Annotated in this window: 38 protein-coding genes; 17 read left to right on the top strand and 21 right to left on the bottom strand. The window is 56.6% G+C overall.

Translation table 11 applies throughout. The features are described from left to right. The first annotated feature begins 346 nt into the window (after nt 1-346). Entirely contained in the window at nt 347-1,399 is a 1,053-nt protein-coding gene (locus tag MR935_RS08840; RefSeq protein ID WP_290572836.1) for a site-specific integrase, read from the top strand. 197 nt (nt 1,400-1,596) lie between these two features. Here MR935_RS08840 and mtaB read toward each other — a convergent pair whose 3' ends face one another. Next, the gene (mtaB, locus tag MR935_RS08835) at nt 1,597-2,892 is read right to left on the bottom strand and encodes a tRNA (N(6)-L-threonylcarbamoyladenosine(37)-C(2))-methylthiotransferase MtaB (RefSeq protein ID WP_290572834.1); all 1,296 of its coding nucleotides are present in this window, start codon (nt 2,890-2,892) and stop codon (nt 1,597-1,599) included. Between the two features lie 173 nt (nt 2,893-3,065). Between mtaB and MR935_RS08830 the strand changes: the two genes are divergently transcribed. Together MR935_RS08830 and MR935_RS08825 are read left to right on the top strand one after the other, a co-directional pair. Continuing rightward, the gene (locus MR935_RS08830; RefSeq protein WP_290572833.1) at nt 3,066-3,365 is read left to right on the top strand and encodes a hypothetical protein; all 300 of its coding nucleotides are present in this window, start codon (nt 3,066-3,068) and stop codon (nt 3,363-3,365) included. Nucleotides 3,366-3,399: 34 nt separating this feature from the next. After that, entirely contained in the window at nt 3,400-4,323 is a 924-nt protein-coding gene (locus tag MR935_RS08825; RefSeq protein ID WP_290572832.1) for a C40 family peptidase, read from the top strand. A 115-nt stretch (nt 4,324-4,438) separates the two neighbouring features. Here MR935_RS08825 and MR935_RS08820 read toward each other — a convergent pair whose 3' ends face one another. The 4 genes from MR935_RS08820 to MR935_RS08805 form a co-directional block, all read right to left on the bottom strand. Next, entirely contained in the window at nt 4,439-5,008 is a 570-nt protein-coding gene (locus tag MR935_RS08820; RefSeq protein WP_290572830.1) for a hypothetical protein, read from the bottom strand. Between the two features lie 369 nt (nt 5,009-5,377). After that, on the bottom strand, nt 5,378-6,025 hold the full coding sequence (locus tag MR935_RS08815) for a DUF4405 domain-containing protein (protein WP_290572828.1): 648 nt from the start codon (nt 6,023-6,025) through the stop codon (nt 5,378-5,380). 338 nt (nt 6,026-6,363) lie between these two features. Further along, a complete protein-coding gene (gene spoIVA, locus MR935_RS08810; RefSeq protein WP_290572826.1) occupies nt 6,364-7,839 on the bottom strand; it encodes a stage IV sporulation protein A in 1,476 nt (491 codons plus the stop codon). A 13-nt stretch (nt 7,840-7,852) separates the two neighbouring features. Then, on the bottom strand, nt 7,853-9,328 hold the full coding sequence (locus MR935_RS08805; RefSeq protein WP_290572824.1) for a DUF3794 and LysM peptidoglycan-binding domain-containing protein: 1,476 nt from the start codon (nt 9,326-9,328) through the stop codon (nt 7,853-7,855). Nucleotides 9,329-9,462: 134 nt separating this feature from the next. Between MR935_RS08805 and MR935_RS08800 the strand changes: the two genes are divergently transcribed. The 4 genes from MR935_RS08800 (at nt 9,463) to MR935_RS08785 (ending at nt 12,721) form a co-directional block, all read left to right on the top strand. Further along, on the top strand, nt 9,463-9,657 hold the full coding sequence (locus MR935_RS08800; RefSeq protein ID WP_290572822.1) for a hypothetical protein: 195 nt from the start codon (nt 9,463-9,465) through the stop codon (nt 9,655-9,657). A 196-nt stretch (nt 9,658-9,853) separates the two neighbouring features. Then, nucleotides 9,854-10,840 carry an RluA family pseudouridine synthase gene (locus tag MR935_RS08795; protein ID WP_290572820.1) on the top strand — a complete coding sequence of 329 codons (987 nt, stop codon included), beginning with the start codon at nt 9,854-9,856 and terminating at the stop codon, nt 10,838-10,840. Nucleotides 10,841-10,937: 97 nt separating this feature from the next. Beyond that, nucleotides 10,938-12,017: a sensor histidine kinase gene (locus tag MR935_RS08790; protein WP_290572818.1), complete on the top strand. Its 1,080-nt coding sequence runs from the start codon at nt 10,938-10,940 to the stop codon at nt 12,015-12,017. Further along, the gene (locus tag MR935_RS08785) at nt 12,014-12,721 is read left to right on the top strand and encodes a response regulator (protein ID WP_290572817.1); all 708 of its coding nucleotides are present in this window, start codon (nt 12,014-12,016) and stop codon (nt 12,719-12,721) included. The genes MR935_RS08790 and MR935_RS08785 overlap by 4 nt, the downstream gene beginning before the upstream one ends. A 97-nt stretch (nt 12,722-12,818) precedes the next feature. Here MR935_RS08785 and MR935_RS08780 read toward each other — a convergent pair whose 3' ends face one another. From MR935_RS08780 to MR935_RS08765, 4 genes are all read right to left on the bottom strand, one after another. Further along, nucleotides 12,819-13,208: a DUF3021 domain-containing protein gene (locus tag MR935_RS08780; RefSeq protein WP_290572816.1), complete on the bottom strand. Its 390-nt coding sequence runs from the start codon at nt 13,206-13,208 to the stop codon at nt 12,819-12,821. Beyond that, nucleotides 13,209-13,661 carry a LytTR family DNA-binding domain-containing protein gene (locus MR935_RS08775; RefSeq protein WP_290572814.1) on the bottom strand — a complete coding sequence of 151 codons (453 nt, stop codon included), beginning with the start codon at nt 13,659-13,661 and terminating at the stop codon, nt 13,209-13,211. A 137-nt stretch (nt 13,662-13,798) separates the two neighbouring features. Further along, a complete protein-coding gene (locus MR935_RS08770) occupies nt 13,799-14,221 on the bottom strand; it encodes an HIT family protein (RefSeq protein WP_290572813.1) in 423 nt (140 codons plus the stop codon). A 70-nt stretch (nt 14,222-14,291) separates the two neighbouring features. Beyond that, a complete protein-coding gene (locus tag MR935_RS08765) occupies nt 14,292-15,362 on the bottom strand; it encodes an FkbM family methyltransferase (protein WP_290572811.1) in 1,071 nt (356 codons plus the stop codon). A 164-nt stretch (nt 15,363-15,526) separates the two neighbouring features. On the opposite strand from MR935_RS08765, the gene MR935_RS08760 reads away from it, so the two are divergent. Further along, a complete protein-coding gene (locus tag MR935_RS08760; RefSeq protein ID WP_290572810.1) occupies nt 15,527-15,994 on the top strand; it encodes a hypothetical protein in 468 nt (155 codons plus the stop codon). Further along, nucleotides 15,994-16,854 (top strand): DUF6734 family protein, encoded by an 861-nt coding sequence (locus MR935_RS08755; protein WP_290572809.1) that lies wholly within the window; start codon nt 15,994-15,996, stop codon nt 16,852-16,854. Before MR935_RS08760 ends, MR935_RS08755 begins: the two co-directional genes overlap by 1 nt. Nucleotides 16,855-16,903: 49 nt before the next feature. Here MR935_RS08755 and MR935_RS08750 read toward each other — a convergent pair whose 3' ends face one another. Together MR935_RS08750 and MR935_RS08745 are read right to left on the bottom strand one after the other, a co-directional pair. Next, nucleotides 16,904-17,434 carry a M48 family metallopeptidase gene (locus MR935_RS08750; RefSeq protein ID WP_442863032.1) on the bottom strand — a complete coding sequence of 177 codons (531 nt, stop codon included), beginning with the start codon at nt 17,432-17,434 and terminating at the stop codon, nt 16,904-16,906. After that, nucleotides 17,421-18,305 (bottom strand): DMT family transporter, encoded by an 885-nt coding sequence (locus MR935_RS08745; protein ID WP_290572808.1) that lies wholly within the window; start codon nt 18,303-18,305, stop codon nt 17,421-17,423. The genes MR935_RS08750 and MR935_RS08745 overlap by 14 nt, the downstream gene beginning before the upstream one ends. Nucleotides 18,306-18,695: 390 nt before the next feature. Here MR935_RS08745 and MR935_RS08740 point away from each other — a divergent pair, with 390 nt between their 5' ends. Genes MR935_RS08740 through MR935_RS08730 form a run of 3 tightly spaced genes read left to right on the top strand, consistent with a single transcriptional unit; the run spans nt 18,696 to nt 21,909 of the window. Then, nucleotides 18,696-18,956 carry an HPr family phosphocarrier protein gene (locus MR935_RS08740; protein ID WP_290572806.1) on the top strand — a complete coding sequence of 87 codons (261 nt, stop codon included), beginning with the start codon at nt 18,696-18,698 and terminating at the stop codon, nt 18,954-18,956. After that, complete coding sequence (gene licT, locus MR935_RS08735; RefSeq protein WP_290572804.1) at nt 18,953-19,825, top strand: BglG family transcription antiterminator LicT; 873 nt, start codon at nt 18,953-18,955, stop codon at nt 19,823-19,825. The genes MR935_RS08740 and licT overlap by 4 nt, the downstream gene beginning before the upstream one ends. 23 nt (nt 19,826-19,848) lie before the next feature. Beyond that, the gene (locus MR935_RS08730) at nt 19,849-21,909 is read left to right on the top strand and encodes a PTS transporter subunit IIABC (protein ID WP_290572802.1); all 2,061 of its coding nucleotides are present in this window, start codon (nt 19,849-19,851) and stop codon (nt 21,907-21,909) included. A gap of 567 nt (nt 21,910-22,476) precedes the next feature. On the opposite strand, the gene MR935_RS08725 is transcribed toward MR935_RS08730, so the two are convergent. The 3 genes from MR935_RS08725 to murC form a co-directional block, all read right to left on the bottom strand. Continuing rightward, nucleotides 22,477-23,088: an AAA family ATPase gene (locus tag MR935_RS08725; RefSeq protein ID WP_290572801.1), complete on the bottom strand. Its 612-nt coding sequence runs from the start codon at nt 23,086-23,088 to the stop codon at nt 22,477-22,479. A 152-nt stretch (nt 23,089-23,240) separates the two neighbouring features. After that, nucleotides 23,241-24,431, bottom strand: a complete 1,191-nt coding sequence (locus tag MR935_RS08720; protein ID WP_290572799.1) for an iron-containing alcohol dehydrogenase — start codon at nt 24,429-24,431, stop codon at nt 23,241-23,243. A 191-nt stretch (nt 24,432-24,622) separates the two neighbouring features. Next, nucleotides 24,623-25,993: a UDP-N-acetylmuramate--L-alanine ligase gene (gene murC, locus MR935_RS08715; protein WP_290572797.1), complete on the bottom strand. Its 1,371-nt coding sequence runs from the start codon at nt 25,991-25,993 to the stop codon at nt 24,623-24,625. Nucleotides 25,994-26,278: 285 nt separating this feature from the next. Here murC and spoVG point away from each other — a divergent pair, with 285 nt between their 5' ends. Together spoVG and MR935_RS08705 are read left to right on the top strand one after the other, a co-directional pair. Further along, a complete protein-coding gene (gene spoVG, locus MR935_RS08710; RefSeq protein ID WP_290572795.1) occupies nt 26,279-26,539 on the top strand; it encodes a septation regulator SpoVG in 261 nt (86 codons plus the stop codon). Nucleotides 26,540-26,597: 58 nt separating this feature from the next. Continuing rightward, nucleotides 26,598-27,728, top strand: coding sequence for an MGDG synthase family glycosyltransferase (locus tag MR935_RS08705; RefSeq protein ID WP_290572794.1), 1,131 nt, complete (start codon nt 26,598-26,600; stop codon nt 27,726-27,728). A 54-nt stretch (nt 27,729-27,782) separates the two neighbouring features. Here MR935_RS08705 and MR935_RS08700 read toward each other — a convergent pair whose 3' ends face one another. Next, nucleotides 27,783-28,334, bottom strand: coding sequence for a TetR/AcrR family transcriptional regulator (locus MR935_RS08700; protein WP_290572792.1), 552 nt, complete (start codon nt 28,332-28,334; stop codon nt 27,783-27,785). 229 nt (nt 28,335-28,563) lie between these two features. Here MR935_RS08700 and MR935_RS08695 point away from each other — a divergent pair, with 229 nt between their 5' ends. After that, complete coding sequence (locus MR935_RS08695) at nt 28,564-30,825, top strand: efflux RND transporter permease subunit (RefSeq protein WP_290572790.1); 2,262 nt, start codon at nt 28,564-28,566, stop codon at nt 30,823-30,825. Continuing rightward, nucleotides 30,812-32,941 (top strand): hypothetical protein, encoded by a 2,130-nt coding sequence (locus MR935_RS08690; protein ID WP_290572789.1) that lies wholly within the window; start codon nt 30,812-30,814, stop codon nt 32,939-32,941. The genes MR935_RS08695 and MR935_RS08690 overlap by 14 nt, the downstream gene beginning before the upstream one ends. Before the next feature lie 49 nt (nt 32,942-32,990). Here MR935_RS08690 and MR935_RS08685 read toward each other — a convergent pair whose 3' ends face one another. Then, nucleotides 32,991-34,775, bottom strand: coding sequence for a Na/Pi cotransporter family protein (locus MR935_RS08685; protein ID WP_290572787.1), 1,785 nt, complete (start codon nt 34,773-34,775; stop codon nt 32,991-32,993). A gap of 114 nt (nt 34,776-34,889) precedes the next feature. On the opposite strand from MR935_RS08685, the gene MR935_RS08680 reads away from it, so the two are divergent. After that, entirely contained in the window at nt 34,890-35,573 is a 684-nt protein-coding gene (locus MR935_RS08680; RefSeq protein WP_290572786.1) for a gamma-glutamyl-gamma-aminobutyrate hydrolase family protein, read from the top strand. A 37-nt stretch (nt 35,574-35,610) separates the two neighbouring features. Here MR935_RS08680 and rpoD read toward each other — a convergent pair whose 3' ends face one another. From rpoD to hflX, 5 genes are all read right to left on the bottom strand, one after another. Beyond that, nucleotides 35,611-36,843 (bottom strand): RNA polymerase sigma factor RpoD, encoded by a 1,233-nt coding sequence (gene rpoD, locus MR935_RS08675; RefSeq protein WP_290572784.1) that lies wholly within the window; start codon nt 36,841-36,843, stop codon nt 35,611-35,613. Nucleotide 36,844: 1 nt separating this feature from the next. Beyond that, nucleotides 36,845-38,605 (bottom strand): DNA primase, encoded by a 1,761-nt coding sequence (gene dnaG / locus MR935_RS08670; protein WP_290572782.1) that lies wholly within the window; start codon nt 38,603-38,605, stop codon nt 36,845-36,847. Nucleotides 38,606-38,641: 36 nt separating this feature from the next. After that, nucleotides 38,642-39,643 carry a deoxyguanosinetriphosphate triphosphohydrolase gene (locus MR935_RS08665; RefSeq protein WP_290572780.1) on the bottom strand — a complete coding sequence of 334 codons (1,002 nt, stop codon included), beginning with the start codon at nt 39,641-39,643 and terminating at the stop codon, nt 38,642-38,644. A gap of 135 nt (nt 39,644-39,778) precedes the next feature. Next, complete coding sequence (locus MR935_RS08660) at nt 39,779-40,417, bottom strand: YigZ family protein (RefSeq protein ID WP_290572778.1); 639 nt, start codon at nt 40,415-40,417, stop codon at nt 39,779-39,781. A gap of 3 nt (nt 40,418-40,420) precedes the next feature. Continuing rightward, nucleotides 40,421-41,722, bottom strand: a complete 1,302-nt coding sequence (gene hflX, locus MR935_RS08655; protein WP_290572776.1) for a GTPase HflX — start codon at nt 41,720-41,722, stop codon at nt 40,421-40,423. Nucleotides 41,723-41,848: the final 126 nt, after the last annotated feature.

The raw sequence follows: 41,848 nt of genomic DNA, 5'->3' as shown, positions 1-41,848 counted from the left end.
CATGCATAACTCCAATGCCTTCCCCGTTTCGGGATGAGCGCACTCAGTCGTAATTACATGAGTACATTACAGTAAAAATGAATCGTTGTAAATTGTCGAAACGGAGAATCTAATATTTCCGTTCAACCCTTCTTTTCCCTGTTTTCTTTTCTTTTTACGGCATGTGTTGTTTTGTGTTATTCTATCGCTATTCATGCTATATCTTTCATTGGCAATCTGACGAAAAAAAATCCCGCCCCGGTGTTGGCACACCGAAGCGGGATCAAGGGCAGAAAACTCTCGACGGGATTCTGCCCTTTCATTATAGCATATACTTTTATGTGTTGTAAATGGGAGGGATTCAGAAATGGCAGTTAAAAAAATGACAGACGGCAGCGGTCGCTGGTACGCATCCTTTTATTATAAGGACAGCTTTGGCGCAACGCACCGAAAGAAAAAAGAGGGCTTCGCCACCAAGCGGGAAGCCAAAGCGTTTGAGGACAGCTTTGTCAAACAGCACAGCGGCAGCTGCAACATGTCTTTCCAATCGCTGTATGAGCAATATATGCAGTCTGGCAAGGCGCGTTTGCGAGAGGCGACGATCCGAAAGAAAGCGCATATCTTCCGGGATAAGATCCTGCCCACCTTCGGCGATCTGCCGGTCAGTTCGATCACACCACTGATGATCCACGAGTGGCAGACCAAAATGATGCAGACCGATTACAGTCAAACCTACCTGCGCACGATCAATAACGATCTTGCCGCCATCTTTAACTTCGCCGAAAAGTATTACGGCCTTGAGCGCAACCCTTGCCGCCATGAGCCACGCATTGGCAAGCGCGACGCCAAGGTAATGCAGTTCTGGACGGTGGAGCAGTACAAGCAAGCTATCGCGGTCGTTACCGACCCGGAACTGCATGCCATCTATCAAACACTGTTCTGGACAGGGATGCGGCGCGGCGAGTGCCTTGCTCTGACTGTTGGCGACATTGACTGCAAGGCCAAGACTATCTCCATCTCAAAAACCCGAGATCGGCGCGGCGGCAAAGATGTTATTACCCCGCCGAAAACGGAAAACAGCATCCGTACCGTAACCATGCCCGACCAGCTTTGCGAGGAGCTGCAAGCCTACATCAAGCGGATGTACCGCCCGGCGGGGAGCGATATGCTGTTCCACCGATCACCGAGCAACGTGTCCACCTATTTGGGCACGGCTGCAGATCGCGCGGGGCTACCCCGCATTCGCCTCCATGACCTCCGGCACAGCCATGCATCCATGCTGATTGAGATAGGATTTTCGCCGCTCCTCATCGCTGAGCGGTTAGGGCATGACAGCGTGGACACCACTTTGCGTATATATGCACATCTGTACCCCGACAAGCAGGCTGATGTGGCCGCCAAACTGTCTGCATTGGCATGATAGTACGAAAACAGTACGAACGCCATTTGACTATCGGCATAAAACCCGCATAATACCTGACTATTTCGGCATTTTGCGAATGATCCACCACCAGTTATTCTCGCCCCAGAAATTGTTAGAAGAACACATAAGTCATTTCCTCCTATGAAAGATTTCACTTCATCCTATGGAACTGGGACGGGATTGGTTACACTCTCTCAAAGAATTATTTCCGCCTTGACGCCATCGCGGTGCAGCCCCGTGACGCGGACGGAAAGCGGCTGATTCTTCCGTATGCTCTCGCCTTCTATATAGATTGGAAAACCATAGTCTCCATGCCCTGCCCACAGCCCGCCGGTGCGGTGCTCGGGCAGCACTGCAAGTGTTCTGCCTACAAAGCGGCGCAGATAGGACTGCGTCAGCGCAGCCGCAACCGCCTTGGCACGCGCCGCACGCGCCGCCTTTTTCTGGTCGGACAGCTGTGCCTCCATGCGCGCCGCACGCGTACCCTCCCGCGCAGAATACGGGAATACATGCACGGCGGACAGCGCACACCGCTCGATAAACCGCAGCGTCTGCGCAAATTCCTCCTCAGTCTCGCCCGGAAAGCCGACGATCAGGTCGGTTGTCACCGAGCAATCTGCAAAGGCCGCCTTGAGCAGCATGGCGTTTGTATAATACTGCTCGGCTGTGTATTTTCTGCCCATGCGCTGCAGCACAGTATCGCATCCACTTTGCAGGGACAGGTGAAAGTGCCGCGCCAGATTGTCAAACCTGCAAAGCCGTGCACAAAACTGCTCGTCCGCGATGCGGGGATCGAGCGAGCCCAGCCGAAACCGCATCCTTGGAAATGCCCCCAGCAAGGTGCACAGCAGGTCGGTCAGCGACAACGCGGGCGTAAGATCACGGCCATAGGAGGCGATCTCAATGCCGGTCAGCACAATCTCATGCACGCCTGCGGCCATCAGCCGTTCCGCCTCACGCAGTACAACTGCGGGCGGCATGGAACGCACCCGGCCGCGCGCATAGGGAATAATACAGTAGGAGCAGAAATAGTCGCAGCCATCCTCGATCTTGAGCAGCGCACGGGTGCGCCCCTTGGGCACACCCGCCGGCAGCAACTCAAAGGCCGTGTCCCTATCTGCCGGACGCGCCGGAGCCGTATCGTCCACCCTTTTTCCCTGCACCGCTTGCTCGCACAGCGTGAGCACCTGCGCGCGGTCGGTCGTGCCGCAGATCAGATCGGCCCCGCCCGTGTCCCGCAGGCGTTCCGGACTGAGCTGCGCCAAGCAGCCGCAGGCCGCGATGACAGCGCGCGGGTTTTCTTTGCGCAGCTTGTGCAGCGCACGCATATTTTTATGATCGGATACTGCGGTGACTGTGCAGGTGTTGAGGATCACCGCGTCCGCATCCTGTGTGACGACCTCGTGACCGCGCGTCTCCGCCAGCTGCGTCAGCGCCTGCGTTTCAAACAGGTTGACCTTGCAGCCAAGGGTGTGAAAAGCAACTTTCATCGTTCGCTCCAATACATCAATTTGTGGTGGTGTTTAGTTGATTATACCACAAAATATCCGCAAAGCCAACAAAGATTGAATTTGAATTTGACAAACAAAGTCGGCTGTGCTATACTGTTACCATAATGTAACTTTGATATGTAACCGTTTTGTTATGATAAGGAGTGCAAAGCATGGCTGCTGCCGCCAAGAAAAACGAACTTCTGCAATATAAAGGGCATCCGCTGATGCGCAAGGAAAATATCATCTACTATGGCTCGATGAGCGATTCGCACATCATCATGATGCAAATCCTCGAGTCCGGCGAGGTTAAGGGTCTGCCGGTGGCCAAGCGCGTTTCCGTGCAGCTTCAGCAGACCAACCCCAATGCACGCACAAAAGAGCGCATCGTCAAAAAAACCGAAAAGGATAGCCTTTGGGCCGCGATGGACATCGCTTCTATCTGGCTTGGCCGCGCGCTGAACAATAAGTGATCGTCATATGTCCATCAAAAACGGAGGTTTCCCCATGTGTTCTAAAAAAGCTCTGCGTACGATTATATCGGCCGTTTTAGCCGCTGCAATGACCCTGCCCAGCGCCTTTGCGCTGTACCCGGCCAAGGTGAAGGCCGACGCGCTCTATCTGCGTCAGTCTCCCGCCGGGGATATTATAGCCACCCTGCCGCAGGGAACGACAGTCGCCGTTATCAACAACAGCAGCAGCTGGTTTAGGGTCGCGGTCGGCGGACAGGAGGGCTATGTCAGCGGCGAATATCTGACCGGTACGCTGACAAGCGATTTTGCTCTTGGCAATGGCCGCATTATCTGCGATACTACTGTCAATTTGCGCCAGCAGCCAAGCACCTCATCCAAGGTGCTTGCTTCGCTGCGCAACAATACGACCGTCCAAGCGCTCGGGGTGTATCAGGGCTGGTATAAGGTCGTCTATAACGGCCAGCAGGGCTATGTTCATCCGGATTATCTGACGTTTGCACCGGCGCAGGATGTTGCAGGCGCGGCGATCTCGGCCAGCGTCGCCGTGCAGCCCGCCGAACACGCCATCGCATACACAGGCGCAAGCCAGCAGCGCGCGGAGGTACTTTCCTTTGCAGCGCAGTTCCTTGGCACACCCTATGTGTACGGCGGCAGCACACCGAGCGGCTTTGACTGCTCCGGCTTTACTTCTTATGTGTTCAATAACACAGTTGGCACAATCCCCCGTGTTGCCCAATCCCAATTTGATGCGACCACCCATGTGACCCGCGAGGAGCTGCTTCCCGGCGACCTTGTATTCTTCGGCAGCAGCGCCTCCTCGATCAGCCATGTCGGCATCTATGTGGGCGACGATCAGTTCATCCACTCCCCCCAAACCGGTGATGTCATCCGCTATGCCTCGCTCAGCGGCAGCTATGCCACCCGCTTTCAGGGCGGTGGCCGCGTGATTTTTGATTGACTTTGCAGTGACACGAAAAACAGACGCCCGGTGCGGCGTCTGTTTTTTTATTGCTGACATAAAAAAGACCACCTGCCTTCTGTCGGCAAATGGTCCCTTCCTGCCTTGCAGCGTTTCAGCCCGTGTGCAGCGACAGCACTCCATCTGCGCAGGATATACCTGCCAATTTAATCCCAAGCTCCCGCAACCGCCCATTGATTGCGTCGGCCAGATACTGCGAAAACGTGGCCGCAGCCTCGCCCGGCAGCGAGAAACCTGCCAGCTCGGCGCGCAGACAGCGTAGTGCCAGCATACCATCCTGCATGGCCGTCTCCCACTTGCCATAAACCATGCACTCCTCAGGAAGAAACAACAGCGCTGTACGCATATTCCCGGATACCAGTCCGCTTTGCTCTATCGACTGCTTGCGTACTTTGGCGCGCACGCCAACCGTGCTGTCCTCACCAATCTCAACCTGCATCTCGTCTGCCGGGAATGGCAGTGCCGCTTCTATGAGCGTCATCAGATCCTTTTCATCCAGCCGTATCTCCATATCGCTCTCCCCTTTTGGCTGCCCGCTCTGCTCCTGCGGCGTGGCGGATGTACCCGCCGGGTGGCCGAGCAGCATCCTGCCGATCATCAGCAGCGACAGCAACATACATATCCCCAGTATCAGTGTGTAAACAAAGCTGCGTTCTTCCTGCAACAGCGCTCTCCCCCATCCCCTGTAATCCCTGCTGCAATACCTTATGCAGCCGTATCACGGAATATGCTGCCCATCCTTACTGCAAAAAGCACCGCCTTTCTTACGAAAGACGGTGCGCACTGATGTATCTTGTTTTCAGGTCTGGAAAAGCGCTTTTTGCCCTCCTTGCTGCGCAAATGCGCCCGGTGCCACCTCTGCTTTGATATGCGGCAGGCTACGGCTCTGACACCTGCGCCGTTTTTTTCTTTTTAGGTACGGCGATCCAGTAAGTGAGCATGGAAAGCATCAGGATCATGCCCAAGAACATCACGACCGTTTGCAGCTTTTGAACAGCCGATCCTTGCGGTGCATTCCTTGCTCCATCCCGCATCACCGGCGGCCGCTGCCCCCTCCCGGCTGTCCTTGCGGCGCGCTTCCATCCGGCATTGCCGACGGGTCTTGCATCGCCGGGCGCTGCTCCCTGCCAAAGCCGTTTGGCGGCTGCATCTCTCCCTGCTGCAAAAACATCATAAGCGGCGCGGTCAGCCAGCGCATCTCATCCGAGTTTATCAGCCCATAGATGCCGCAGCCGAGCACCGCTACGGATATCAACACCGCTGGTACGACCGGCATGGCCTTACGGCAGATATGCAGGCCAATATGTACTCCCAAAAGCACAACGACCATGCCTGCACCAAACGTATGCAGCATTTTGAAGCTGCCGCCGCCCACAGCAATGCCGGGAAAGACAACGCGGGAAATCAGCACATCGCTGACGCCAATTCCAACAAAACCCAGCAACAGCAGAATATCCACGACCAGTCCCACCTTTAACTTGGTGGGAATTTTGCCAATGTTTTTACCAAGCGCCATTGCCATCTTCAGATTGATCGCAATATGCACAACAATCAAAGCGAGCAGCACCAAGCCGGCGATCTCGTGATAGGCTCCGTTGATGAAATGCTCGTTAAATAATGTGACCGCCACCAGCAGCATCACAATATCCAGCAACACTCTGACCTGTTTTTTCTTTATCATGTCCGAAACACCTTATTTTAATATGTTATGGCGCCGGCGAGAGAGCGCCTACCCACCCAGATGACCCACGTTTGTGTCTCTACCATTGGGACAGTATAGTGAAAATACCAATTCTTTGTGAATATGCTGTGACACGCCAGTGATTTTTCTGTGTCTTTCCCGCAGCATTACAGCGCACCGCTTTGGTGCACCGCAGGCACAGCGGCCGGCGACCGCTTATCCATTCGGCGTCATAATGAAACAGCGGCAGGACGCATATAGCATCATGCCGCTGTTCTGCTTCAAACCGGCGCGAGATTACGCCAGCACCTTGCACGTCCGTTGTTACACCTGTATGCTCAAAGAATGATGCAGATGAGACCGCCTGCACTCTCGTTGATAATCTTTTCAAGCGTTTCGCGTATCTTGCCACGCGCGTCGTCCGGCATGCGGCTGAGCTTGTGGGACAGCTCCTCACGCACCAGCTCATTGAGCGATTTGCCGAAAATATTGGTGTTCCATATCTTCTCCGGCTGCTCCTCAAATTCGCTGAGCAGATAATGCACCAGCTCTTCCGACTGCTTTTCCGTGCCGACGATCGGATTGACCTCAGCCTTGATGTTGGCGCGCATCAGGTGGATCGACGGCGCGGACGCGCGCAGGCGCACGCCATACCGCCCGCCTTGCCGCACGATCTCGGGCGCTTCGAGCGAAAGCTCGTCAACCGACGGCATGACCACGCCGTATCCGGTCTGGTACACCTGATCGAGCGCGCCGCGCAGACGCTCATACTGCTGCTTTACCTTGGAAAAATCGTCCAGAACGGCGATCAGATCTGCCGCGTCGTCGATCTCGATGCCGGTCTGCTCACCTACCACGCCATAGAACACGCTTTCCGGGATGTCGATGCGCAGCCGCGCCCGCCCGCTGCCAAGCGCCATATGCTCGATATCGACCCGGCCGATGTAATCATTCTCCGCCAGCGCGGCGCACATGGTCTTGATATCCCGCATGCGCTGTCCGCCGTCCGCACCCGCGCGGATAGCACGGTAAATGCTGTTTTGCACCGGATGGGACGCGGGCAGCGCGCCGATATAGCGCGGCAGCGCAAAGTCAATCTCCCGCACGGGAAATTCATACAGCACACGCTGTAAGATATCCGCAATACCCGTTTCCTCCAGCGCAAGGCAGTTGACGGCCAGCGGTTCGACATGGTATTGCTCCCGCAGCATGGCGCACACCTCCTGCGCGGCCTGCCCCTGCGGCTCGGCGGAGTTGACCAGCACGATAAACGGCTTGCCGATCTCGCTCAGCTCAGAGATGACGCGCTTTTCCGCCGGCTCATAGCTTGCGCGCGGCAGCTCGGTAAAGCTGCCGTCGGTCGTTACCACAAGACCGATCGTCGAGTGCTCGCCGATGACCTTTTGCGTACCGATCTCAGCCGCTTCGGCAAGCGTCATAGGCTCCTCCCGCCAGGGTGTGGACACCATGCGCGGTGTGTCGTCCTCCATACTGCCCAGCGCACCCTCGACCAGATAGCCGACGCAGTCCACTAAGCGCACCCGGCAGGTTCCTCCGTCGGGCAGCGCGATCTCAGCCGCCTCCTCGGGCACGAACTTCGGCTCGGCCGTCATAATCGTGCGCCCGGTGCCTGACTGCGGCAGCTCATCGCGCGCACGCTCGCGCTTATACATATTATCCATCCCGGGCAGCACCATGGTTTCCATGAACCGCTTGATCAGCGTGGATTTGCCCGTGCGCACCGGCCCGACCACGCCGATGTAAATATCGCCGCCCGTCCGCGCGCTGATCTGATTGTAAATCTGATTTTCCATACTCTCCCGCCTTTCAAGCCTGAATGGGAATCAGCAGCATTGCCTTGGATACGCTTGCCGCGTCCGCCGGCAGCTCATTTGCACGGCGGATCGCATCCATTGTCGTGCCGCAGCTTTTGGCGATCTCCCACAACGGCTGCTCCTGTTCGATGTAACGCAGCACCAGTGTCACGCCGTCTTCGGCGTGATGCACCTTGCCTGCCTCCAGCTTGGTGATATGTCGAAACGCCACATGCTCCTCGGCCGCGGCCGCGCCGGATGCCGCGAGTGTCAACAGCATCCCCTTTTCCCCCGCTCCCGCGGCGCGCGCGGTCAGCTCTATCTGCGAAAGCGCACCGGGCACCGCGCACGGAATGCTGACAGGCAGCGTCCGCTGCACTGCGCAAAGCTGCCGTTCCTCGTCCAGATAAAGCACCTGCACAGCCGCTGTCATTTGCAACGCATCGGCTGCCGCGCGCTTGGCCATGCAGCATACTGCGCCCGCCGCCACTACGCTCGACACCCGCTGCACCGTTTGAATCGTCTCGGTCGTTTCCCCGGCAAAGGTGATGGGCGCAGGCAGCGAATGCATCATCACCTGCTCCTCTGCCATCTCAAGCGCTCGGCCGGGCAGATACAGGTCGTCGATCTGCTGCACCGACCGCGCGCGGCGCAGCAGCAGCAGCGCCGTGGCCGATACTGTGTAGGACAGCAGCCCGTCGGCCTCCAGTCGGCAGTCAGCCTCCTTGACGGCCAGCTTTGCCGCGATCATATCGCCCTCCTCGGCCTCGGGCATCTCCAATATCTGCGTAAACGGCGTGTTGCTGGTCAGCACGCGCACCGTGTCGTCCTCCCGCAGTGCGATGCACTGCACCTCGGCCTCCCCCTTGAGCACGACCTTGCCGTGCATCGCGCGGCATTCGCTTGCGCGCATCGTGCATATACTGTGCAGCAGCTGCATCCCAGCGGAATCCTGCATGGTCACATCCTCCAGCACGGTGATCGGACAGGTGCGTACCTGCTCGACGAGCGTCACCGCCTGCGGCGAGCACTTCAGCTCGATCTGCGGCAGCTCGATGCTTTCGGTCAGCTCACAGGCTGCGCTGCAATAGCCCTCGGCCTCAAAGCAAAGCTGCGCGCTGACGCTCAGCTTGCGGCTGTTGACCGGCACTGCGTCCACCGAGGCGACCCGGCAGCAGACAAAGCACACGGCCTCCGCGTCCAATCCGTCACACTCCTCGATATGCGCAAAGGTGATCGGCACGGTCAGCCGGCGCAGACCGCCGCCACCCTCCGGCTGGTAGAGCACGGTGGCCTGTACCATGCCGGAAACCAGCAGACGGCCGTTCTGCGGCGTCTGATCCTTGACCGCGGCTGTGCCGTATGCACAGATCACATGGCCGATATCGGGAAAGGTGTCCGGCACGATCGAATCCGATGCTTCGGTACACACCGATAGCCGAGCAAGCCGCTTATCGTAATACTTGATGCTTGTTTGATTCAGTTCCATTGCTGCTGCCTCCTTTTTTCACTGCTGCTCCTGTTTCACAATATGTCCCCCTTTTGCTGAATATGAAAAAAGCAGAGACTTTTATGCCTCTGCTTTCCGCATGCTGTTATGTGATATGAAAGAGCCTGCACAATATGCCGCGCAGATATTTCGGGCTTTTCCAGACGACCACCTTCACCTTGCTCACCTCCCCTTATCAGCATCGGAGCAACAATATGCCTGCCGCGATCAGTGCGAGCGACAGCAGCCAGACCAACGGACACGATGGCAGAATGCTGCCGATAAGCAGGCCGCTCCCCACAAAGATCAGCACCAATCCGATCACCTGACCTCTGCAAAACACTCCACATCACGCTCCTGCCATCAGTATAAGCGTGAAACCCGCTACTTGTTATTCAAAATGACCCATTGGCTTTACAAATTTTCATGAGAGACGCAAAACAGCATCCCGGTCTTTTCTTTTTGGCAAAAATACGGTATACTAAATACAAGATATCCGACCCTGTTACAGAAAGGTTTATCAATTTGAAGGAATTTCACATCACGCGCAACGACAGCGGCCAGCGGCTCAATAAGTTTTTGGAAAAGGCCGTTCCGCGCCTGCCCGGCGGGCAGATGCATAAATATCTCCGTCTCAAGCGCATCAAGGTCAACGGCAAGCGCGCCGACGCGGCCTATCGGCTGGCCGAGGGCGATATTTTGCAGCTTTATCTGAACGACGAGTATTTCGACCCGCCCAGCGGTGAGCAAGCCTTTCGCCGCATCGCGCGGCCGCGCCTGCGGATCGTCTATGAGGACGGGCACATCCTGCTGGCCGACAAGGCGCCCGGCATGGTCGTCCACGAGGACGAAAGCGGTGATGACGATACGCTCATCGCGCATATTCAGGCGTATCTTTGGCAGTGCGGCGCGTGGAAACCCGAGGACGCGGCCTCCTTTGCTCCAGCGCTCTGCAACCGGATCGACCGCAACACAGGCGGCATCGTGATCGCGGCTAAAACGGCCGAAGCGCTTCGTATCCTGAACGACAGGATCAAGGCCCGCGAGGTGGAAAAGCGCTATTTATGTGCCGTGCATGGCTGTCCGCAACCGCCTGCGGGACTGATCGAAAATTTTCTCCGGCGGGACGAGGCACGCAAGCAGGTCACGCTGCACAAGACCCGTGTGCCCGGCGCGAAAACAGCGCGCACACGCTACCGCACCTTGGCCACGGCGGGGCGGCTGTCACTGGTCGAGTGCGAGCTGCTGACCGGACGCACACATCAGATCCGCGCGCACATGGCGTCTATCGGCTGTCCACTGCTGGGCGACGGCAAATATGGCGTAAACGAGCTTGACCGCCCCTATGGCGAAAAGGGGCAGGCGCTGTATGCCTACTCCCTCACCTTCCGCTTCACAGAGCCTGCCGGCGCGCTGCAATATCTCAATGATAAAACCTTCACCGTCCCCTCTGTTCCCTTTGTCGAAAAATATTTTCCCAGCTTTTCCATCGCACAGTTATCCATTTTTTAACATTGAATTAACATTTGCACAGCAGATTTTCTGCTATAATCAAGTAGATATCCAAGCTGTGTCCAAATCAACTTGAACCGGAGGAAAGGTGGACATTTTGCAGATTCCCAAAGCAAGCACCAAGCTATTCCCCGTTTCCATGCGCGACCTTGTGATATCCACCGCCATCTTTACCTGTGCGGTTGAGATTTGCAGCCTGCTGCGCTTCGCGGACAGCAGCGACGGCTTCGCTTATCCCGTATTTGTGCTGGCAGTGCTGCTGATCTCCCGCCTGACGACCGGGTATCTGTTTGGCTCGCTGGCATCACTGCTGAGTGTGGTATGCATCAATTATATTTTTACATACCCCTATTGGGTTCTTAATTTCACGCTCACCGGCTATCCGATCACCTTTCTGACCATGTTTACTGTGTCGATTATCACCTGCACACTGACCACCAAGATCAAACAGCACGACCGCCTGCGCGCCGAAAGTGAAAAGGAGCGGATGCGCGCCGATTTGCTGCGCTCGTTTTCCCACGATATCCGCACACCGCTGACCTCAATCGTTGGCGCGACCTCGACCCTGCTCGAAACGCCCGACCTGTCCCCCGCGCAGCAGCGAGTGCTGCTTGCGGACGCGCACGACGAAGCCGAGTGGCTGATCCGCGTGGTGGAAAACCTGCTCTCGATCACGCGCATCGGGGATACGCACACACAGATATGCAAGCACGAGGAGGCCGCCGAGGAGGTTCTGAGCGAAACTGTGCGCAAATTCCGTAAGCGCTTTCCGCATATCTCGATCAAGGTCAATGTGCCGGACGGCCTTTTGCTTGTGCCGATGGATCCGATCCTGATTGAGCAAGTTCTGGCCAACTTGCTCGAAAACGCCGTCATACACGGAGAAACGACCTCGCAAATCCGGTTGTCGCCCTGTCAAGATGGTGAATACGCCAGCTTTTCGGTATCGGACAACGGCCGCGGCATCCCGCCCGATATACTGCCCAAGCTGTTTGACGGCACGCTCCCGCGCAGCGAGATCTCGGCGGCAGACGGCAAGCGCAACATGGGGCTTGGTCTGTCGGTCTGCATGGCAATTATCCGCGCGCATGATGGCACGATGGAGGCACACAATCTTGATACCGGTGCGGAATTTGTGTTCCGCCTGCCGCTTTCCGGAGAGGAGAGACAAGAATGAACATCCGAGAAAAGGTTTTGATCATTGAGGATGAAAAAAGCATTGCGCATTTCATCTCGACCATCCTCAGCTCCAATGGATATGAAACCATTCAGGCACGCTCGGGCAGCGAAGCGCTGTCCATGGTCTCCTCACACTGTCCCGATCTGGTCATCCTTGATCTTGGTCTGCCGGATATGGACGGGATCGAGATCCTTCAATCCATCCGCTCTTGGAGCAGCTTGCCGGTTGTTGTGGTTTCCGCCCGTTCTCATGAGCTGGACAAGGTTAGTGCGCTTGACCTCGGTGCGGATGATTACCTGACCAAGCCCTTTGGCACAGCCGAGCTGCTCGCCCGTGTGCGTACCGCCATCCGGCACACCCGTACCACATCGTCCAACAGCGAGATCGCACAGCGCGGTACATACACCGTCGGTGAGCTGACCATCGACTATAATAAGCATCAGGTGCTGAAAAACGGCAAAAACGTCAAGCTGACACTCAGCGAGTTTCGTATCGTCGCGCTGCTCGGTAAACACGCCGGCAAAGTGCTGACGTATGATTATATCATCAAGGAGCTTTGGGGGCCTCGCGCAAGCGGCAACAACCAGATCCTGCGCGTCAACATGGCCAACATCCGCCGCAAAATCGAGGACAACCCTGCCGAGCCCGCCTATCTGTTCACCGAGGTCGGCGTGGGCTATCGCTTGGCTGAGGATGAATAAGCCGCATCGCACGGCCATTCACGCGAAAACAATACTTTGACAGACCAATGCAGGACTTTACCAAACCGGTGAAGTCCTGCATTGATAGTTATAGCGGTTATTTGAGCTTTTCATTGATCTCCCGCGCCCGTCTGTGGTCGACCGCAAACAGAATGAGTGATATCACAACGTAGACCACAAGAAAACCTGGCAGCACGCTCTGTACCAGCAGCCCCAGCCCCAAACTGTCGCCATAGAGCTTCCATGCTGTTGCCAGCGTGATGCCGCAGCAGAGCAGCAAATGCACAGCAATCTGCACCGGCAGCGGCCAGAAATCGGTATCATACAGCAGCGAAACAACGCCATACAGCGCGGAGGCCAGCAGCCACACAAGCACCTGTTTGAGCGTGTTGTCCACCCCGCTCATCCAAGCGATGCTGAGCGAGGAGATGACCGAGCCTATTCCCAGTCCAATGACAATATGTGCGAGAACGTTTTTCAGTTTCATCTACAAGACCTCCATCACATAGCTTCGAAACGATTTGACATACTTTCTGGAAATGACAAGCGTCGTCTTTCCGTCTTTCAGCTCGGCCAGATAGTTGCCGCTGAACGCGGCGGAAACCGAGCGTATCTGCGATACATTGACAAGCAGCCCCTTACTGATCTGCACAAAGCCGCGTGATGCGGCGGCTTCAGCCAGCTCATGCAGGCGGCACTTGGCCTCCAGTTCCTCCCCTTTCATGTGTGCGGTTACGCCGCCCCCGCGCGCCTCGAACCAGTCCACCTCCGTGTAATCGCAGAGAAACGCGCGCCCGTCCCGGTAAAGAAACAGCCGCCGTGCCTGCTCGACCTGACGGCAGGCGCCGAGCAGCTTTTGTACGAGTGGGTCATCCATCCGCCCGCGTATCACAACCTCTACCTCACCCTCCAGCGGTTCCAACAGGATTTTGATATGCACCGCCTCCTTTCTGTAAGCAGTATACCGTACTGTGCGGCTATTGTCTCGCTGTTTTCGGCAAGAGGTCGAAAAATCGCGCTGACATGCAAAAAAGAGAAGGCAGAATGCCTTCTCTTTTTATCCGCTGGGTGTTTCGCTCAGATGCCAAGCTCCTGCTTGAGCGCTGCGATCATCTGTTGGTATTCCTCATCCTGCAACAGCACAGGCTCCGGGTTGGTGATGGCAAAGCTGCCGCCAAACTCGAAGCCACCCTCATACTTAGGCACGATATGGAAATGCAGATGGGGGTTGCTGTCGCCGTAGGAGGCGAGATTGAGCTTGGTGCAGCCCCAGAGCTTCTTCACCGCACCCGAAGCCGCTGCCAAATCGGCGCAAAAAGCATTGCGCTCCTGCTCATCGCATTCGCACAGTTCCTTTTTGTGCGAGCCGAGCGCCAGCACGCAGCGCCCCTTGTGCGCCTGATCCTTGAACAGATACAATGTACCGGCCTTCATATCGCCCACCTTGAACATGATCGCCTCACGACCCTCGTGGTGCTCGTCACAGTAGAAACATCCCATACTATCTTTCTCCTTTTCGCTTGTTATGCAAAACGATTATACCGCTGCCAAGCAGATATGTCCACCCTTTTTATTCACATGACGCATATAAATTTGTATCCCACGCGGGCACATACGGATGATGGCGCAAATACAGCCGGTAGGCCGGGCACAGTGCCCGAATCAACAGAGGCAGCGCAAAAAAATCCTCGCTGCGGTGATAGGCGGCAATGTTGAGCCGCGGACGGTATCGTTTTATCGTCTGCGCCGCGCCCGCGATGGCCTCCCGCTCCGCGCCCTCCACATCCATTTTCAGCAGCGTACAGGGCATGCCGCCCAGCACGCTGTCCAGCGCGCGCATCTGCGTTTGTCGGCCCGACGCGCCAAGGCGCGACTGCCGCCCGGCACGGTCAGCAAAGGACATAACGGTATCAGCCGACCACGCGCCCGCCTGCACCAAGCACACCTCGCCCGACAGGTTGTGCGCCGCATAGTCGGACAGCTTGCGGAAATTACGCTGGTCAGGCTCCAGCGCGGTGATCGAGGCAAAGCGCCCGCCCGTATAGGCCAGCAGCTCGCGCACAGTATCTCCATTGTATGCGCCGAGATCGGCGAAATGCTCCGCATCCGTCGGCCGCAGGATGGATGAGAATGCTTCATCCTTGTCCGTCTCGCTCGCGCGGAGATAATGCAGCTTGCCGGACAGCTTAAAGCGCACGGTATCCAAAAAGACCTGACGCGACCGCTCATCCGCCAGCAGGTCAAAAGCCTGCTCCATTTCGGCAGCGTGGCGGCGGACAAACGCATTGTCAAACAGCTCGCCCGGAACGACAGGCACATCGGGCGCGACCACCTCGTACCGTGCATCCAGCGCATACATCCGCGCAAGCACCTCAGGACGCTGACTTGCAAAGGCAATAACGATAACAATATCCTCGCCCCAACGCGCGAGCACCTCGCGCAAGCGCATCACCTGAAAGCCGCGAAACGAATGGCCGCGCACAAATTCGTCGCTTGCAAACACAGCCGACGCGCGAATGCCCAGCCGGTCAAACTCCGCAAAAATTTTGTCCGCGCCATCCCCCATGCCATACAGCACGATCGGCCGTGTTTCCGCCGCAAGACGCTGCCAAACTGATGTTTCCAGCGATTGAAAATCCATGTCTTTCCTCCTATTCCGCATTCTATTATAGACCGCAGCCCACCGCCTGTAAAGCGGAGCGTTCGGAAAAACTTTTTCCGGGATCGGATTTTGTCATTGCGGTTTTCTGCTATGTACAGTATAATTTATTCACAGACAATTGCGATCAAAGGAGGCGGCGCAGCATGTCCAAGCCAAACGGAATTTTAGCGATGAATCCGGCGCAATACCGGGAGATCGACGGCGTCGTATTCGATTTGGACAGCTATGCCCGCCACTGTCAGCCGACCGAGTCCCCCCAGCCTGCGCAAACGGAGCAGCCGCAGCAGCCGGACATCCCGGCAAACACCGCCGCGCCCGCGCCGGTATTTGCCGTCGAGCCTGTGCATCAGGGCTGGTATGACGGCGGACAAGTTCGTCCTCCCGTGCCGGTGATGGCCGGCGCGCTCCCACCCGTACAGTGCTGCGTGCAAGAGGACGGCAGCATTACATTGACCCATGCTGTGTTCCTCCCCGCAGGTTCCGGCTCCGGCTCTTACCTTACCTCCTACACAACCTCGTACCGCACCTCTTACCGCTCCTCGGGTTCCGGCTCGTATGTGTTCGGCTCCTGTACCTATTGGGTAGGCGGCTACGGATTGGAGCTGGTATAATGCTGCACGCCTTTCACAGCAATTGGACACGCCCCTTTACCCGGCGCTGTCCGGATGTTCCTTATGCGGTCGAGCCGTTTGAGCTGCTGACCACCGCGCTCTCCGCGCTGTGCTGGCGGCGGTATAACGGCTCGATCCGCATGATCTGCGACACAACGGCCAAGCGGTATTACGATGCGCTTGACCTTTCTTTTTTATGGGACGGCGGCGTCCATCCGCTGCTTGACCAGATGCCTGAAACGATCAACCCCTTCGCCTTTTGGGCCGCGGGCAAGCTGTATGCGCTGGCCGCGATGCCCGCCCCTTGTGTGATGATGGATACGGATTTTATCGTTTGGAAGCCGCTTGCGCCGCTGCTGGAGGGGCTTACCCTCGCCGCCATCCACCACGAGGACATCATGCCCGATATCTACCCTGCACAGCAGGCTTTTGCCAAGGTGCGCGGCTTTGACCTCTCCGCGCTGGACTGGAGCGTCCGCCCGTTTAACACCGCGCTGGCCTACTTTGGCGAAGATGCGTTCCGGCGATTTTATACCGACCGCGCGATCGCCTTTATGCGCGCCGCACCGGACGCGGACAACGTGCTGACCTATATGGTATTTGCCGAACAGCGTCTGCTCGCCATGTGCGCGGCGGAAAAACAGGTGCACGCCGCTGCGCTGTCCGAGCTGGCCGCGCTGTTCGACGGCAGACAACAAGGATATTTCACCCATATATGGGGCTTTAAGCAGCAAATGCGCGACCAGCCCGCGCTGTACGAGGACTTCTGTTTGCGCTGTGCCGCACGGCTGCGCCGTTCCTTTCCTGAGGCAAGCACCCGCCTTGCCGCTGTGCCCAGCCTGCGCCCCTATTTTCAGTAACACAAGATGCAAGGCAGGCCATCCCGTAAAGCCGGGATGGCCTGTTTTCCTACTTGTTTTCCTGCGCCCTCAGCGCAGCATCGCGCGCCGCTGCCGATAGTCGGGCATATATTGCGCGACCAGCGCCCAAAACCGCGCCCCGTGGTTTTTGTGTACAATATGCCAGCTCATGCACAACGACATAGTCGATCGCTGGCTGCGGGTAATCCATCAGCCGCCAAGAGAAGCACAAGCTGTTGCGCGCGCTGCATGAGCCAAAGCGCGTGCGCGCCGAGGTGATCCGCAGTCCGGTCGGCTTCAGACCCATGACCGCCGCGTAATGCGCCACCTTAGGCGGCAACTCGCGCTGTGCACGCTGTTTCAGCTCCGCTTGACGCGCCCCGTCCGGCTCGGGGTGCGCGGCAAGGCGCACCCGCTGACGCGCGAGCGCCTGTTCGATCCATGCCGCATGGGTAGAGACATAGCGCCTGATCTCGTCCATTGGCACGCGCTGCGGGGCGCGAATAACGACCCTGCCCGTCCGCGTCACCTCGATCGACAGCGTTTTACGCGGTGAGCGGATCAGCTCATACCCGTCCATGCAGCTGCTCCTTGCTCTCTGCCGCGCGGTTGTAGCAAAATGTGACGACCGAAACACCGCAGATCACGATATAGCCCAGCACGCTCATCCAGTCCGGTATCTGCCCAAACAGAAAAAAGCCCAGCAGCGCCGCAAACAGCACCTGAGAATAGTCAAACACCGAAATCTCCTTGGCAGGCGCGTGTGCGTAAGCCAGCGTTACGCCAAACTGCCCCAGCGTGGCTGACAGACCCGCGCAGAGCAGGTATGTGAGCTGCATCCCAGTCATTGGATGAAAATCAAACAGGATAAACGGCAGCGCGACCAGCATGGAAAACGCCGAAAAGAAGAACACGACACGCGCGCTCTTTTCTCCCCGCTTGGACAGCGCGCGCACCACGGTATATGCCGCGCCCGCGCCCGCTCCACCCAGCAGGCCAATCAGCGCCGGAAAGGTATCGGCCGAAAAGCCTGGCTTAATAACCAGCATACTGCCGCCAAACGCGGCCAACACCGCGCAATACTGGAAGAGCGTGGCACGCTCCCCCAGCAGCAGGAGTGAGAACAGAATGGCGAAAAACGGAGACATTTTATTCAGAATGTTGGCATCGGCCAACACCAAATGGTCGATGGCATAAAAATTGCAGAAAATGCCGATCGTGCCGCAAATCGAGCGCAGCAGCAGCAGCGGCAGATTGCCCTTCTCCCATCGAAAGCCCACCTTGCTGCGCAACAGCACGACCGCTGCGGCTACCATGGCCACCGCGTTGCGGAAAAACGATTTCTGTATGAACGGCAGATCGCCCGCAAGCCGCACAAACGCATTCATCAGCGCAAAGCCAAATGCAGACAGCAGGATAAAACCGATGGCCTTACTTTTATTGGAAAGCACCTTTGATCCCTCATTTCTTGCTGATACATCCCTGCGCAAACACACAGGGTATATTTTATGATAGCACAATTTTGTGACGATTTCCAGAACAAAGCCGTGGCATCCCACCGCCGCGCGCCAGTTGCTGTCCTCTTTTTCATCCGGGTATTAAAATTACCAAAAACCATCCAAATGTTTTGTCGGTATGGACGAAAAATGTATCGCATCTGTTTTTTCTGTTGACAATTTCAACAACCTTCCTATAATATTGAGATAGAATTGAAATATGGCTTGTGACTGGTTAAGCAGGCAAGACCGAACTTTCCGAAAACAGCTTTGTTTTTGGGTGGTTTGGTCTTTTTTTGTTTATCCTAATATCTGATGCACATATTTAGAAAGGATGGTAGAAAGATGAAGACATTTGCGTACACGATCACGGATCCGGTAGGTATCCACGCCCGCCCTGCGGGCACGCTGGCCAAAAAGGCGGCGGAGTTCCAAAGCAAGGTCAGCCTGACCAAGGGGGAGAAAACGGTTGAGCTGAAGCGCATGATGGCGGTGATGGGTCTGGGCATCCGCTGCGGTGAAACAGTCACCTTTTCAGTGGAAGGCCCCGATGAAAACGAGGCGGCCGCAGCGCTTGAAGCGTGTCTCCACGAGCTGCCTCTATGAGCGGCGGGGATAACCGCGCCGCTTACCGGATCACGCGCGTCATCGGCAACAACTTTGTCTGCTCTAATGATGCAAAGGGTGAGGAGATCATCCTGCGCGGGCTGGGCATTGGCTTTCACAAGCAGCCGGGCGATCTGATCCCCCCGCAAAAGATAGAAAAGATCTATGCGCTGCCCGACGAGGAAGGCGGCGGCAAGCTCCAGCAGCTTCTGCGCGACATCCCCGAGCAGCACGTTGCTGTCAGTGCGGAGATCATCGAGGCCAGCGAAGCGGCTCTCGGCCGCAGCCTGAGCAAAAATATCTTTATCACGCTGACCGACCATATTAGCTTTGCGATTGAGCGTTTCCACAAGAATATCCGATATCCAAACAGCTTGCTTTGGGAGATACGTAACTTCTATGCCGAGGAGTTCGCGCTTGGAAAGCGGGCACTCGATATCATCGACGCGCGTCTCGGCGTGCGCCTGCCCGATGATGAAGCCGGCTTCATCGCATTGCATATTGTCAACGCGGAGCTGGAAAGCGGCATGAGCGACATGGTGCACATCACCGAGTTCATCCGCGAGACGCTCTTGGTGGTCGAGCAGTATTATGGCGTCCATCCGGACGAAGGTTCGGTCAACTATGGACGGTTCATCACCCATCTCAAGTTTCTGGGTCAGCGTATTTTTCGCAAAAAAACGCTGGCAAGCGACAAGGACGGCTTCTGGGGCGAAATGATTCAAAGCCGGTACCGGCAGGATTATTTATGCGCGCAGCAGATCGGTACCCGCGTGCGGGAGCAGTTTGGATTGACGCTGTCAACCGAGGAGCTGGTATTCCTGACCATCCACCTGCATCGTCTGTCAAACGACCAAACGGATGATTAAACCCACAAAAGGAGAATTTTGATATGAAAGACAAAATATTCGGCGTATTACAACGCATTGGCAGATCGTTCATGCTGCCGATTGCCATCTTGCCGGTCGCCGGCCTGTTCCTCGGGATCGGCGGCTCGTTCACCAATGAGACCATGCTGCAAACCTATGGCCTGATGGGCATTATGGGACCCGGCACCTTCATCTATGCGATTTTACAAGTGCTCAACTCGGCCGGTTCAATCGTATTTGAAAACCTGCCGATCATATTTGCCATGGGCGTCGCCGTCGGCATGGCCAAGCAAGAAAAGGAGGTCGCCGCGATCGCGGCCGCCATCTCATTCTTCATCATGCACGCCACGATTGGCGCGATGATCCTCGACTTTGGCGCGCCCGACCTGTCCGGCGCGACTGCCAGCGTTGTCGGCATCAATTCGCTGCAGATGGGTGTTTTCGGCGGCATCATCGTTGGTTTGGGTGTTGCAGCGCTGCATAATAAGTATTATAAGATACAGCTGCCGCAGGTGCTGTCCTTCTTCAGCGGCACACGCTTTGTACCGATCATCTCCGCGGCAGTTTATCTGCTGGTCGGTATCGCCATGTATTATATCTGGCCGGTCGTTCAGGTCGGTATCAATGCGCTCGGTGGCTTCGTGCTGGCTTCGGGATATGCAGGTACTTGGCTCTATGGCTTTATCGAGCGCGCGCTCATCCCGTTTGGCCTGCACCATGTTTTCTATATCCCCTTCTGGCAGACGGCTGTCGGCGGCACCGCCATGGTTGGCGGCCAGCTGATCGAGGGCGCGCAGAACATCTTCTTTGCCGAGCTGGCTACCCCGGGCATCGCGCACTTCTCCTCCTCGGCCACCCGCTTCATGAGTGGTAAATTCCCGCTGATGATTTTCGGTCTGCCGGGCGCGGCCTTTGCGCTATACCGCTGTGCCAAGCCGGAGAACCGCAAGGCTGTCGGCGGCCTGCTGCTTTCGGCCGCGCTGACCTCGATGCTGACCGGTATCACCGAGCCGCTCGAGTTCACCTTCCTGTTCGTTGCGCCCGTCATGTATGTTGTCCACTGCGTGTTCGCCGGCGCGGCGTATATGCTCATGCATATGCTCAATGTAGGCGTGGGTCTGACGTTCTCGGGCGGTCTGATCGATCTGACGCTGTTTGGCATCATGCAGGGCAACGCCAAGACAAGTTGGCTGTGGATCCCGGTTGTCGGTGTTGTTTACTTCATCGTTTATTACTTGGTTTTCTCTTTCATGATCAAGAAGTTCGATTATAAGACGCCCGGCCGCGATGACAGCGAGGTCAAACTGTACACCCGCAAGGATGTCAATGCAAGGAAAGAAGCGGGCGGCGCTGCCGCAGGCAATGATGATGCTCTTTCCCGTCAAATCGTGCGTGGCCTTGGCGGAAAGGCCAATATTTCCGATGTGGACTGCTGCATCACCCGCCTGCGCTGCACCGTGCACGATGCCTCCAAGGTCGATCAGGCGCTGCTCAAGTCGACGGGTGCTTCAGGCGTCATCTGTAAGGGCACGGGCGTACAGGTTGTCTACGGCCCGCGCGTGTCGGTCATCAAGTCCCATCTGGAGGCTTTCCTCCAATCCGCAGCCAGCGACGAGCAGGCAGACGCCGTCGGAAAGCAGCCAATCCTGTGCGCGCCCCTCGCCGGTAAGGTCATCCCGCTGAGCGAGGTCGATGATGGCGTATTCTCCGCCGGCATGGTCGGTGAAGGCTTTGCGATTGAGCCGAGCGGCAATCAGGTTTTTGCCCCCGCTGACTGCACCGTGCAGATGGTATTTGAGACCAAGCACGCCGTCGGTCTGGTGGTAGGCGATATGGAGCTGATCATCCATGTCGGTATCGACACCGTGCAGCTTGACGGCAAGCCGTTCGATATTCGTGTAAAAGAGGGCGACACGCTCCGTAAGGGCGATTTGATCGGCAGCTTTGACCGCGATATGATCGAGCAATCTGGCCGCCGTCTGACCACGCCGGTCGTCGTGACAAACGTGGATCAGTTCTCCAAATTTGAGCTGAGCAAAACGGGCGATGTTAACGTTGGTGACGCAGTATTCACCGTCGAATAACGGTACCCTGCACGCTGGTCGATGCGTGGAATACCACGAACCGTGATATCCTGTTTTTCAGAAGCGGTATGACTTCGGTCATACCGCTTTCTGTTCCCCCGGATTGCTTTTCCGATATGCTCTGATATATTCCACCCCCCTGCTTAACGAATCCATTCTACACCGATACCTCACAATCCTCATCGTGCTGTTTAGGCCATGTAGTCACAAACGTATCCAACGGAAAGGAAGCCGTCCAGCTGTATGATAAAAACCCCTTTCACGCGATACGGTGCTTCTGCAAACCCGCTATATTGGTACTGTGCCTCCATAAACCAGAAAACATCACTATATTATCCCTGCTTGGGCTGTAAATCCTAACACTACATGGCCCACAACTCGGCATTGAATCGGACGATGGGCATATCTTCTGGCTTGCAGCCGAACAAGCATAGTATGATTGTCATGCGCGTCCGCCCCACAGGCGGCACGCTTTTTCGTATCCTCCCTTCCCTAGCCAAAACGATGAGAGCCGCGTCCCAAAGGACGCGGCTCTCGCCTGCTTTTCATGTAATACACGGAAAAAGATTACTTCTTCAGCTTGTTGATATACTCCGCCAGAATATCCACCGCACCGTCCACACCTAAGCGTCCGGCGTTGACGCACATATCATAGTGGTCACACTTACCCCATACCTTGCCGGTATAGTAATTGTAATAAGTAGAGCGCTGCTTATCCATCTTTTCCAGCGCGGCTTCGGGCGTCTTGCCCTCGATCTCATAATCGCCGCAGCTTTGGATGCGGTGAACGCGATCCTCCAGCGAGCCGTGGATGAAGAAATCAAAGCGGTTGGGGCAATCACGCAGGACATGGTCGGCGCAGCGGCCAACAATCACACAGGACGTCTCCTCTGCCAGCTCGCGGATGATGTTGGCCTGTGCCAGATAAAGCTGGTCAGTCAGACTCATGCCGTTCAGGCCGACCGAGCCGAACATAGTCAACGAATACAGAAAGCTGTTGGTCGCGCGTTTATCCAACTGCTCAAACAGTTTTTCGTCAAAGCCGGTCTTTTTCGCTGCCCGCGTAATGAGCTCCCGGTCATAAAAGCTGATGCCGAGGCGGAGCGCCAGCTTCTGGCCAATCTCCCGGCCGCCTGTGCCGTATTCACGGCCGATCGTGATGATTAAATTGTTGTTCATAAAACGCCCTCCTTGCCATGGTCAGCTTATACAAGTTGCATAACTTCTTGTAGCATTAGTATGAACGATTTTATGAGATTTGTCAAGCCAAGATTTGCATATTCTCTACACTACAAATCATCCGGCGTTCCTTCGTTCCGCATCCATGCGGCTTAGAAATCCACTTCCTCATCATAGAAGCAGCATTTGAGCAGCTTTGCCATCTGCTCCGGGTTGATCTTGCGCGGATTCGAGCCGGTGCAGGCATCGCCCACAGCAAGCTCAGCCACAGAGGGCAGTTTTTCCATAAACTCTTTCTCATCAATGAGGCCGCCCTCATAGTCCCGGATGCAGGCCGGGATATCCAGCGCACGATTCATCTGCTTGATATGCTCGATCAGCGCTGTGACCAATGCGTCCGTAGTCTCCCCGGCAAGATCAAGGCTCTTTGCGATTTCCGCGTATCGCGCAGCCGCAGCAGGCTCCTTGGCGTTGAAGCGAATGACCTTGGGTAAGTACATCGCGTTGGCACAGCCATGTACGATATGTCCACCTGTATAGGCCGCGCCCGTCTTATGCGCCATCGAATGCACGATGCCCAGCAGTGCGTTGGAAAACGCCATGCCAGCCAAACACTGCGCGTTATGCATACGTCCCCGTGCTTCCATATCACCGTTGTAAGAGGAGATCAGGTCAGTGCTAATCATTTTGATGGCGTGCAGCGCAAGCGGGTCAGTATAATCGCAGTGCATCGTGGAAACATACGCCTCGATCGCATGTGTCATGGCATCCATGCCGGTATGCGCAGTCAGTTTCTTAGGCATGGTCTCGGCCAGCGCGGGATCAACGATTGCCACGTCCGGCGTGATGTTGAAGTCTGCCAGCGGGTACTTGATGCCTTTCTTATAATCGGTGATGACCGAGAAAGCGGTCACCTCGGTCGCCGTGCCCGAGGTGGATGGGATTGCGCAGAACTTAGCCTTGGTACGCAGCGTCGGGAAATTGAACGGGATGCACAGCTCCTCAAAGGTCACATCCGGATATTCATAGAACGCCCACATCGCTTTGGCCGCGTCGATCGGAGAGCCGCCGCCGATCGAAACGATCCAATCGGGCTCAAATTCACGCATTGCTGCTGCGCCCCTCATCACGGTATCCACCGAGGGATCGGGCTCTACACCCTCAAACACCCTGACTTCCATGCCGGCTTCTTTGAGATAGTTCTCTACCTTCTCTAAAAAGCCGAAGCGCTTCATCGAGCCGCCGCCTACAACAACGATGGCCTTTTTGCCCTTGAGCGTCTTTAGTGCCTCAAGCGAGCCTTTTCCATGGTATAGATCTCTGGGTAATGTAAATCTTGCCATACTATCTTCTCCTTTTCATCGGTTTTAAGCTTTATTGGAGCCTATATGGTTGATGGATTGACCAATATCAGTTTATCACATCTTCCGTGTTTTGTCTATCTGCCTTTCGTATGCGCGCCTGATGGATTTGTCTGCCCATGGAACGCTGCATACGCATTCCGAAAAAGGAAAGCGTGCCTACGGCGCGCTTTTTATCGCAGGAGCATCGGTCCTACCTCATTGATATTGCCCGCGCCCATGGTCAGCACGAGGTCGTTCGGTCCGGCCGCGCTGCGCAGATAGGCCGCGATCTCCTCAAAGCTGTCAAAGGCCTTTGCGCCCGACACTGCATCTGCCAGATCCCCCGAGCAAATGCCGACCGTGTTCTGCTCGCGCGCCGCATAGATCGGCGCCAGCACAGCCTGATCGCAAAGCGCAAGCGCCTTGACGAACTCATCAAACAGCGCCTTGGTGCGCGTATAGGTGTGCGGCTGAAATGCACACAGAATGCGGTCGAAATGCATTTCGCGCGCAGTGCGCAGCGTGGCCGTCATCTCGCTCGGATGATGTGCGTAATCATCAACCACGGTCGCGCCGTTTGGCATCTTGCCGACCAACTGAAAGCGGCGGGACGAGCCGGTGAATTTGTTCAAGCCTCTCTCCGCTGCCGCACCCGGCACACCGAGAAATTCAGCCGCCGCACAGCATGCCAATGCGTTGAGCATATTATGCTGCCCGGGCACGGACAGCACCACCTTGGCATAAGCTTTGCCCTTCACCAGCACAGTAAAACGGTAATAGCCGTTCTCGTCCCGGATATCGGCGGCGCGCACATCCGCGCCCGCGCTGAGACCAAAGGTGCGGACAGGGCGATCCAAGTCCTCCACGCAGCGCATGGCATTGGCATCATCCCCATTGACGATCACAAGTCCGTTCGTCGGCGTCAACGCGCAGAATGCGTGAAACGAACGAATGATATCGTCAATATCCTTGAAAAAGTCCAGATGATCCTCCTCCACGTTGAGCACCACCGAGACCGTCGGCGCAAATTGCAGAAAAGAATTGCAGTATTCGCAGCTTTCCGCCACAAAGCAGCCCTTTCCGCCGATACGGAGCGTTCCGCCGATGGCCGGCAGGTTGCTGCCGACCATAACTGTCGGATCGAGCTGCGCTTCCATGGCAACCAGCGTCATCATCGAGGTCGATGTCGTCTTGCCGTGCGTACCGGCCAAGCAGACCACATTGTCGTAATCGCGCATCAGATGTCCCCACGCTTCGGCGCGCTCCATGACCGGAACGCCGTGCTCATGCGCGAAAACGACCTCGGGATTATCGTCATGCACGGCGGCGGTGCGCACGATCAGCGCAGCGCCCTGCGCGTTTTCCGCCTTGTGCTCGTAGGTGATTTTAGCGCCCATCATCTCCAGCCGCGCGGTGACGTCGCTGCGCTGGCGATCCGAGCCGGTGACCGGCACACCTTTTGACAGGAGCAGCTCAGCCAGCGAGTTCATGGAAACGCCACCAATGCCGATTAGATGGATAGTCTGCTTATTTTCAATATATGGCTTGATAGACAGGCACATTTGCCAAAAGCCTCCCGTATTTTATTCTTCTTGTATTCTTTGCCGCCAGCGGCGCGCAGCTGGGTGCTTTTCTATGAAAGAAGCGCTTGCCACTGTGGTATCACGACCGCAATGCGGCCATGATACACATGATTGAACAAAAATATACCGCCAGCGGCGCACAGGCGGGTGCTCTTTTATAAAAGAAGCGCTTGCCGCTGTGGTATATTATAGTACAAATCCGTCAAAATATAAATAGCCAAATCAACAAATTTCTACCGCGAAACGAACAAAAAGGAGTACACTATGGAAATCACTGACATCAAATTCCGTCACATGGAGACCTACGGCCGGCTCAAGGCACTCGTCTCCGTCACCTTTGACGGTGCCTTTGCCGTGCACGATATCAAAATTATTGACGGACACGACCGCCTGTTCCTCGCCATGCCTTCCCGCAGGATGCCTGACGGACATTTCCGCGACATCGCACATCCGGTCGGCAGCGCGCTGCGTGATGAGCTTGAGCACAAGGTGCTTGACGCCTATCGCGCTGCCATGATGCAATGATTTGCATTTTGTCTCGCTTTGTTGTAAAATAACTCTTATACAAGGAGAGAGTACCAGTATGAGAGTTTTGATTTTATCCGTAACGGCCGGGTTCGGCCACCATGCGACAGGCAAGGCCATTGGCGATATGCTGCTAAGCAAGGGCGCTGAGGTGCACACGCTCGACGTATACGCCTATATCAGCAATCTGGTCAAGGAAACAATTGACAAGGGCTATCTGTTTTCGTCCCAGCATATGCAGACGCTGTACCGCTTGGTCTACCAGCTTGCGGAGAACGGCGGAGCAGGCTATTTTTCCGCCGGTCCCGGCATCATCCAGATCATCAACGCGCTCGGCGCGTCCAAATTCGCCAAGGTACTTGTCGGATATGCGCCGGATGTCATCATCTGCACCCATGTATTTGCCGCCCAGATGATAGATGAGCTGAAAAAGCGTAAAAAGCTGAGCGACATCAAGACCATCGGCATCGTGACCGACTACACGCTTCACCCGTATTGGGAGGATGTGCCTCGCGTGCAATACATTGTCACGGCAAGCGAGCTGCTCACCTACCGCTGTGTGCAGCGCGGCATACCGGAGGAGCGCATCCTCCCGTTTGGCATTCCGGTGCATCCTAAGTTCAACCAGCCGCTCAGCCGCGAGGATGCCGCCCGTCAGCTCGGCCTTGATCCTGCCCGACCGACCATTTTGCTAATGGGTGGCTCGATGGGCCACGCTGACCATGTGAAAACACTTGAAAAGCTGACCGCGATCGGACTGCCGTTCCAGCTTCTGGTTGTCTGCGGCAACAACAAAAAGATGTTCCTCCGTGTCGAACAGTTCACTTCCCGGTACGAGGGCGTCTGTACGATTCTGCCCTTTGGCTTTGTCCACAATGTCGATGTCATGATGAGCGCGTCCGACTGCATCGTGTCCAAGCCCGGCGGACTGACCGTCTCCGAAGCGCTGGCCAAAAACCTGCCCATGCTGCTGGCCGACCCTATCCCCGGCCACGAGGAGCGCAATGTTGATTTTCTGGTCAATAACGGCATGGCTGCACTGATCACCAAGCATTTTCCAATCGACGAAGCGGTATACGAGCTATTTCGCAACCCGGTGCGCCTGCAATGTGTGCGGCAGACCATCAAGGCCATTGCTCATCCGGATGCTACCGAACGGCTGGCTGATTTTGTGCTTCAGTGGCGCTGATGCACAGCGAAAAAAGCGCCTTCCTGTCCTGTGGGACCGGAAGGCGCTTTTTCTTTACACGCTTTCCCGGGGCAGCAGTAATTCCAGCTTGCGCGCCATCAATGCGCTGAGTCCCTCGCGCGAGAGCGATGTTTTGTCCCGCACCCACATTTGCATCATGCCGACCAGTCCGGTCGCAACGAAACGCGCCAGATAAGTATCCTCCACCGTGATGACCGGCAGCGCCGCCAGCCGACATTCCTCGATCACCTTTACCATCTTCCAGCCAAAGCTATCCGGCCCGTTGGCCTGCATCAGCGCGCACACGACCTCCCTGTTCTCCTCCAGATAGGCGACCGTCTGCGCCAACACGGGACGTAGCGACGTATTGATCGCATCCGGCTTGATGTCCACGATCATCGCGCGGAAATCCGCGATCATCTCCTCCTCGATTTTTTCGCGCAGGTCATATATATCTCGATAATGTGCATAAAATGTGCCGCGGTTGATATCGGCCTCCCGCACCACATCGGTCACTGTGATACTCTGAAAATCCTTTTGACGCATCAGCCGCGTCAGCGCTTGCCGCAGCAGCTTTTTGGTGCGCCGTATCCGCTTATCTTCCATACCGCCTATAAGTCCTCCTTCAATTACCGGTATTTCTATTGAACTTTTTGTTAAAAACAGACAGGCTATCCCCTGTATGTATGTTTCCGTTCATTATTCTTGTATTTGATTCTTGTGTGTGTTTTTTCTATGTATTATACTATAACATGAACCAAAATTGTACGCAATGTTCATTTTTAGGAAAGTTGGTGTTTTTCTTTTGAAACAAAAGGGACGTAGTCCTGTCGATTTGGTTATTACCAAGCGAAAAGTGATCGAAAAGGTGTTTACAGCACTGATCATCCTTTGCCTGATCTTTGCGCCTATGGTCGGTGTAAACTATGATCTGACAAAATACCTGCCCGATTCCACCCCAGCCGCGCAAGCGATCGACATTTTGGAAACAGATTTTACATATCCCGGCATGGGTCGCGTGATGCTTAAGGACGTTTCGCTATATGAAGCCAAAGCCATTAAGGATCGCATTGCCGACGTTGATGGTGTTGACATGATCCTATGGTGCGATTCGACCACCAACATCTATGGCTCCAGCGCGTTTATCGACTATGCAGATATCGGTGACTACTATAAAGACGGCGACGCCTATATGGACATCGCCTTTCTGGAAAGCGACTCCTCCTCTCGTACCCACAAAGCCGTGCGTGAGATCGAAAGGATCGTCGGTGAGCGCGGTCTTGTGGCCGGCTCCGCTGTGGCGGATACCAACCTTGGGCCGACGATCAACCGGGAGGTCTCGCTGGTCATGGTACTCGCGGTCATCTTCATCTTTGTAATCCTTGCCGTGACGACGACCTCTTGGTTCGAGCCCGTTCTTTTCCTAATGGTCATGGGCATCGCCATCATCCTGAACATGGGCACCAATATCATGTTCGGCGAGATATCCTTTATGTCCAATGCGGTCGGCGCGGTATTGCAGCTTGCCTGCTCGATCGACTACTCCATTTTCCTGCTGCACGCTTTCACCCACGAAAAGGCAAGCGGCATCGCACCCGAACAGGCTATGGCCAACGCGCTGCGCAGCGCAGTCACCTCGATCGGCGCTTCCGGCATGACCACCATTGTCGGCTTTTTGGCGCTTGCACTGATGCGCTTCGGCATTGGCCCGGATATGGGCTTTGTGCTGGCAAAGGGCATTGCGCTCAGCCTGCTGACCGTGCTGCTGCTCATGCCCGCGCTGATCCTTCGTTTTCAAGATACCATCGAAAGAACGCAGCACCGCTCGTTCATGCCGTCGTTTCGCAAATTTGGCGAATTGGCTTATAAAATCCGAAAACCGATCTTTATTGTTGTGCTTGTGCTTATCATCCCCTGCTATGTTGCGCAGGGCATGGCGGACTTCACCTTTGGCAACGAGGCGGTCAGCAACTCGGTCGGCACGCCGGTCTATGAGGCCGAGCAGCAGATGAACGCCAAATTCGGCCAGAGCAATACGATGCTGGCGCTCGTCCCTGTGGGTGACAATATCACGGAACGGGCGATGACCGACGAGATAGACGCGCTGCCCTATGTCAAAAAGGCGCTCGGGCTTGCCGCAGCACTGCCGGAGGGCGTGCCGGAAAGCTTCCTGCCGCAAAGCGTGACCAGCCAGCTCCATTCCGCCCAGTGGGCGCGCGTGCTGGTCAGCGTGCGCTCGGCCGGCGAAAGTGAGCAGGCTTTCCGCTATGCGGATGAGATACGCTCGATCGTTCAAAGCCACTATCCCGACGCGCCGACCTATCTGATTGGAGTGACCGCCGCCACACAGGACATTAAGCAAACGCTGACCAGCGATTACAGCTTTGTTAATATCATCTCGCTGTTGGGTGTCGCGCTGGTCGTGGCGATCACCTACAAATCCATTCTGCTGCCGCTGGTCGTGCTCATCCCGATCGAAGCGGCGGTATATCTCAATACTGCACTTCCCTATATTTACGGGCAGCGCACCCTGTTCCTTGGCTTTATCATCGTCTCCTGCGTGCAGCTTGGCGCAACTATCGACTATTCCATCCTGCTCACCGGCAACTATCTGGACGCGCGTGCACAGGGAGACAAGAAGGAGGCCGCAATACGCTCGGTCGCGGCCAGCGCACAGAGCGTCATCACCTCAGGCACGATCCTAACGACCGTTGCCTACGCGCTATACTTTTTGTCCTCGGTCGACGCGATCGGCGGCCTTGGCCAGTTGATTGGGCGCGGCGCGGTGATGAGCATGACACTCGTTCTGTTTATGCTGCCCACCTGCCTTACCATCTTTGACAAGTGGATCATCAAACCTGACTATGCGCAGAAAAAGCACGCGCGCCTCAATCGCATCCACGCGACAAAGCTGGTGTTGCCTGCTATCAACGAGCTGCACCAGCAGCACCTGCAGCTGCGCGAGCAGCTTCGATCCAACCGCCGCGCACGCCGCAAGGCTGCCTATGATAAACTCTCCGGTATGCTCACCGGCCGCAAAAAACGTGCGCAGAGCACGTCTGAAAATGAAGAGGAGAATTCCCATGACAGCAAATAAATCCCGCCGCTTTCTATCCTGCGCACTCCTTGCCGCGCTGCTCCTGCCACAAGCCGCATACGCCGCAGCGCCGATCGTTGAAACCGATGAAGCAGTCTATGTCAATCTGGACTATTACGGTCTTCCCGAGCAAACGCGCATCGTAAAAGGCGCCAATTTGAACGGCCATACCGAATTTACCGACTACGGCGATTACACTGCGGTTCACAATATGTCCACCTACGACCAGCCCGAGCTGGGCGAAGGCACGGTCAACTGGAAGCTGGCGGACGCTGGCCTACAGCGCTTCTATTATGAATGTGTGCCGCAGCCCGATCAGCCTATCGAAATGCCGTGGACCTTTGATGTATCTTACCGACTGAACGGTGTGCCGGTCGCAGCAGAAAAATGTGCCGGCGCGAGCGGCCTGATAGAAATGACCATCCATGCCATGCCCAATCAGGCCGCAAGCGATTATTACAAGAACAACATGACACTGATCTGCGCGACCGGCATTGACATGAGCGATGCGCTGTCCATTGAAGCACCCGGTGCGCAGATTCAGTCGATGGGCACATACAAGCTCGTGGTGTTCATGGGTCTGCCCGGCGAGGAAAACACCTTCACCGTCCGCATTGGTTCAAACAGCTTTGAAAGCATGGGACTTATTCTGTTCATGGCGCCTGCTACGCTGTCCTCGCTTGATATTCTTGCTGATATGCGCGATATCAAGGATCGGCTCGGCACCTCGGGCGACGAGCTGTATCAGGGGCTGAACGATATGCTTTCCACCATGCAATCTATGCAAAGCGGCCTGGGTGTGCTGTCCAGCGGCATTTCGGGCATCAACGAGGTGCGCAAGCAGCTCATCGCCGACCGTGTCAAGCTCGACCCGCAGACCGATGCCGCGCTTGATGCGCTGGAGGAGCTGGCCGGACGGTCGGATTCGCTGATACCCGAGCTGGAATCCTCCAAAACCACACTCAATGCGCTCAACGCAACAGTAAACAGCATGTTAGGCACGCTCGAGGAGTCTTCGGCCGATGTGACCGAATACCAAGCGCTGCTGCGCCAGATTAAAACCTCGCTGGACAATCTGAACGATCTGTTCGATGAGCTGGATGGCAAGACCTCAGCAGACTGGCTGTATCTGGGTGAACTGCGCACCGCGCTAAATAACCTCAAAGCCAATGTGAGCAAGCTGCAAACCGAGCTGGATACGCTGTCCACTTATATCAGCGCATTGCCGCAGAGCATCGGCGGCAACGTCACCGCGACTGTGACGCAATTGGTCGGTGTCGGCCTCATGACGCCGGAGGACGCCAATACGTTGGGCGCGCTGCTGAATGCCCTTGTCGCAGGCACGAGCGATGTGAGCGGCTCGCTGCAAAGCCTGTCCAAGCGCTTGAGCGACCTTTCGGGCGATATGGCAAGACTGTTATCCGTCTCGGACAGCATGTTGGCCAGTCTCGAGGACATCTGCAATATGCTTGACGGGTATGACGGTCTGCCACAGGACTTCACCGCCGAGGGTCAAAAACTGACTGCGCTGCTTGATACCACGCTGGAGCGCATGAATCAGCTGCTTGCGGATATTCCCGCCCTGTCCACAGCGCTACAGCAGCTCACCGCGGACGCAGTGTCCGCGGCCGACAAGGGGCAGGAAATCCTGCTCACGCTCAGCAAGGTGCTCGATACCTCCTACACGATGCTCTCCACCCTACAGCAATCGCTGCGCGCTGTACGCAGCAAAGCCGACGACAGTATGCAAGCTTCGCTCGATGGTCTGATTGACGTGCTGGATAAGGCTGTCAAGTCCTCGGGCACCGGCAGTCTGCAAAGTGCCAACAGTTCCATCCACAGCGCGCTGAACGATGCAGAAAAGGATCTCGAGGCGGATACCAATGTGCTCAATCTGGATTCGTCAGCCGCGCTGCAATCGGTCACCTCATCGTCCAATCCCGCACCGACCAGCCTGCAATTCATCCTGCGCACACGGGAAATCACGATAGACGACACCGCCGAACCTGATATTGACAATGGTGAAGCGACCAATGACAGTGTGCTGACCCGCATCTTCAACATCTTCAAAAAGCTGTTTTCTGCCGTCTACGGTGTATTTACCTCCGACACATAATTAAAAACAAGGCCGCGTTCTACCGAACGCGGCCTTGGCATATGCTGTATTATTCTGTAGTGAGCTTGTCGATCGGCGCGAGATACTTATGCTGATAGTACTGCAAACGCTCGGTAAACTGCGGCGTAGACTTATATTCCTCGCGCGCGTATTGGTGGGTATCGAACTCCTCCGCCCCCTCGCCAAGCTGGATGGTGTAAATCGCAATATTCGAGCAGTGATCGCTGATCTTTTCCAAATCGTGTACGATGTCCAAAAACGGGATACCGGTCTGCATCGTGCATTCATTTCTCGCCAGACGATCCAAATGCCGGCTTTTGAGCCGCTCCTTCAGGGTGTCTACGACCTCCTCGACCGGCTCGACCGTGCGGGCGACCGACACCGAACGGGTCACATAGCCCTCTACCGTCAGGTCAAGTGCCTCGCCCACGGCCTCACACATGGTGCGCAGCTCTTGCGTAGCCGCCGGTGAAAAGCTCATCTGCGACGCGCGAAACGCTTCCATGCGCTCAAAAATATTCTGCGCATAGTCGCCAATCCGCTCAAAATCAGAGAGCGAATGCATCATTTCCGCTGTTTGACGGCGTTGGTCGATCGAGCGGATGTTGTGCATATTGGTCAAGTAGCGGGCAATCTCGACCTCCGCGCGGTCAAGGAAGTGCTCACGTGCAAAGAAGTCCTCCTCATCAGGCGCGCTGCCGCCAAACAGCGGCTCGGTCGCCAGTCGGAAATTCTGCTTGGCCGCGTCGCCCATATCTGCAATACAGTGCTGCGCCTGCTCAAGCGCCAGCGCGGGCGTCGTCAGAAAACGAGGCTCGAGACGTGCCAGCGGATCGTCCTGATTTTCACCGGCAGGCACGCTTTTCTCCGCGAGATCGACCAGCAGTCTGGTCAGCGGGAGGAACAGCAGCGTACAGGTCACATTGAACAGCGTGTGAAAGTTGGCAATACCGGCTTTGTCAATCGGACTATCCCAGAACGAAAAGCCGATTGTATACTGAAGCGCATAGATCGCCACCAAAAAGACGATCGAGCCGAGCAGATTGAAATAGAAATGCACCATCGCCGTGCGCCGGGCGTTTTTCGAGCCGCCCAAGGAAGATAGGAAAGCTGTGACGCAGGTGCCGATATTCTGCCCCAAAATGATAGGGACGGCGGCTGAATAGCTGATCGCTCCTGTGGTAGACAGCGCCTGCAAAATACCCACCGAAGCCGAGGAGGATTGGATAATCGCCGTGACGATCGTGCCCACCAACACACCCAACACCGGGTTGGAGATTGCCGCGAACATCTGCGAAAACTGCGGCAGCTCGGCCAGCGGCGCAACCGCGTTTTCCATCACCGACATGCCGATAAACAGAATGCCAAAGCCGCAGAGGATATCCGCAATATCTTTTGAGCGGCGTTTTTTTGCCAGCATCATGATGGCAACACCGATCAGTACGATGAGGTATGCAAGGTTTTTCGGCTTGAGCAGCTGCATGAATAGGCTGCCGCCGACCGCGGCGCCGCTGTCCAGCCGCAGAATCTGCGCTGTGATCGTCGTGCCGATATTCGCGCCGAGGATAACGCCGACCGACTGCTTGAGCGACATGATGCCCGCGTTTACAAAGCCAACGACCATGACCGTCGTTGCCGACGAGGACTGGATGACCATTGTCACGACCATACCCATCAGCAAAGCCGTCGCAAGGTTGCCTGTCATTTTTTCCAGCGTTTTCTCCAGTTTAGAGCCGGCCGCGCGTTCCAAACCCTTTCCCATCGTCGTCATACCATAGATAAACAGCGCTAAGCCGCCTATCAAGTGCACGAGCGACAGCACATTGAACCCCATGCGCTTCCTCCGTTTCACACGTTTCTAACCTATCTTTATCTTTTCCTATACACGTTAAGTATAACCCAATGTATTGAGTGCTGTCAACGGAAAAACACCGGGGAGGGCAAAGCTGTGCGGTATCCATTGATTTTGATATCCAGCGGCCGCAGCATGGGCGAGCTGTCTATGCTGCGCCAGCAATCCGAGCTGTATGGCGCCTGCTTACAGGCGGCGGGCGCAGCAGGCGTGCTTTACACGCGCGGCAATGCTACCCACCTGTGCGCGCGGTGTGACGGTCTGCTGCTCTCCGGCGGAGGCGATATCCACCCCGCCCTGTTTGGACAAAAGCGGCAGGCTGTTCCGCTCTCCATCGACCCGGTACGCGATGCCGAGGAACAAGCGCTGTTTGAAGCCTTTTTTGCGAGAAGAAAACCCATTTTAGGCATTTGCCGCGGTATACAGGTCATTAATGTGCTGCTCGGCGGCACACTTCATCAGCACATCGAAGGGCATGGCAACAGCTGCCATGCGGTCTGCTGCCTTCCTCCGCTCGCCGCAATGGTCGGCGCGCAGCCCACGGTCAACAGCTACCACCATCAGGCGGTCGACCGGATTGCCTCTGCCCTGCATCCCGTTGCCCACGCACCGGATGGCACGGTCGAGGCGCTGCTCTGCGCGGATGCACCCATTCTTGGCGTACAGTGGCATCCAGAGCGCATGATACCTCCGCTATGCGACGATGTGCCGCCCGAAAACCATCTCTCGCTCTTTTGCTGGCTGACCGCGCAGTGCGGCGGTACCGCACCCGCCTTGTAGATAAAAAAGCCGCCATAAGGCGGCTTTTTTTGCATTTTCAGTTGAGAAAATCCTTCAGTTTTTTGGAGCGTGACGGATGGCGCAGCTTACGCAGCGCCTTTGCCTCGATCTGGCGGATACGCTCGCGGGTTACGTTGAACTCCTTGCCGACCTCTTCCAGCGTGCGGGTATGCCCGTCCTCAATGCCAAAGCGCAGGCGCAGCACCTTTTCTTCGCGTGGGGTCAGCGTTTTGAGCACCTCGACCAGCTGCTCCTTGAGCAGCATGAAGGATGCCGCCTCAGCCGGCTCGGGCGCGTCATCATCCGGGATGAAGTCACCCAGATGGGAGTCCTCCTCCTCGCCAATCGGCGTCTCAAGAGAGACAGGCTCCTGTGCGATCTTGAGGATGTCGCGCACACGATCGACCGGCATGTTCATCTCCTTGGCGATCTCCTCCGGGCTGGGATCATGCCCCAGCTCCTGCAAAAGCTGGCGGGAAACACGAATCACCTTATTGATGGTTTCAACCATATGCACGGGAATACGGATGGTACGCGCCTGATCAGCAATCGCGCGGGTGATGGCCTGACGGATCCACCAAGTCGCATAGGTCGAGAATTTAAAGCCCTTGGTGCTGTCAAACTTCTCGACCGCCTTAATCAAGCCGAGATTGCCCTCTTGGATCAGGTCAAGGAACAGCATACCACGGCCAACATAACGCTTGGCAATCGAGACAACCAGACGGAGATTGGCCTCGGCCAAGCGCTTTTTGGCCTTCTCGCCCTCTCTGATATCTTTTTCAATCTGCGCGCGCTCCTCAGCGGGGATAGCGTCACCCTCGTTCTGGACACGCTCTATCGCCGCATTGCCCTTTTGCATCAGCTCGGCCAGTGTGACCTCCTCCTCGGGCGACAGCAGATCCACCTTGCCGATCTCCTTCAGGTACATGCGTACCGGATCGTCAATGGCAAAGGTTTCGGCCATCGCCGAGGTATCCACCAATTCCTCCTCGGATACCTCCTCGACATCCTCCGGCTCAAATGAGTCCTCGTCCTCATTGCCCAGCGCCTTTTCCAGCACGCCCTCCGCCTCGATCTCGATACCCATTTCCTCAAAGGTCTCGTACAGCTTATCAATATCCTCGCTCTCCATCTCGAGCTGAGAGAGTGCGTCAGCGATTTCCTTGAGCGTCAGCCTGCCGTTCTTCTTGCCCAGCGCAAGCAGATCGCGCAGCACCTGCTGCTGGTCGGCCGCCTGCTCGGGCGCACCGCCGTTGTGATTCATCGTCATATCATTCGTCCTCCCGCATTTTATTTTTGATGCGTCCAAAGGTCAGCAGCGGATCCTCGTCCGCCTGCCGTATCGTGCCGTCCTTGACGCGCTGTAATCGTATGGTATTGATGTACTCGGTCATCTCCCGCCTATGGTCACCAGCGGGAACGCCCTGCTCCAAAATAGCCGAAAGCAGACTCATCTCGTTTGGCTCGATCCACCCCTCAAACGAGAGGACATCGACGATCTGCCCTGCCCGGTCGAGCGTGAGCACACGCTCATATATTTTACGCAGCACCGGCGCGGAAAACCACGCGGGCGGCAATTCCCGCTCCGCTTCCGCGATCAGCGGCTGGTCGGAAAACAACAGCCGCAGCACGTTTTCCTCCGCCTTGGCCGAGCGTACATCGGTGTAGGCCAATGTGCGGTCTTTGGGCTGCGCCTGACCGACTGGCGAGCGGATCTGCCGCCGCTCCTGCGCCTTTTGGCGCTTGCGGCGGATGGCCAGCTCGCGTCCGACTTCGTTTTTCATGGCTTCGGCTGTCACGCCGGCCATTTTGGCCGCGCGGCCCGCATAGACCTCGCGCTCGATGCTGCTCTCTATTCCGGTGAGCATCCGCGCCGCGTCCCGCAGAAAGAGCACACGTGCCTCATCGTCCTCTAAATCATACTTGCCCGCGAGCTGCTCCAGCCGGTAGGCGTTGTGGTTTTCGCTGCGCTCAATGATCGCGCGGTAGGCATCCGCGCCCTTTTCCCGGATGAACTCATCCGGGTCTTTCGCGCCCGGTATTTTGAGTACCTTGACCTGCAAATCACACTTTTTCAAAATGTCGATTGCGCGCTGCGCGGCAGCCTGCCCTGCGCCGTCCGCGTCATAGGAGATGACAATTTGCCCGGTATGCCGCGCGATGATACGTGCCTGCTCCTCCGTCAGCGAGGTGCCGAGCGAGGCGACCGCCGAGTCAAAGCCTGCCTGATGCAGCGCGATCACGTCCATATAGCCCTCGGCAAGGATGAAATACTCGCTCTTTGTCTTTTTTGCCAGATTGAGCGCGAACAGGTTACGGCTCTTGTGAAAGATCGGTGTTTCGGGCGAGTTGAGATATTTGGGTTTGGAATCATCCATCACCCGTCCACCAAAGGCGATCACGTTGCCACGCACGTCGATGATCGGGAACATCACACGGTTGCGGAAGCGGTCGTACACCCGCCCCTTTTCACTTTGGCTGACCAATCCCGCCTCCATCATCTCATCGCGTGTGTAGCCCTTTGCACACATTGCATCCAGCAGCGCGTGGAACGAATCGGGCGCGTAGCCCAGTCCAAAACGGTTCATTACGCGCCGGTGCAGGCCGCGGCTGAAAAAATACTGCTGTACCCCCCGGTTTTCCGGCAGCCAGAGGGTGTCATAAAAGAAGCGCGCGGCATCCTTGCACAGGGCGTACAGCCGTTCCCGCCGGTGGGCGGCGTGCCGCTCGGCCTCATTCTGCTCGGGCACCTGCATCCCTGCCTTGTCAGCCAGAAAGCGTACCGCGTCCGGAAATTCCAGTCCCTCGGCTTTCATCACAAAGGTGATGACGCCGCCGCCCGCCCCACAGCCAAAGCAGTGGAAAATCTGCTTGTCCGCCGAGACGGAGAAAGAGGGGGTTTTCTCGTTATGAAAGGGGCACAGGCCAAAATAGTTTGCGCCGCTTTTTTTGAGCTGCACATATTGGGAAACGATATCAACGATATCGTTCCGCGCGGCAAGCTCGTCCAAAAAAACACGGTCAAACGCCACGGCTGTTCCTCCTTCCCTGTATTCTAACCGTTTTCGTCAATCCTCAATCTTATTCCAGCTCTTGGGGATGAACAATTTTTTATAAGTAGCGATCGAATAGCGGTCGGTCATGCAGGCGATATAGTCGCACACGACACGCTCCAGCGGCTCTCCCCGGGTGCGCAGCACAAAATAGTCGGGCGGCAGCTCGTCCGGGTGGGAGACAAAATACGCATACAGCATCCGCAGCATGTTCCGCGCGCGCTGCTCCTCGCTCTGCGCGCCCGTACCATGATACACATGCTGGAACATGTATGCGCGCAACTCCAGCATATCCTCGTGCACCGCAGGCGACATGCCGATCTCCTGATGCTGCTGACCATAGTCAATCATGGCGGTCACCATTGTGTCGATCCGCTGGCCGTGCGTATGCCCCAAGCGGTCAAGCAAATGTCCCGGGATATGCTCCACCCGAATCAGCCCGCCGCGCAGCGCGTCGTCGATATCGTGATTGATATAGGCGATCCGGTCGGCATAATGGATGATGCGCCCCTCGGGTGTATCGGCTTTTTTTGCACCGGTATGGCAGACGATGCCGTTCCGCACCTCATAGGTGAGATTCAGCTCCTCTATCCGGTCGACCATGCGCAGGCTCTGCTCATTATGTCGAAAGCCCAACGGACACACCTCGTTGAGCGCGCGCTCACCCGCGTGCCCAAAGGGCGTATGGCCGAGGTCATGCCCCAGCGCGATCGCCTCGGTCAAGTCCTCGTTCAAAGAGAGCGCCCGCGCCACGGTGCGCGCGATTTGCGCGACTTCGAGCGTGTGGGTAAGCCGGGCGCGGTAATGATCCCCCTCGGGTGAGATGAACACCTGTGTTTTGTTGGACAGTCGGCGAAATGCCTTGGAATGAATGATACGATCTCTGTCCCGCTGGAAACAGGTGCGGTAAGGGCATTCCTCCATCGGCTTCTGCCTGCCGCGCGATTCACAAGCTTTGGTCGCCCATCCGGCCAGCGTTTGCTTTTCGTATTCCTGCTGCTGCTCTCGGATATTCATCCGATTCATCCCTCCTGCCAAAAAGGCTTGCATTAAGTTAATACCATGCCGCAGCGTGATATCCTCTTTTTTTGTGAAATTATTTGACATGGTGCATAGCTCTTTTTCCGGCGCACCACACGCCGCACACACTTGTTATTTCACCCTGCGCCCCATAAACTTGGTCTCCATCACCTCGGCGTGAACCGTACCCGCTGTCGCTTCGGCCAGCGCGGCGTTCAGCGCTTGCTCCCCACCCACGGGCACAGTGCAGGTCAGCGTCACGTCGGCGCCGTAATCGGTCTCCTCCACCGCGCAGTCATGCGCCGGCAGCAAACGGGTGACGATCTCATACAGGTGATAGGGACACGCGAGCAGCAGCACCGTGTGCAGGCTCATGCGCTGCACGCCCGCCGCCGCGACCGCAAGCTGCGCGCCCTTGGTATAGGCGCGCACCAAGCCCCCTGTACCCAGCAGAATGCCGCCAAAATAGCGCGTTACCACGCAGACGCAATTGACCAGACCTTCATGCCGCAGCACCTCAAGAATCGGCATACCCGCCGTGCCCTGCGGCTCGCCATCGTCCGAATAGCGCATCAGATTGCCCTCCCGGATGATATACGCCCAGCAGTTATGCGTCGCGTCCCAATACACATCCCGCATCTGCTTAATCTTGGCGACCGCCTCCTCTGCCGTTTCCACCCGCCACAAACGGCCGGTGAATTTGGAATGCTTTTCTTCTAATCTATCCTCGCCGTAGTCTGCAAACGGCACATAATAGTCCTTTTCTGTCATCCGTCAATCGTCCTGCTCCTCCGTCAAATACGCGGCCATGCGGCCATAGGTCTTGTCATCGACCACCGCTTCGACCCTTGTACCGTCCGCTGCGTAATCGACTGACTCGACCTGTGCCTCCCGGTGCAGCAAATCGAGCGCCGCGCCGTCGCTGTATGGGATGAGCAGCCTGACCTTATGCTTGCCCCTGCCAAGCGCTGTTTCAATCGCGGAGAGCAGCTCGTCCACGCCCTCGCCCGTCTTGGCTGAGATGCGCGCGCCCTCGCCCGGGCGGAAAAACGGAACGGCGTCACGGCCGCACTTGTCTGCCTTATTGTAAACCATCACGCGCGGGATATCCTGCGCACCGAGCTGCGCGATCACATGCTCCACCGTTTCGGCCTGTGCCTGCCAGTCCTTGTCCGATACATCGACAACGTGCAGCAACAGGTCTGCATACGCCAGCTCTTCCAGCGTCGCCTTAAACGCGCTCACCAAATGGTGCGGCAGCTTGCGGATAAAGCCGACCGTGTCGGACAGCAGGATTTCCTGTGTGTCTGAGATGCGCTTTTTGCGCGTGGTCGGGTCGAGCGTATCAAACAGGCGGTCGTTCGCCTCGATACCCGCGCCGGTCAACGTGTTGAGCAGTGTTGATTTGCCCGCGTTGGTGTAGCCGACAATGGCGACCAGCGGCAGCTCGGTCTTTTTACGCTGGCGGCGCTGCACGGCACGCACCTGCCGCACCTGCTCCAGATCGTCCTTCAGCTTGTCAATCCGGCGGCGGATGTGCCGGCGATCGGTCTCAAGCTGTGTCTCGCCGGGGCCGCGGGTGCCGATAGGGCTTTTGCCACCGCCGGCGGTCTGCCGCACCAGATGCGTCCACATGCCCGACAGGCGTGGCAGGATATACTGGTACTGCGCCAACTCGACCTGCAGCTTACCCTCGCCCGTGCGGGCGCGCTGGGCAAAAATATCCAAAATCAGCGCCGAGCGGTCGAGCACGGTGCGGCCGATCAGCTCCTCCAGATTGCGCATCTGCGAAGGCGACAGCTCATTGTCGAACAGGATCAGGCTGGCGTCATTTGCCTCAGCCAGCGCCTTGACCTCCTCGGCCTTGCCCTCACCGATAAAGGTGCGCGCATCCGGTGCGGGGCGGCGCTGCAGCGTCATGGCGACCGCCTCCGCGCCCGCTGTTTCAGCAAGAGCACGCAGCTCGTCCATCGTGCGCTCGTCCGCATCCTGCTCCGCTCCAAACCCCGGGCAGGACAGACCAACCAGCACCGCGCGCTCGACCGATTTTTCCTCCGTTCTGATACCCGTTTCCATAGCGGGCCTCCTTGTATTATAGAGTAGTAGTTATTAGAGCCCCTCTCCAAGGGCTGTGCTACACTGTAAGGGATGCTGTGGACTGGTTGCGTTCTCCTACCGCATGACGGTTCAAGAAAGGCTCCA

This window comes from Agathobaculum sp., from assembly GCF_022775115.1.
Taxonomy (GTDB): Bacteria; Bacillota; Clostridia; order Oscillospirales; family Butyricicoccaceae; genus Agathobaculum.
The sequence above is the reverse complement of the archived record's forward strand: the minus strand, read 5'-3'. Positions and strand labels throughout refer to the sequence as shown.

What these genes read in the sequence shown, in the direction of transcription:
- MR935_RS08840 (WP_290572836.1), top strand. Translation starts at nt 347, where the DNA reads ATGGCAGTTAAAAAAATGACAGACGGCAGCGGTCGCTGGTACGCATCC.
- mtaB (WP_290572834.1), bottom strand. Translation starts at nt 2,892, where the DNA reads ATGAAAGTTGCTTTTCACACCCTTGGCTGCAAGGTCAACCTGTTTGAA.
- MR935_RS08830 (WP_290572833.1), top strand. Translation starts at nt 3,066, where the DNA reads ATGGCTGCTGCCGCCAAGAAAAACGAACTTCTGCAATATAAAGGGCAT.
- MR935_RS08825 (WP_290572832.1), top strand. Translation starts at nt 3,400, where the DNA reads ATGTGTTCTAAAAAAGCTCTGCGTACGATTATATCGGCCGTTTTAGCC.
- MR935_RS08815 (WP_290572828.1), bottom strand. Translation starts at nt 6,025, where the DNA reads ATGATAAAGAAAAAACAGGTCAGAGTGTTGCTGGATATTGTGATGCTG.
- spoIVA (WP_290572826.1), bottom strand. Translation starts at nt 7,839, where the DNA reads ATGGAAAATCAGATTTACAATCAGATCAGCGCGCGGACGGGCGGCGAT.
- MR935_RS08805 (WP_290572824.1), bottom strand. Translation starts at nt 9,328, where the DNA reads ATGGAACTGAATCAAACAAGCATCAAGTATTACGATAAGCGGCTTGCT.
- MR935_RS08800 (WP_290572822.1), top strand. Translation starts at nt 9,463, where the DNA reads ATGCCGCGCAGATATTTCGGGCTTTTCCAGACGACCACCTTCACCTTG.
- MR935_RS08785 (WP_290572817.1), top strand. Translation starts at nt 12,014, where the DNA reads ATGAACATCCGAGAAAAGGTTTTGATCATTGAGGATGAAAAAAGCATT.
- MR935_RS08780 (WP_290572816.1), bottom strand. Translation starts at nt 13,208, where the DNA reads ATGAAACTGAAAAACGTTCTCGCACATATTGTCATTGGACTGGGAATA.
- MR935_RS08770 (WP_290572813.1), bottom strand. Translation starts at nt 14,221, where the DNA reads ATGGGATGTTTCTACTGTGACGAGCACCACGAGGGTCGTGAGGCGATC.
- MR935_RS08765 (WP_290572811.1), bottom strand. Translation starts at nt 15,362, where the DNA reads ATGGATTTTCAATCGCTGGAAACATCAGTTTGGCAGCGTCTTGCGGCG.
- MR935_RS08760 (WP_290572810.1), top strand. Translation starts at nt 15,527, where the DNA reads ATGTCCAAGCCAAACGGAATTTTAGCGATGAATCCGGCGCAATACCGG.
- MR935_RS08755 (WP_290572809.1), top strand. Translation starts at nt 15,994, where the DNA reads ATGCTGCACGCCTTTCACAGCAATTGGACACGCCCCTTTACCCGGCGC.
- MR935_RS08750 (WP_442863032.1), bottom strand. Translation starts at nt 17,434, where the DNA reads ATGGACGGGTATGAGCTGATCCGCTCACCGCGTAAAACGCTGTCGATC.
- MR935_RS08740 (WP_290572806.1), top strand. Translation starts at nt 18,696, where the DNA reads ATGAAGACATTTGCGTACACGATCACGGATCCGGTAGGTATCCACGCC.
- licT (WP_290572804.1), top strand. Translation starts at nt 18,953, where the DNA reads ATGAGCGGCGGGGATAACCGCGCCGCTTACCGGATCACGCGCGTCATC.
- MR935_RS08730 (WP_290572802.1), top strand. Translation starts at nt 19,849, where the DNA reads ATGAAAGACAAAATATTCGGCGTATTACAACGCATTGGCAGATCGTTC.
- MR935_RS08725 (WP_290572801.1), bottom strand. Translation starts at nt 23,088, where the DNA reads ATGAACAACAATTTAATCATCACGATCGGCCGTGAATACGGCACAGGC.
- MR935_RS08720 (WP_290572799.1), bottom strand. Translation starts at nt 24,431, where the DNA reads ATGGCAAGATTTACATTACCCAGAGATCTATACCATGGAAAAGGCTCG.
- murC (WP_290572797.1), bottom strand. Translation starts at nt 25,993, where the DNA reads ATGTGCCTGTCTATCAAGCCATATATTGAAAATAAGCAGACTATCCAT.
- spoVG (WP_290572795.1), top strand. Translation starts at nt 26,279, where the DNA reads ATGGAAATCACTGACATCAAATTCCGTCACATGGAGACCTACGGCCGG.
- MR935_RS08705 (WP_290572794.1), top strand. Translation starts at nt 26,598, where the DNA reads ATGAGAGTTTTGATTTTATCCGTAACGGCCGGGTTCGGCCACCATGCG.
- MR935_RS08700 (WP_290572792.1), bottom strand. Translation starts at nt 28,334, where the DNA reads ATGGAAGATAAGCGGATACGGCGCACCAAAAAGCTGCTGCGGCAAGCG.
- MR935_RS08690 (WP_290572789.1), top strand. Translation starts at nt 30,812, where the DNA reads ATGACAGCAAATAAATCCCGCCGCTTTCTATCCTGCGCACTCCTTGCC.
- MR935_RS08685 (WP_290572787.1), bottom strand. Translation starts at nt 34,775, where the DNA reads ATGGGGTTCAATGTGCTGTCGCTCGTGCACTTGATAGGCGGCTTAGCG.
- rpoD (WP_290572784.1), bottom strand. Translation starts at nt 36,843, where the DNA reads ATGACGATGAATCACAACGGCGGTGCGCCCGAGCAGGCGGCCGACCAG.
- MR935_RS08665 (WP_290572780.1), bottom strand. Translation starts at nt 39,643, where the DNA reads ATGAATATCCGAGAGCAGCAGCAGGAATACGAAAAGCAAACGCTGGCC.
- MR935_RS08660 (WP_290572778.1), bottom strand. Translation starts at nt 40,417, where the DNA reads ATGACAGAAAAGGACTATTATGTGCCGTTTGCAGACTACGGCGAGGAT.
- hflX (WP_290572776.1), bottom strand. Translation starts at nt 41,722, where the DNA reads ATGGAAACGGGTATCAGAACGGAGGAAAAATCGGTCGAGCGCGCGGTG.